This is a genomic window from Deinococcus indicus (assembly GCF_002198095.1).
Lineage (GTDB): Bacteria > Deinococcota > Deinococci > Deinococcales > Deinococcaceae > Deinococcus > Deinococcus caeni.
Genome location: NZ_NHMK01000037.1, coordinates 1 through 57671 on the forward strand (window position 1 = coordinate 1; position 57671 = coordinate 57671).

37 protein-coding genes (1 of these 37 running past the window's edge) are annotated in these 57671 nt (G+C 69.5%); 21 read left to right on the forward strand and 16 right to left on the reverse strand.

Features of this window, described 5'->3' with window-relative positions; translation table 11 throughout:
• Both CBQ26_RS23280 and CBQ26_RS20335 read right to left on the reverse strand, forming a co-directional pair.
• Positions 1-1084 (reverse strand): IS630 family transposase gene (locus CBQ26_RS23280; protein ID WP_425319424.1). Its coding sequence is split into 2 segments (ribosomal slippage), with 1085 coding nucleotides annotated over them: positions 1-658 and positions 658-1084; the frame shifts between segments, so codons are not numbered across the junction. This gene is flagged as partial in the annotation.
• 8 nt (positions 1085-1092) lie between these two features.
• Positions 1093-1497, reverse strand: coding sequence for an MBOAT family O-acyltransferase (locus tag CBQ26_RS20335; protein ID WP_088250431.1), 405 nt, complete (start codon positions 1495-1497; stop codon positions 1093-1095).
• A 778-nt stretch (positions 1498-2275) separates the two neighbouring features.
• Between CBQ26_RS20335 and CBQ26_RS20340 the strand changes: the two genes are divergently transcribed.
• Both CBQ26_RS20340 and CBQ26_RS21610 read left to right on the forward strand, forming a co-directional pair.
• Complete coding sequence (locus CBQ26_RS20340; RefSeq protein WP_088250432.1) at positions 2276-3166, forward strand: alpha/beta fold hydrolase; 891 nt, start codon at positions 2276-2278, stop codon at positions 3164-3166.
• 52 nt (positions 3167-3218) lie between these two features.
• Positions 3219-3581: a hypothetical protein gene (locus tag CBQ26_RS21610; RefSeq protein ID WP_143342222.1), complete on the forward strand. Its 363-nt coding sequence runs from the start codon at positions 3219-3221 to the stop codon at positions 3579-3581.
• A 441-nt stretch (positions 3582-4022) separates the two neighbouring features.
• Here CBQ26_RS21610 and CBQ26_RS20345 read toward each other — a convergent pair whose 3' ends face one another.
• The 3 genes from CBQ26_RS20345 to CBQ26_RS20355 form a co-directional block, all read right to left on the reverse strand.
• Positions 4023-5717, reverse strand: a complete 1695-nt coding sequence (locus tag CBQ26_RS20345) for a GGDEF domain-containing protein (RefSeq protein ID WP_088250433.1) — start codon at positions 5715-5717, stop codon at positions 4023-4025.
• A 90-nt stretch (positions 5718-5807) separates the two neighbouring features.
• Positions 5808-6770 carry an EAL domain-containing protein gene (locus CBQ26_RS20350; protein ID WP_088250434.1) on the reverse strand — a complete coding sequence of 321 codons (963 nt, stop codon included), beginning with the start codon at positions 6768-6770 and terminating at the stop codon, positions 5808-5810.
• Between the two features lie 470 nt (positions 6771-7240).
• Positions 7241-11119 (reverse strand): EAL domain-containing protein, encoded by a 3879-nt coding sequence (locus CBQ26_RS20355; protein WP_172418190.1) that lies wholly within the window; start codon positions 11117-11119, stop codon positions 7241-7243.
• Between the two features lie 731 nt (positions 11120-11850).
• Here CBQ26_RS20355 and CBQ26_RS20360 point away from each other — a divergent pair.
• From CBQ26_RS20360 to CBQ26_RS20370, 3 genes are all read left to right on the forward strand, one after another.
• Positions 11851-13146, forward strand: coding sequence for a S8 family serine peptidase (locus tag CBQ26_RS20360; protein ID WP_088250436.1), 1296 nt, complete (start codon positions 11851-11853; stop codon positions 13144-13146).
• Positions 13147-13660: 514 nt separating this feature from the next.
• On the forward strand, positions 13661-15736 hold the full coding sequence (locus CBQ26_RS20365; RefSeq protein ID WP_342351791.1) for an HD domain-containing phosphohydrolase: 2076 nt from the start codon (positions 13661-13663) through the stop codon (positions 15734-15736).
• Between the two features lie 150 nt (positions 15737-15886).
• Positions 15887-17047: an acyl-CoA dehydrogenase family protein gene (locus CBQ26_RS20370; RefSeq protein ID WP_088250438.1), complete on the forward strand. Its 1161-nt coding sequence runs from the start codon at positions 15887-15889 to the stop codon at positions 17045-17047.
• Between the two features lie 242 nt (positions 17048-17289).
• Here CBQ26_RS20370 and CBQ26_RS20375 read toward each other — a convergent pair whose 3' ends face one another.
• The 3 genes from CBQ26_RS20375 to CBQ26_RS20385 form a co-directional block, all read right to left on the reverse strand.
• The gene (locus tag CBQ26_RS20375) at positions 17290-19563 is read right to left on the reverse strand and encodes a putative bifunctional diguanylate cyclase/phosphodiesterase (RefSeq protein WP_088250439.1); all 2274 of its coding nucleotides are present in this window, start codon (positions 19561-19563) and stop codon (positions 17290-17292) included.
• A gap of 335 nt (positions 19564-19898) precedes the next feature.
• Positions 19899-21029: a GGDEF domain-containing protein gene (locus CBQ26_RS20380; RefSeq protein WP_088250440.1), complete on the reverse strand. Its 1131-nt coding sequence runs from the start codon at positions 21027-21029 to the stop codon at positions 19899-19901.
• 93 nt (positions 21030-21122) lie between these two features.
• Complete coding sequence (locus CBQ26_RS20385) at positions 21123-23408, reverse strand: putative bifunctional diguanylate cyclase/phosphodiesterase (protein WP_088250441.1); 2286 nt, start codon at positions 23406-23408, stop codon at positions 21123-21125.
• Positions 23409-23631: 223 nt separating this feature from the next.
• Between CBQ26_RS20385 and CBQ26_RS20390 the strand changes: the two genes are divergently transcribed.
• Both CBQ26_RS20390 and CBQ26_RS20395 read left to right on the forward strand, forming a co-directional pair.
• Positions 23632-26310 (forward strand): diguanylate cyclase domain-containing protein, encoded by a 2679-nt coding sequence (locus tag CBQ26_RS20390; protein WP_143342224.1) that lies wholly within the window; start codon positions 23632-23634, stop codon positions 26308-26310.
• A 24-nt stretch (positions 26311-26334) separates the two neighbouring features.
• On the forward strand, positions 26335-29295 hold the full coding sequence (locus CBQ26_RS20395; protein ID WP_088250443.1) for an EAL domain-containing protein: 2961 nt from the start codon (positions 26335-26337) through the stop codon (positions 29293-29295).
• A gap of 581 nt (positions 29296-29876) precedes the next feature.
• Here the strand turns inward: CBQ26_RS20395 and CBQ26_RS20400 are convergent.
• Positions 29877-30140: a metal-sensitive transcriptional regulator gene (locus CBQ26_RS20400; RefSeq protein ID WP_088250463.1), complete on the reverse strand. Its 264-nt coding sequence runs from the start codon at positions 30138-30140 to the stop codon at positions 29877-29879.
• A gap of 97 nt (positions 30141-30237) precedes the next feature.
• Positions 30238-30447, reverse strand: a complete 210-nt coding sequence (locus tag CBQ26_RS20405) for a CopZ family metallochaperone (RefSeq protein ID WP_088250444.1) — start codon at positions 30445-30447, stop codon at positions 30238-30240.
• A 377-nt stretch (positions 30448-30824) separates the two neighbouring features.
• Here CBQ26_RS20405 and CBQ26_RS20410 point away from each other — a divergent pair, with 377 nt between their 5' ends.
• From CBQ26_RS20410 to CBQ26_RS20470, 13 genes are all read left to right on the forward strand, one after another.
• Positions 30825-33341 (forward strand): heavy metal translocating P-type ATPase, encoded by a 2517-nt coding sequence (locus CBQ26_RS20410; RefSeq protein ID WP_143342225.1) that lies wholly within the window; start codon positions 30825-30827, stop codon positions 33339-33341.
• Between the two features lie 113 nt (positions 33342-33454).
• Positions 33455-36214 carry a hypothetical protein gene (locus CBQ26_RS20415; RefSeq protein ID WP_143342226.1) on the forward strand — a complete coding sequence of 920 codons (2760 nt, stop codon included), beginning with the start codon at positions 33455-33457 and terminating at the stop codon, positions 36212-36214.
• Positions 36215-36339: 125 nt separating this feature from the next.
• Positions 36340-37731, forward strand: coding sequence for an NAD-dependent succinate-semialdehyde dehydrogenase (locus tag CBQ26_RS20420; RefSeq protein ID WP_088250446.1), 1392 nt, complete (start codon positions 36340-36342; stop codon positions 37729-37731).
• Between the two features lie 256 nt (positions 37732-37987).
• Positions 37988-39031 (forward strand): GGDEF domain-containing protein, encoded by a 1044-nt coding sequence (locus CBQ26_RS20425; protein ID WP_088250447.1) that lies wholly within the window; start codon positions 37988-37990, stop codon positions 39029-39031.
• Positions 39032-39144: 113 nt separating this feature from the next.
• Positions 39145-40359 (forward strand): MATE family efflux transporter, encoded by a 1215-nt coding sequence (locus tag CBQ26_RS20430; protein WP_088250448.1) that lies wholly within the window; start codon positions 39145-39147, stop codon positions 40357-40359.
• Positions 40340-42289, forward strand: a complete 1950-nt coding sequence (locus CBQ26_RS20435) for a glycosyltransferase (protein ID WP_088250449.1) — start codon at positions 40340-40342, stop codon at positions 42287-42289. Before CBQ26_RS20430 ends, CBQ26_RS20435 begins: the two co-directional genes overlap by 20 nt.
• Positions 42286-42603, forward strand: a complete 318-nt coding sequence (locus CBQ26_RS20440) for an STAS domain-containing protein (RefSeq protein WP_088250450.1) — start codon at positions 42286-42288, stop codon at positions 42601-42603. The genes CBQ26_RS20435 and CBQ26_RS20440 overlap by 4 nt, the downstream gene beginning before the upstream one ends.
• Before the next feature lie 9 nt (positions 42604-42612).
• Positions 42613-44199, forward strand: coding sequence for an ATP-binding SpoIIE family protein phosphatase (locus tag CBQ26_RS20445; RefSeq protein WP_088250451.1), 1587 nt, complete (start codon positions 42613-42615; stop codon positions 44197-44199).
• A gap of 41 nt (positions 44200-44240) precedes the next feature.
• Positions 44241-44555: an STAS domain-containing protein gene (locus CBQ26_RS20450; protein WP_088250452.1), complete on the forward strand. Its 315-nt coding sequence runs from the start codon at positions 44241-44243 to the stop codon at positions 44553-44555.
• Complete coding sequence (locus CBQ26_RS20455; protein ID WP_088250453.1) at positions 44552-44962, forward strand: response regulator transcription factor; 411 nt, start codon at positions 44552-44554, stop codon at positions 44960-44962. Before CBQ26_RS20450 ends, CBQ26_RS20455 begins: the two co-directional genes overlap by 4 nt.
• A 16-nt stretch (positions 44963-44978) precedes the next feature.
• On the forward strand, positions 44979-48200 hold the full coding sequence (locus CBQ26_RS20460) for a hypothetical protein (protein ID WP_143342227.1): 3222 nt from the start codon (positions 44979-44981) through the stop codon (positions 48198-48200).
• Positions 48197-49183: a hypothetical protein gene (locus tag CBQ26_RS20465; RefSeq protein WP_088250455.1), complete on the forward strand. Its 987-nt coding sequence runs from the start codon at positions 48197-48199 to the stop codon at positions 49181-49183. Before CBQ26_RS20460 ends, CBQ26_RS20465 begins: the two co-directional genes overlap by 4 nt.
• Positions 49180-50451: a hypothetical protein gene (locus CBQ26_RS20470; protein WP_143342228.1), complete on the forward strand. Its 1272-nt coding sequence runs from the start codon at positions 49180-49182 to the stop codon at positions 50449-50451. Before CBQ26_RS20465 ends, CBQ26_RS20470 begins: the two co-directional genes overlap by 4 nt.
• A 13-nt stretch (positions 50452-50464) precedes the next feature.
• On the opposite strand, the gene CBQ26_RS20475 is transcribed toward CBQ26_RS20470, so the two are convergent.
• Together CBQ26_RS20475 and CBQ26_RS20480 are read right to left on the reverse strand one after the other, a co-directional pair.
• Complete coding sequence (locus CBQ26_RS20475; RefSeq protein WP_143342229.1) at positions 50465-51793, reverse strand: hypothetical protein; 1329 nt, start codon at positions 51791-51793, stop codon at positions 50465-50467.
• 318 nt (positions 51794-52111) lie between these two features.
• Positions 52112-52813, reverse strand: a complete 702-nt coding sequence (locus CBQ26_RS20480) for a CHAD domain-containing protein (RefSeq protein ID WP_172418191.1) — start codon at positions 52811-52813, stop codon at positions 52112-52114.
• A gap of 115 nt (positions 52814-52928) precedes the next feature.
• Here CBQ26_RS20480 and CBQ26_RS20485 point away from each other — a divergent pair, with 115 nt between their 5' ends.
• A complete protein-coding gene (locus CBQ26_RS20485; protein ID WP_088250459.1) occupies positions 52929-53150 on the forward strand; it encodes a hypothetical protein in 222 nt (73 codons plus the stop codon).
• A 608-nt stretch (positions 53151-53758) separates the two neighbouring features.
• Here the strand turns inward: CBQ26_RS20485 and CBQ26_RS20490 are convergent.
• The 4 genes from CBQ26_RS20490 to pstS all read right to left on the reverse strand — a co-directional run.
• Entirely contained in the window at positions 53759-55222 is a 1464-nt protein-coding gene (locus tag CBQ26_RS20490) for a monooxygenase (protein WP_088250460.1), read from the reverse strand.
• Positions 55219-55656 (reverse strand): hypothetical protein, encoded by a 438-nt coding sequence (locus tag CBQ26_RS20495; RefSeq protein WP_088250461.1) that lies wholly within the window; start codon positions 55654-55656, stop codon positions 55219-55221. The genes CBQ26_RS20490 and CBQ26_RS20495 overlap by 4 nt, the downstream gene beginning before the upstream one ends.
• A gap of 117 nt (positions 55657-55773) precedes the next feature.
• Complete coding sequence (locus CBQ26_RS20500; RefSeq protein ID WP_143342230.1) at positions 55774-56694, reverse strand: DUF4388 domain-containing protein; 921 nt, start codon at positions 56692-56694, stop codon at positions 55774-55776.
• A 192-nt stretch (positions 56695-56886) separates the two neighbouring features.
• Positions 56887-57671 carry part of the coding region annotated (pstS, locus tag CBQ26_RS20505) for a phosphate ABC transporter substrate-binding protein PstS (protein ID WP_088250465.1) on the reverse strand (this coding region is incomplete at its 5' end). 1 nt of the annotated region lie beyond the right edge of the window, so 785 of the 786 annotated nt are shown.

Below are 57671 nucleotides of genomic sequence, written 5' to 3' on the forward strand. Positions count from 1 at the left end.
AGCTTGTCCCGTGCAGCCGATATCGAGAACTGCCAATTCGCCCGCACCGACCGCGCATTGCGGTCGGTTTCCCACGCCAGCAACTCCGCTTCAACGGCATCCACACTGGCCAATCGCTGCCCCAGACACTGTCGCTGCAGGACTGACCACTCCAGTTCCGCCATGTTGAGCCACGACGCATGTTTGGGCGTGTGCACCCACTCGAAGCGTCGGCTCAGCCGACGCGCCTCCTCAGCCGGGAGATGCTGATACAGCGCGGCCGGACTGTGCGTCGACAGCTGATCCAGCACCAGCACGATCCTGTCCGCTGCCGCATACCGCACGTCCAGCGCCTGGAGCTGCGCCGCGAACTCGGCGTTCCCTCGCCGCTCCGTGACCGTCACGGTGCGCTGACCCATCAGCGGTTCGAAGGCCACGAAGAAATTCACCGTGCCACAGCGTTTGTATTCATGGTCGACCCGTGCCGGGTGTCCCGGCACGGGTGGCAGCGGATCCCGCACATGATCGAGCATCTGGTAGGACTTCTCGTCGAAGCAGATCACCGGCCGACAGGCATCGTAGGGCAGCGCGTAGGTGTCCAGTACGGCCTCCATCCGCCACACGAAGTCCGCGCCTACCTGAGCGACACACCAACTCTCGACCTGCCACGGTTTGAGGACGTTTTTTTCAGTGTGCGCCGGACAGTTTCATCACTGATGCTGTCTACGACCCCCAGCGTCACCAGGCGATCAGCCAGCAACTGCATCGTCCAGGTTTCGCGCCCGACGGGCGCCGAGCACACTTCGGCAATGAGGATGGCCGTCCCGTGAGCATCAAGTTTGGGCGGCTGTTTCGGTCGGGCTCTTTCGTACAGGGCGGCCTTCAGGCCGCCCTGTACGAACTTGCGCCGGATGGATGCTACGGTCACGGTGCTGACGCCCACCCGCTCGGCGACGTCCCGGTCCTTCAGTCCCTGGTCACTGAGAAGTAACAGGCGGGCGCGGGTCATGACCCGCGCACTGTGGACGCCTTTGCGGGTCATGTCCGTCAGTTCCTGCCGCTCGTGTGCCGATAACGCCACCATAAACTGTTTCTGTCTTCCCATCCCTCAGCTTAGATCAAACCAAGCCTGTGGTCATCCACTAGGTAACTGATGGCGTGGAAGATGTAGAACGACAGCCCGACCGGCAGCACGATCTGCGTCCAGGTGAACTCGTCGAACCCCAGGGCGTTGCGGACCGAATTGGCGCTGCTGACCGCCATGTTCGCGTACTTGAAATACCCGAGCATGGCCACGTTACCGGTCACGCCCAGCGTCAACCATGTCCAGCGGACGCGCCCGGCCGCGCTGACCACGCGCCCGCCGACCAGGTAAGTGAAGACGATGACGGCGACGAGCAGGCCCAGCGCCGCCGGTTGCGCCCAGGCGTAGAACAGGAGGCTACCGAGCAGGATGATCAGGGAACGGGCGCGGGCCGGCGTCAACGCATAGACGATCAGGAAAGCAGGCAGAAACACCAGCAGGAAAACATACGAACTGAATACCAAACGGGCTCACCTCTCCTGGCTGCTCGCCACTGAAGATGTCCCGAACTTAGGCGTCAACCTGCGACACTGCTCTTACATCCTGAAAAGAAAATGAAGATTAAGGCGGCCTGATCTCATGCTCTTCCAACCGGCCAGTGCTGCAATCCGCGCCGCTGAAGCTCATGGAATCCGCAGGCCCGGAGCGAGAATTCAGGACACGAGCGACACGTACAAACAGGCGCTGGACAGATTGCAGGCCGTTCACAGCCTGAGCGAGAAAGAAGAATGTCGGAATAATGCTGTCCAGGAGACTCTTTTGCGACGCTCAAGACGCAGATGGGACTCGGTTAAGAGCAGTGAGGTCGCGCCCAGACACGAACAGAGGTGTTCGAGTGGATTGAGGTGTCCCATAAGCGTCGTCACTCGTCACTGGGCGACCGGTCACCAGCGGCCTTCGAGGAGCAGGCCCCCATCCTGAACTGATACGGATTCCGTTTGTTTCGCCAACAATCCGGAACCGCACCGGATTGCCGGCTCCACGTCCGGAACCCGTTCTTCTCCCACTCGCTTCGCTCGGATTGAATGGGCTTTGCAGCCCATTCAATCGGAGTCCGTATGAGGCTCCACCAAACCCTCGACGATCAGGCCAAAGGCGGGATGAAGCGTCCCTCAGAGTCGGAACCCCCCTTCCCATTAAGCTCAGTCGGACGTCAGCACGACTCGCAAGCACAGGGCCTGGTTGCAAAGCAACCGCCCCCAAGGAGAAATTATGAAACAGAGGATGATAACGGCATTGATTGCGGGCCTGGCGGCCGGAACGGCGCATGCGGGAGCTGCGGATACCGGACGGACGGAAGGCAACCTGAACGTCAACGGAGCGCAAATCCACTACGTCAGCGTCGGCAACGGCACGCCCATGCTCCTGCTGCACGGCTACCCCCTGAGCGGTGAACTGTTCAGTCGCAACCGCGACGCCCTCGCGGCCGCCGGGTACCGCGTCATCACCATCGACCACCGCGGATACGGGAAGAGCGTGGCGCCTGCCAGTGCACCCGGCGACCTCGCAACCTACGCCGCGGACGCCCTGGGCGTGATGGATCAACTGGGCGTGCCCAAAGCCATCATCGGCGGAATGAGCATGGGCGGACCCATCGCCTTCGAAATGTGGCGGACGGCCCCAGAGCGCTTCACCGGACTGATCCTGATCAATACCATCGCCAACCCGGCCGGGATCGTCGAACAGAACATCTGGAAAGGCATGGCGCAAAAAGCCAGCACCTTCGGGCCGCAGTCGCTGGCGCCAGAACTTCTCAAGGACATGCTGACCGGCATGACCCGCATGAACCGTCCGGGCGACGCTGCATTCCTGACGGGCATCGTCAAACAGGCCAGCGTGGCCGGTGACGTCGCAGGCGCCGCGGTACTCGCCACCCGTCCCGACTCCATCCCGACCCTCAAGACGATCACGGTGCCCACCCTGATCATCGAGGGCGTCGAGGACACCGTGTACCCGCCCGAGTTCAGCATGAAGATGATGCAGAACATCACCGGCAGCAAGCTGGTACTGATTCCCGGAGCCGCGCACGCAGCGATCTACGAGAAGGCGGACGCCGCGAACAGGGCGATCATCGACTGGGGCCGCGCGAACAACGTCCGGTAGAGCACACCTGCGCACGCAGAGACGCCGTGAGACGTCCTGCACGTGAGGAAGAATGACCGACACGAAAGACGCCCGAACGGATGAGGTCCTGCTGCGCGCGGTCGCGCAGCAGGACATCGCGGCGTTAGCGGAGTTGTACCGTCGCTACGCTGGTCGCAGCCTCACGCTGGCGCGGCGCCATCGGCTGCCTGATCCCGTGCAGGCTGTTGAGGACGCCTTCGCCATCCTCTTCCGATCTGCCCACGCATTTAACCGTTCTGCCCTGCCTGCAAATCTCTGGACTCTATGCCTCATTCAACGGCACTTCCGGACCCTGTCCTGTGACATGACCGACACTGCGCCCGGAGACAGGAGTTTCGCGGAAAGCGGCACGCAAGCCCCCGGCACCGCTGAGACTCGAAGCTCCCACAACTGAACTGGTGGGACTCCCGCTTCATACGGACTCCGATTGAATGGGCTGCAAAGCCCGCCGGGTCCGAGCGAAGCGAGAAGGAGCAAAACGCCCCTCCGGACGTGGTTCCGGCAGGGGCGGTGAAGTTCCGGAGTGTTGGCGGTATGAGCATGCAGCACCGACTGGACCACTGCCAGCTTCACGAAGCGCTCCGCCATGCGGAGCGCTTTCAGAGGTCTTGCAGGTCGCTTCAGCAGTTGGGTCGTTCCGTGGTCCGCCGCCCGGTGCCGGGAATGGAAAGACGGTTTATGCGGACTCCGATGGAATGGGCTGCAAAGCCCGCCCGGTCCGAGCGGACGCGACTCGCAGAGCTGCTCCGCAAAGCACGAGAGAAACGCCCTCCAGGCGTGGAGCTCGCCATCCGGTGAACTTCCGGAGTGTCGGCGAAACAAACGGCAGTCCGTATCATTCCGCGTGGTACGCCGCAACCCGGTTGCGGCCCTGCGCCTTGGCGCGGTACAGCGCCTGATCCGCTTCCCGCACCAGGGCGTTGAGGTCACGGCGGTCGCCTGTGGTCGTGGTCACGCCGACCGAGACCGTCACGGTCAGGCCGCTGCTGTCCGGCGCGGCCAGTACCAGCGCGCCAGCCGCGACCCGCAGCGCCTCGGCCCGTTCGAGTGCCGCGCCGGCCCCGCAGTTCGGCAGCAGCACCACGAATTCCTCACCGCCGTAGCGGCAGACGACGTCGTCCTCCCGGAACAGCCGGCCCAGCACGTGCCCGAGCCTCCGCAGGACCATGTCGCCCACCGCGTGGCCGTGCACGTCGTTGAACTGCTTGAAGTGATCAACGTCCAGCATCATCACGCTCAGCGGCCAGCCCTGCCGCTCGGCGCGCGCCAGTTCCCGCTCGCCCGTCTCCTCGAAGTACCGGCGGTTGTACAGGCCGGTCAGAGGATCGCGGACGCTCTGGTGCCGCAGCGTCTCCTTGAGCCGCAGGTTGGCGAGCGACAGCGCCAGCCGGTCCGTGAACCGCCGCGCCAGGGCCTGCGCCTGCGCCGCCGCCGGACCGTCCGGGAAGTGAAGGGTCACCACGCCCAGCGTCTCTCCCTGCGCGCTCAGGGTCAGGCACAGCGTTCCCAGTTCGCTGCGGTCGTGACGGCAGCGGGGCGCGTTCAGGTCCGGCCCGGCAGCGTGATCAGTGCCCAGCCGGGACGCCCAGCACTCCTCGGGCAGCCAGGCGCCGCCCTCCGGCGCGCCGCCCCACGCCGTGAATCGTTCGAGCATGTTGCGGGACTCAGCGAGCAGGGACACGCTGCCGCCCAACGGAAACAGGGCCGGCGCGACCCGCGCGATCACCTCGGCCGCTTCCACCTGCGTCTCGCAGGCCTGCATGAACAGCCCCAGCTGACTCAGTGCCTGCAGCTCGGTCGTGCTGGCCTGCACGAGGCTCTCCACGCGCTCCTCCAGTGTGCGTTGCAGCGCCCGCTGCTCCTGCACCGTGCGCTGCAGCGAGGCGGTCATGTCGTTGAAGTGCTGCGCGATCACGCTGAGTTCATCCCGCCCGGTGACGGGCACGCGCACGCTCAGGTCGCCAGCCTGCACGCGTTCCGTGGCGCGCAGCAGCGGCGTCGTGAGGGACCGCACGCGCCGCAGCATCAGGATCCCCAGGGCCGCCCCGAGTGTCGCGGTGAGCGGCAACCCGATCAGCACCGCCCACTGCGCCGCGTCGACACGCTGCTGCGTCACCGCGCGCCGCCGGGCCAGCAGTGCATTTTCCACATCGACCAGTTCCTGCGCGACCGGCAGGGTCCGTTGCAACCGCACGCTCAGGGCCTCGCCCTCGGACTGCCGGAGATTATCGCGCCACCGCCGTAACCGCTGCCGTTGCTGCGGATTGTCACGCAGCAGCGCGAACGTCTCGGTCCAGGCCCGGTCGAACGCTTCGCGCCGGTCTTCCGTCGGTGCAATCAGCCACTGCCGTTCCAGAAGCTGCAGGGTCCGCACCTGATCGATGACGTCACGCGTATGCGTGACCGTCTGGGCATGCAGACGGTACTCGTAAAACGCGGTCAGGCTCAGGACTGTTACCGTGATGATCGCCAGGACCGGCAGGGTAAATCCCAGTAGAAGCTGCCGTTCCAGAGACCGACGCACAGGCATAGAGCGCCAGACTACGCCGCATGAAATCGTTTCAGGCCTGAAAAACAGCCTTCACGTTCACACAATCTCCACAGACCACGCCCCAGACACCTATGGACGCTGCCACGCACTCAGGCACTCGCCCAGCAGCCCGGCCGGCGTCCCAGCCGGCCGGGCCAGAAAAAACCCCTGCGCGTAATCCACGTCGAGCTCCCGCACCAGCCTGAACTCTCCTTCCGTCTCGACCCCCTCGGCCACCACCCGGATTCCGAGATCATGCGCGTACCGCACCAGCGCCAGAATCAACGGCACACGCGGATCCCCACCATGCAACTCCCGGATCAGAGCCCGGTCCAGTTTCACGACATCCGGACGCAACTGCTCAAGGTAATCCAGACTCGTGAAGCCCGCCCCGAGGTCATCAAGCGCCACCTGCGCCCCCTCGGCGCGGTACCGCTCCAGAATGCGCTGCAGCAACCGCAGGTCCGGAAACGCCTCACTTTCTGTGACTTCGAACAGCAACCGACGAAAGTCCGCACCCACGTCCCGGCACGCCTGGAACGTCGTCTGCAGGCACACATCCGGGTTGTACACCACGCCAGGCGCAAAATTCAGGGAAAGGATCTCGCCGGCCTGCAACAGCGGGTACGCCTGACGGATAGCGCCACGCCGCGCCTGCGCGTCGAACGCGCGCGACTGACCATGCGCGGCCGCAGCATTCAACAGCCGGCCGGCGTCAATCAACTCGCCGTGCCAGTCAGCCCGGACGAGCGCCTCGTATCCGTACACCCCGCCGCTCCGTAAGTCCATGATCGGCTGCAGGTGGAACTGCAGGTGATCGGTCGCCGGGAAGAACCAGTCGGTCTGCAACCGCAGCGTCCATTCTTCCAGTCGCTTCGTCTGCCAGGCGTCCGGTTGAGCCTGTGCGTGCTCGCAGGGCGCCGCGAGCAGTTCGGACCGCTCCACGGACGACAGAACGTCAAGCAGGTCCTGCAACCTGTGCACGTCCCGTCGCTCAATCCAGAGCGCCTCTCGCTGCACCTGATACGGAATATCCGCCAGGTTCAGCAGCATCGGCAGGCGCCGCCGGACATGCAACGACGGGGCGTACAGCGAAAGCCCCGCTGTCAGGGGAGGGGGCTGCTGAATGCCCACACAATCACAGCCGGCTCCAAGGGGAACGGACCTGAATCCAGTTGTGGACGGAGGCGTATCCATACAGTTCTCTCAACATAAAGCGTCTCGCGGGTCCGTTCACGCAGATTAAGGAAATGCGCCCCCTGATCGGATGCAAGACACGGTCATACGGACTCCGATTGAACCGCGAAGCCCGTTCAATGCGGGCGAAGCGAGAAGGAGAAAAACGCCCCTCCAGACGTGGAGCCGGCCATCCGGTGAAGTTCCGTCGGCGAGACAGACGGCAGTCCGTATCAGACGTGCCTGCCCCGCACCGCCGTGGCGGCTTCCTCAGCGCTCCTGGACACGCGAGAAGTGCAAGCCCGTGACCGCAGACCCGAGGCGCGCCCCTGGACCGGCCCGTGGGATCAGCTGCCGCGTTTTTCGTGGTACATGGCGGCGTCCGCTTCGCGCAGCAGCTGCTCGCCGTCACCGCCTTCGGCAGCGAGTGTCGCGATGCCCATGTTCAACTCGAGTGGTCCGAGCGAGAAGGGCGACGCCCGCAACGCGCTGCGCAGCCGTTCCCTGACCAGTCCCGCCGCTCGGGCGTTCGTGCGGGGAAGCAGCACGGCGAACTCGTCCCCACCCCAGCGGAACACCGTGTCCTCCGCGCGGACGGTGCCCTGAAGGGTGCGGGCGACCAGGACCAGGGCTTCGTCGCCCGCCTGATGCCCGAGCCTGTCGTTCACGCTCTTGAATTTCCGGATGTCCGCCACGATCAACGACAGAGGTTCCGAGTGACGGCGTGCGCGGGAGACTTCCCGTTCCAGTGTCTCCGTGAACGCCCTCCGGTTGGGAAGGCCCGTCAGCAGGTCTGTCCGGGCGGCGAGGTGAATCTGCTCCCGGAGGTTCGCTTCGTGCAGCAGCAGCGCGGCCTGCGCAACGAAAGCCTGCACGACCTGCACCGAATCCTCGCCGAACGCTTCCGCGTCGGCACTGCTGTCGATGTTCAGGAAACCGTACACTTCGCCGGCGTACACGACAGGAACGCCGATGCTCGCCGTGAGTCGCTCGAGGCTTGGCAACGGCTCCGGCTCCCATTCCTCTCCACGGAAGAAACCGCTCCCCTGTGCGGCGATCATGCCCTCCCGCACCACGCGCGGCCGGCCGGCCTGCCAGTCCGGTGCACTCAGGCCGTACCATTCGTCCCGCACGGTCGCCAGGTCGAACCGCACATCGCTCAACTCCGCTTCCGGATAGCCTACGGAAGCGGCAAACCGGAAGTGCCCGTCGTCCCGAATCAGGAAAGAACCGCTCTCCGCGCCCGGCGTCAATTTGATCGCCTGGCTCAGCAGCAACCGGTAGGCTTCCTCCACCGGGCAACTCAGCAGATGACGGTGAAGCTTCAGAACTGCGTGCCGGTACCGTTCAGTTTGCACCCTCTCGTACTCGGCTCCAAGCAGGAAGGAAGCCTGCTTCAGTAACGCCAGTTCCGCCGCGTCCCAGCCGGCGCCCGGCGCCGATAACCAGAACGCGACGCGCGCCGCGTACTTCCCGGTGACCGGCACCAACGCCCCGTCCTCCTCAATCACGAGTTCACCGGTCCTGACGCGGTGCAGGTCCTGCGTCGAGAAGGATCGCTCCATGGGATCCCCGGCGTCCCACGCGTACTCTCTTCGCAGCTGTCCGCTGCGGATCTGGAGGCCCATCAGGCCCCGCGCGCGGAACATCCGGCAGAATTCCAGTCCTGCTTTCCGGAGCGTTTCCCCCTCACCACCCGACCCGGTCAACTGACGCGCCAGGCCGTACAGTTGCCGGTGCCGTTCGAGGTTACCGACGGTACTGGCAATGTGCGCCACGTTCACCCGGAAGGCCTGAAACGCCGCGAATCCTGGGTGGTCGGGTCCGCCCAGCCATGAAACGGCAAGTGAATCACGGGAATCCACCTGAATCAGGTCGCTGCGCAGTCCCCTGACAGCCTCGGCAAGCCGCTCCCGCAGTCCATCGGCGCTCTGGCAGGGTAACAGGTGCTCGATCGCCCGCTGGTACGCCGCGCTCGGCACGGCCCGCGCCGCTCCCAGTTCCTGGTGCGGCGGCGCGAAACTCAATGCCAGACCCTCACCCGCCGGGCGGGGACGCCCGAACAGGTACCCCTGCACGTACTGGCAGCCCAGGGACCGTACCAGCTGGTACTGCTCGACGGTTTCCACGCCCTCAGCGACGGTTTCCAGCCCCAGCTGCTGCGCAATGGTGGTGATCGCTTCCAGCACTGCCGCCGCCCCGCCGCCATGAGGAGCGGCCGCCACGAACGACCGGTCGATTTTGAGGGCGCTCACCGGCAGGGAAGGCAGGTAACTCAGGCTGGAGTACCCGGTGCCGAAATCATCGATGGAAACCTGAACTCCCAGCTCCCTCAGGGCCCGCAGGCGCCCCAGAACCCTGTCGGTTCCCTGCATGACCACACTTTCGGTCACTTCCAGTTCCAGCGCTTCCCCCGGTAATCCCGAATCGCGCAGCGCGTCACTCACCATCTCCACGAACCCTTCGTGCCCGAACTGCAGCGCCGAGACGTTCACGGCCACCTGAAGAGCAGGGTGCGGACCGGCTCGCCACTCGGCCGTCTGCCGGCACGCTTCATGAAGCACCCACCTCCCGATCCGCGTGATCAGGCCTGTCTCCTCCGCCAAAGGAATGAACTCGTCGGGCCGCACGTTTCCGAGCCGTGGATGCCGCCACCGCAGCAACGCTTCCACTCCGGACAGCGTCCCGGAATCCAGACGGACTTTCGGCTGGTAATGCACCTGTAACTGCCCGTCCTCCAGCGCGGTCCACAGGGCCGTCACCACCTCGAAACGCTGACGGGACGTTTCGAGCATGCAGGGTTCGAACAACGCCACGTCCGCCCCGCCCGTCTGCAGGGACCGCAACGCCAGGTCCGCGAACTGCACGCACGTCTCGGCATTGATCTCCTCGGACGCCTCCTGCACCACGTAAAGGCCTACTTTCGGGCTGAGCGAGAACCTCCGTCCCTTCAGCTGCACAGGGTCGCGCATGACGTTCACGAATTCCTGACCACGCGCGCGCGCTCCGTCCCGGTCCACGCCCGGCAGGACCACGACGAACTGCCCCGCCGACAACTTCGCGAGCAGATCGTCCGGACCGCACCGCGCCGCCAGTCTCTGGGCCGTCTCCCGCAGCAGCAGGTCACCGGCGTCATGACCGAGTTGCTCGCTGATCACTTCGATGTTCCCGGTGTTCACTGCCAGAACGGCCAGTGGGAACGGACCCGAGTGGAGCCTGGCACGTAATTCATCTTCCAGGCGAACACGGTTCGCTGCGCCGGTCACGACATCCAGCGTGGCCTGCCGGTTCAGGATCGTCCGCGTCTGCGCGTAACTGACCACCATGGCCGCCGTGTGCCGCGTCTGCTCCAACACGTCCAGCACCGCCTCCGGGAAATCTCCCGGCTGCCTGGCGAACAGTGCCACCGTTCCCGTCACCCGTCCCGACCCGTCATGCAGAGGTAACGAAACCACCGCCCGCAGATCCAGGTCCACCACGAGGTTCCGGTACACCGAGCAGGACGGATCGTTGAACATGTCCGTCACCACGACCCGCCGGTCAAGTGCGGCGGCCGTGCCGCACGCTCCCGCTCCTGCCTCCACCGGGACGTCCAGCGAAGTCCACAACGACTCGGGGAGACCGGGAGCGGCCGCGACCCGCAGACGCCTGTCCGCAGGGTCCACCAGCATCAGCAGGCTCAGGTACCCCGGGCAGCTGCTCTCGAGGTTGCAGGTCACGACGCGCAGCAACTCACTCAGCGGCGCGTCACGCAGGGCCAACTCCAGCACTTCCGTATGCGCCGCCCGTCCATGCTGGTCCTGATGGCGCGCCGTGACGTCCTTGAACGAGAGTTGCAGGCCACCGTCATACGGGCGCACCTGCATCTCGAACCACTGATTCACGGCTTCGATGTGAACGTCACGCTCGAATGGCAGGCGCTCCGTCATTGCCGCTCGTAATTCCCTGTCCACACCCGACGACAGAACCCGTGGAAACACTTCCCAGAGAGTCAACCCCAGCGGTTGCAGCGTCACCTCCGGTCTGACATACCGCTTCGCTGCGGCATTCAGGTACGTCAAACGCCAGTCACGATCCACCAGCAGCACCGCCTGCTCGAAATGATCAAGCAACGCCGCCTGCAGTGCCGGCGCCGCAGTGCCGGTAATGGCCCTGTCATCGTGCCAGGAGACCAGCGCGACCGGTGGCCCCGGCCGCTCACCGAGCCACCGCTGCACTTCCACCACGCCCTGCCAGGCCTCCTCACGCCAGCCCTGCCGGTAAGCGTCGACACGTCCTGACAGCACGTCCCCCAGCCCGGCTCCCAGAGCGCGGTCCCGGCTGTCGCTGCTCTGCAGGCAACACTGCAGGTACGGTGCGCCGGGAAGAATGGGGGTCCCGCTGCCCGGTAAGCAGCTGATCAGGTCACCGGTCCGGCCGACCACCCGGCCGGCGGCGTCCAGAAGCAGCGCGCCAGCGTTCACCGGCATGTCACGCGTCACAGTCACCGACCATCACTGGATGTGGCGGGCCACACCGGTGACTTGCGGACCGGCGCGGCCACCGGAACAGGGGAGACGGCATGCGCCCATCGTGACACGAAGCGGCGCGAATGTCCCGTCGTTTCAACCACGCGGGCCCGCAGATTGCATGAACCTGGCAGCTCAGGACAGCGGGCGGTCCTCCCCCAATTGGGGGATGTGCCCAGATGATGACCAGATCAGCAGGGAGTCAGCCGTTCTGCCTTGTGACCTACCTGAAATACTCCCGTTTGAGAATAGTGATGACAGCGAAGGATTCTGTCTCTCGAACCTGAACGTACGGGAAATCATCGTTCTGCTGTGCAAAATCTAACACGCAGCATCTGGGACCCTTCATGCATAGAGGGTTGAACTGATCTTCATTTTATGAGATCACTGAGGGGATCGTAGGCGTCATTTCCCCACTCCCCTCACGCACTACTCAAAGGAACAGCCTCGTGAAACCACTCATCCCCACTGCACTCCTGACCGCGTCCCTCCTCGCCGCCTGCTCCAGCAACCCCACCACGCCCGCCACGCAGGCCACGCGACCCGCCTTCGTCAGCGCCGTCCAGGTCACGGCCACCGACACCCCCGCCGGTGTGGCGCAGCGCCTGGGCGGGACCATCATCTCCTGGCCCACCGACTGCGCCGGCAGCTGCACCGCCCTGGTCGGACTGGCCGAACGTCCCGCCGCGACCCTGGGCGCCCAGAGCACTGGCACCGTCGAGGCCAACCGTGACGTGTTCAGCGCTGGCGGTGCGATCACAGCCGTGATGGGCGGTTCACGGCACTATATGACCGGATCTCGGCACTATATGACCGGCGATTTCACGGCGCCGTGGAGTTCGGGCACTTATAGCCCTATTCCTGAAAACGCACCGCTGTGGCAGAAGATCGGTCTGGAGCAGGCCCACAGCCTGGCTCCTGAACTGGGCGCTGGCATCACCGTGGCCGTCATCGATTCGGGGATCGACCTGACCCACCCAGCCTTCCAGAGTTCCCTGACGGCTTCGGGAACCTGGAAAGACTTCTATGGCTTAGATAACCTGCCGCAGGAGGAAGGCGAGATCGGTGTCGGTGCCTACGGGCACGGCACGAACGTGGCGGGCATCGTCCTGCAAGTTGCGCCGGCCGCGAAGATCCTGCCCATACGGGTTCTCGGGCCGGACGGTTCCGGTGATGTGGCCGGCGTGGCGCAGGCGATCCTGTACGCCGCCGATCAGGGCGCCAAGGTTATCAACCTCAGCCTGGGCAGCCTGGAAAACTCCAGCATCGTGGAAGACGTCATCCGTCAGGTCACGGCGCGCGGCGTGTACGTCGTGGCGGCCGCTGGTAATGACAACCAGGAGCGCATTGTGTATCCGGCGGCGCTCGCCACGAAAAAAGGCTCATTCGGCGAGTACCTGCTGAGCGTGGGAAGCAGCGACCTGAACGACCTGAAATCCAGCTTCTCGAACTATGCCAGGACCCTGGAGATCGTCGGGCCCGGCGAGAACGTGTACGCCCCCTACCCCGACAACATGGTGGCCGCCTGGAGCGGCACCTCCATGGCCGCGCCCATGATGGCCGGCGGACTGGCGTTGGCGCTCGGACAGGAACTGCGCGTGGCGGGCAAGGACCTGACCAAGAAGATGGCCGAAAGTGCCTTCGACGTGTACAACAACGGCGCCAACGAGGCCTACAAGGACATGCTGGGCGTCAAGGGTCGCGTGGATCTGGTGAAATTCCTGAAGGACACCACCCGGCAATGACATGTCGCTGGTAGACCACCTGCCACCCCACCTGACGGTGAACCCGCTGCTCCGGGATCTGGACAGCCGGTTCACCCTCGAAGACGACAGTCTGCTGGCCCAGGTGGCAGACGCCCCGGCCCTGACACCCCAGGACTGGGGCGTCAAACTGTACCTGTTGGGACAACTTCAATTGGCTGCCGGCGATTCTGAGGCTGGTATTGGAAGCCTGGGGGAAGCGATTGAGTGTTTGACGGCGTGTCAGGCAATGGATTGTGTCGCGCGGGTCGGGCTACTTATGGGGCAGACATTCCTCGAAGCAGGTAGAATCGATGATGCCGAACAACTCTTGACCCAGATGAGTCATTTGAAGGGAAGATCTACTGAGCAGGTAGCCATCCAGATCGAATTCATTTTAGCCCGTTCAAAATATGAACGCGGCGAAATCGCTGAATCTCTCAAGCTTTATCATGATCTCCTCTCTGATCTTGAGGGGTCCTCGTTTCAGATGGATCTGGTGAGATGTCTCATTAATATGAGCGGACCATATGCAGACCTTGGAAAATATGAGGTTTCCGTTGGATATCTGTTTGAAGCATACAAAAAGATTCAAGATTTGCCTGAAAGATCGAGTTTGGAGTTTGCAGTTCTTGTAAATTTAGCTCGTGTGAAGTCATTGTCTGGTGAGCACGACGGTGCCATTGACGTCGCGCACCAAGCCCGTGAGAGTGCTGAGCACCTGGGTGACCCGCACAGACTCGCCTTCGCCAACATGAACCTGGGCGAATTCCTGCTTTCTGCCGGACAGCAGGAAGAAGCCGTCACTCACCTCACCCGTGCATTCACGCTCAGTGACGAGCATGACTTCCGGACCATCAAGATCAGTGTCCTGGGTTCACTGTCCGCGCTGCACGAGGGCCTTGGGCAGTACGAACGCGCTGCCGCTGAGGCGCAGCAGGCCCTGACCCTCGCCCTGGAGGTCGGTTCCGCCGAGGGTGAGATCGAGGCCCGCATCGCGCTGGGGCGTCTGGCCATGCAGGGCAGGGATCTGGCGCAGGCCGAGCAGCAACTCCTGCAGGCGCTGGAACTGGCCCGCGCCCGCGAGACGCCCAAGGAGCAGGTATTGGCGCATGAGCAGCTGGCGCAGGTGTACCGCCGCTCCGGCCAGCTGGAGCTGGCGCTGGAGCACGCGGAGCTGCTGCGGACCATCGAGCGGAGCATCTTCGACACGGACCGCGACCGGCAGATCCGGAACCTGACCGTGCTGTTCGAGGTGGAACGCGCGCAGCAGGACGCGCAACTGTACCGGCTGCGATCGGAGGTCGAGCAGGAAGCGCGGGAGGCGGCCGAGCAGCAGGTGCTGGAACGCACGGCGGAACTGGCGCGCGCGCAGCATGAGGTCGTGGCGCGGCTGGCCATCGCGGCCGAGTACCGGGACGACACCACGGGCGAGCACACCCGCCGGGTCGGGCAGGCGGCCGCCCGGATCGCCCGCGCGCTCGGGTGGTCCGAGACGCAGGCCAGCGTGCTAGGAGTCGCGGCGCGGCTGCATGACGTGGGTAAGATCGCCATTCCCGACGCGATCCTGCTGAAACGCGGTCGCCTGACACCGGACGAGTTCCAGCAGATGCAGTTGCATACGGTGATCGGGAGCCGCATCCTGTCCGGCAGCCGGTCGGCGCTGCTGACCATGGCCGAGGAGATCGCGCGTTCCCACCATGAACGCTGGGACGGTAGCGGGTACCCGTACGGTCTGGCGGGGGACGCCATTCCCCTGACGGGCCGGATCGTGGCGATCGCGGACGTGTTCGACGCCCTGATTCAGGCGCGGCCATACAAGGTGGCCTGGACGATCAGTGAGGCCCTCCTTGAGATTCAGGAACAGGCGGGCCGTCACTTTGATCCGGAACTGGTGGCGGTGGCGGCGGACGTGCTGGCGAACCTGCACCGCGAGGACAGTCTGTTTCTCAACCTGTACGACGAGCAGCAGAGCGAACCGCTGGCGGAGGGACAGGCGTCGCACGTGCTGGCAGTGTTCGAGCAACTGCTCATGGAACGCACCCGTGAACTCGAACTGGCGCGGCGGGAGGCGGAACGCAGCGCGAAGCGCATGGAACGCATGGCGCTGACCGACAGCCTCACGGACCTGAGGAACCGCCGGGCGTTCGAGCAGGACCTGGAGAGCCGCGCCGCGCCGCTGGGCAACGCGCCGTTCACGGTGCTGTCGCTGGACGTGGACGGGCTCAAGCGGATCAACGACACCCTCGGGCACAGTGCCGGGGATGACCTGCTGGGCGCGGTCGCGGCGGCCCTGACGGCGGCGTTCGACGGGCGCGGTCAGGCATACCGGATCGGTGGTGACGAATTCGCCGTGATCTGCGACGACGTCATGACAGCCGCCGACCGGATCCGCTGCCTGGAGGTCATGGCGCATCACCTGCAGCAGTCCGGATATCCGGACCGGCCGTTCAGTACGGGCGCGGCGGATTACCCGGCGGATTCCGGCAGTGCCGGGGACCTGCTGCGCATCAGTGACCAGCGCATGTACCGCGACAAGGTCCTGCGGCGGCAGCAGCGGTCCGGGGAGCCACTGGAATCCGGGCAGGCCTGAGCTTCCCTGGCGGGGGCAGGGCCGTCCGGGTGTGTGGCGTCTGGGCGCGCATCTTCTGGGGGCGGCCCGTCGTAGACTGGGGGCCTCAACTTCTGCTGGTGAAACGGGCGGCGCGGAGCAGGCTGGCGCGGCGTTGCGTGTGAGGTGCGTATGTTCGATGAATTCGCTGTGCATGAGCTGCTGTCCCCTGAAGAACGCCTGATCCGCGAGAGTGTGCGCGGCTTCTGCGACGCGGAACTGCTGCCGGAAGTGGCCGCCTGGTGGGACGAGGGTTCCCTGCCGGTGCGTCCAGTCATGCGGCGTTTCGGGGAGATGGGTCTGCTCGGGCCGACCGTGCCGGAGGAATTCGGCGGTGCCGGCGCGTCTTACAGTGCGTACGGCGCGATGATGTACGAACTGGAGCGGGTGGACAGCGGTCTGCGCAGCGCCGCGAGCGTGCAGGGCAGCCTCGTCATGTTTCCCATTCATGCGTTCGGCAGTGACGAGCAGCGCCGCCGCTGGCTGCCGGGCCTCGCGTCCGGTGAACTGATCGGCTGTTTCGGCCTGACCGAACCGGACGGAGGCAGCGATCCCGGCGCCATGCGCACCCGCGCCCGACGGGACGGCGACCATTACGTCCTGAACGGGAACAAGATGTGGATCACGAACAGCCCCGAGGCGGACGTGGCGGTCGTGTGGGCCAAGGACGACGGGGACGTGGTGCGCGGCTTCATCGTGCCGACCGACACGCCGGGGTTCAGCGCGCCGCCCATTCACCGCAAGATGAGCCTGCGGGCCAGCGTGACCGGCGAGATCGTGCTTCAGGACTGCCGCGTGCCGGCCGCCAACCTGCTGCCGGGCAGCGCCGGCCTGAAAAGCCCGCTGTCGTGCCTGACGTCCGCCCGTTTCGGGATCGCGTGGGGCGCGATGGGCGCGCTGGAGGCGGTGTTGCAGGCCACGCTGGACTACACCGGGAGCCGCACGACGTTCGGTCGGCCCATCGCGGCGCGGCAGCTCGTGCAGGACAAACTGGTGCGGATGGCGACCGACCACAGCCTCGGCACGCTGCTCGCCTGGAGGCTCGGCACCCTGAAAGACGCGGGCCGCATGAACTTCGCGCAGGTCAGTTACGCCAAACGCAACAACGTGCGCGTGGCGTTACAGGGCGCCCGGCTGGCCCGAGAACTGCACGGGGGGAACGGCATCACCACCGAGTACCCGGTCATCCGGCACATGCTGAACCTCGAAACGGTGGACACGTATGAAGGCACGCACGACATCCACACCCTGATCGTGGGCCGTCACCTGACCGGTCAGGGCGCCCTGGACTGATACGGACTGCCGTTTGTTTCGTCAACAATCCGGAACCTCACCGGATCGCCGACCCCACGTCCGGAGGGGCGTGTTGTTCCCACTCGCTTCGCTCGGACCCAGCGGGCTTTGCAGCCCATTCAACCGGAGTCCGTATCATCGACTCCGACTGAACGGTTGGCGGTGACCGTTCAGTCCGAGCGGCCTCTCACGGCTGAGCCGGCTGTTCAGGCGTGGTGGTGGACGGAGCGCACACCTGTCCGTCACCGCCGCATCGCGAGCAGGTCGTCCAGGTGCTCCGGGCGGGAGATGTAGTATCCCTGCGCGTAATCGCAGCCCAGATCCCGCAGGAGTGACAGCATCGACTCTTCCTCCACGCCTTCAGCCACGGTTGACAGCTGGAGATCCCGCGCGAGCCGGATGGTGTTGCGCAGCAGCGCGCCCCGCGCGGTCTCCTGAGCGCCTTCCCGCAGGAACGACCGGTCGAGTTTCACGATGTCGAGTGGCAACTCCGTCAGAAGCGACAGGCTGGAGTGCCCGCTGCCGAAATCATCGAGGGCCACCTTCACGCCCGCCTGCCGCAACTTCCGCAGGTGACGGCACACGAGTTCTACGTTCTGCATGATGGTGCTCTCCGTCACTTCGACCGTCAGGACCTGCGAGTCAACCTGCAGGTCTTCGAGGGTCTGCAGGACCCGCTCGGCGTAATCCGGCATCAGCAGCTGCACGGGACTGACGTTCACGTTCACATGCGCGTGCGGCCATAATGCGCGCGCGCCCTGTACTTCACGCAGCGCCTGCTGTAACGCCCAGTCGCCCAGCTGGTAGATCTGACCGCTGCGTTCCGCGACCGGTATGAACGTTCCCGGCGGAACGGCGCCCAGCGTCGGGTGCTGCCAGCGCAGCAGGGCTTCCACCGCCACCCACTGGCCGGTGATCAGGTCACTGACCGGCTGGTAGACCAGTGCCAGTTCCTGACGCTGCGCCGCTCCCTGCAACTGGGTCTCCAGGGTATGGCCGTACTGACTGCGGCGCAGCATCGCCTCATCAAACACGCCGAGGTGCTCGTGTTGATCGAGGGCGTGCTGCAGCGCCAGGCTCGCCTGACGGAGCAGGGCTGAGAAGGGAACCGGATAAGCGGACTGCGAGTACCCACCGACCAACTTCAGGGTCACTTCCCCTTCGCGCAGCGCGAACGGTTCTTCCAGCTTCGTGATCACCTGAACCGGGTCGATCTGCCCGGCTGTCCGGGTGATCAACGCCAGACCGTTCGAACTCACCCGCCCGACCACATGCCCCTCATCCTGCCCGAGGCGGCTGGCCAGCTCACGGATGAGGCGGTCCACGAACGCGCTACCGTACAGGCCGCTGAGCTCCTGTAATCTCGGCACTTCGATCAGCAGGGCGCCGCGGACGGACATGTCATCCCGCAGGAGTTCAGCCAGGCCGGCCCGGGAGTACGCTCCTGTCAGTTCATCCCGGAAGGTCCTCTCACGAAGTTGCGCCTCCCGGCCCTGCAGGTGATCAAGGAGATCGTTGATGGTCCGCGCCAGTACGCCAAGCTCCGTTCGGTTCGACGACTCCAGGCGGTGCGCGGGATCACGGGCAATGCGCTGCGTATCCAGCACGTACCGAGTCAGGACCCGCAGGACCCGCAGGTTCAGAAACGCCATGAACGCCAGAAGTGCGGCGGCGGTGACCAGAAGAATCACGGCCCGCAACTGCCATAACGTGCTCTGGCCGGCCAGATGAACTGCCCTGGGAATGGTGAGTTGCAGTCCCAGCTGTGGAGGACCGCTCAGTGCGCTGAGCGGCGCCGTGCCGATCACTTCACGCGGCCGGAACAACAGATCGCCTCCGCCACCTGCGGGCAGCGCCACCAACTGCGCGGAATACGACCCGGCAGAGTGCATCAGTCCACTCAGCGCTTCCTGCGTGAGCGCACGCGCGAACAGCATCACGCCCCCACGCCCACTGCCGTCATCGCGGGTGATGGAACGGGCTGCGACCAGGAAAGCCTGCCCGCCGATCAGCACCGCTCCCTGAACTCCGTCATCCGGTAGGGAGGCGGGTAACTGTGAGAGCAGGGCGCGCACCGTCCGCTCGGCTGGAACGACCCGGTCCTCTGCCAGGCGCAGGGCTGCGACCAGCTGCCCGTCAGGCGCCGTAATACCCCCGTAATCGACGCCGCCGCCCAGAAACGTGCTTGTGCCGAAGGCGTCCGTCCGGAACTGTGGATTGCGCCCGGCTGCGAAGTCGAAGGTCGACGTCCACTGACTGAAATTCAGAGTGAACAGACTGACGCGCCGCTCCTCGGTTTCGAGATCCTCGCGCGCGATCTGGGAGTACTGCTGCACCTGTTCGCGTTCAATCTGCTGGAAGCGGCGGTCCATGAGGGCTGGAATGACCACCAGCAGGACCAGCAGGGTCGGCAGGGTCAGTATTCCGAGCAGGATCAGCACCTGCAGGCGCAGCGACTGTCCCGGACCGTGCCGGTCACTCCACCACCAGCGTCGCTTCCATGAGGCGCCGTTCATGTCACCGCCGGTCTCTGGAATCCAGCCGAACTCAGAAGAGAGCCCCGCCTGGTATGCCGTTGACCACGCCGATTTACCAGGGCGTGAACGAGGAGAGGGGGATCCGTGTCAGGGCAGTTCAGAAGTCTTCCTCATCAGGCGGTTCGTCGTCCGGAATGCGAATGGGCGGCGGGTCGGGAGGCTCAGCGCGACAGGTGGGGACGCCTCTCATCTTGCCTTGCGGTCAGGGCGCAGTCATGAGTTTTCTGCGCGGTCCATTCACGTTTCAGGGGAGTCTGCACCCGGACAACGACCACCTGAACCGGAGAGAGCATGGCGGGAACAGACCACCCATCTCAGCTCAGGGTTGGATTCAGCGCCGGCGCGTCCGTCCCCTCCGGTTCATGTGGGAACAGATCAGGCGCAGAGATGGTGACCGCGTTGCGGCCTCCCTGCTTGGCCCGGTACAGCGCTTCGTCTGCGTCCCAGAGGGTACGTGTACGGGACCACAGTCCGAACGGCGAGCCGCCGATCGACACGGTGACCTGTCCTGGCGGCTCGCCGAAGTCGGTGCTGGCGATCAATTCTCGCAGGCGGTGGGCGACTTCCTCGATCCGGCCGGGTTGCACGCGTCTCAGGATCACGGCGAATTCTTCTCCTCCGTAGCGGTAGGCCCGGTCCCGGCCTCGCAGGGCGTCAGACAGGAGCGTTCCCATCCGCTTGAGAACCTCATCGCCGACCGGGTGGCCGTACAGGTCGTTGACCCGCTTGAAGTGATCCACGTCGATCAGCAGCAGCGCGTCGCCTGGGACGGTGAACGGCAGGTCCAGCTCGAACTGCCGCCGGTTCGGCAGGCCCGACAGGGCGTCCTGATGCGCCTGCTCGCGGTACGCGTCTGTGCTCTGCAGCAGCGCCACGCGGCCCGTGATCATGCTGGCCACGGCCCAGAATCCCACCATGTTGAACACCCAGCCACTGACGTAGGTGCGTTCAAGGGCGTCCGGGCCGCCGGGCAGCAGCACCAGGCCCATGTTCACCGGTAGGAAGAGGAGCGCCGCGATCCACGCGTGCCGTTGCAACGAGCCGTGGGGGTCACTCATGTCCAGCGTCCAGCGGAACAGGTGTGACAGGCCCCCTACCAGGAGCAGGTTGATCAGGGAGACCGTGACGGCCGCCGCTCCTGGTCCTGTTTCGAGCAGAGGCAGGAGCGCTGCCGGCAGGCCTGCCAGCAGGCCGTTCCCGAGGCCGTACCGCAGGATCATCACTGCGATCGGCACCAACCACAGACTGATCCGCAGGCCGCTGGCGTCTGCCGGAGCCAGCGCTACCAGCGCCAGCGATGTCAGGACAGTCAGCGTCAGCCGCGCTGTTTTCAGGTGCCAGTGCCGTGGTGGGGGCCACGAACGGTAGGTCAGGCTCATCACGAACGACAGGGTGACCAGCACGCTGAGGTTCACGAACAGACTCTGAAGCAGGGTCAGGGACAAGGCGCAGCACTCCGGTCAGAGGTGAACGTGGCGTGGCCACAGCGAACAGGCATCGACCACTTACTGTTTCACACCTTGCCCTGCAGGGTTGCCTCAGGTGCCCGTACCCCCGAATGGGCGTGCTGTGCCGAGCGGACGTGACCGCGCGAACGCGGCGGCGGCGGCGGCAGGCAGCGGGCGGCTGAACAGGAACCCCTGCCCGAACGTGCAGCCGAGGTCCGTCACGGCCTGCGCCTGCTCCGCCGTTTCGATGCCCTCAGCCACCACGTTCAGTTGCATGTGCCGCGCGAGCGTGACGACGCTCGCCACGATCGCCGTCTGCCGCGCGTCACCTGGCAGAGGGGAAACGAAACTCCGGTCAATCTTCAACGTGCCGACCGGGAAGCGCTGCGCGGCCGACAGCGACGCGAAGCCCGTCCCGAAATCGTCCAGCATCAGCGGCACGCCCCGGCGCTCCAGTGCCCGCATGGCCCGCAGCGCCTCGGGCGTGTCGGCCAGACTGGTCTCGGTGATTTCGAGGTGCAGGCCGTCCGGGAAGCTCACGGTGAGCAGGTCGTCGGGCGTGCCTGCCGGCACCTGCAACTGCTGACCGCTGAGATTCACGGACACGAACAGGCCCGCGAGGTCCGCCTCGCCCTGCCATTCCCGCAGCTGCCGCGCCGCCTCCCGCAGCACCCACGCGCCCAGCGGGACGATCAGGCCGCTGCGTTCCGCGATGTCCAGGAACGCGCCCGGCGCGAGCAGGCCGCGCTGCGGGTGCTGCCAGCGCACGAGCGCCTCGAAGCCCACGCAACGCCCGGACGGCAGGTGCATGACCGGCTGGTAGTGCAGCGTGAACTGCTCCTCGCGCAGCGCCTCACGCAGTTGCCGTTCGGTATCTACCCGCGCCAGCGCCTGCTCGTGCATGCTCGGCTCGAACAGCACCGTGCGGTTGCGCCCGGCGCGCTTGGCGGCGTACATGGCCGTGTCCGCGTCCCGCAGCGGCTCCTCCAAGCGGGTGTACCCGCGGGACGCGACCGCCAGCCCGATGGACGTGGTCACCCGCACGTCCTGACCCTGCAGCCGGAAGGGACGCAGCATCGACCGTTGCAGCCGCTCGGCCACACGGCGGGCGTTCAGTTCGTCGCAGGGCGCGTCGAGCAGCACCGCGAACTCATCGCCGCCCATGCGCGCCACGGTGTCGGTGCGGCGCACGGCGTCCTTGAGGCGCGCGGCCGTCTCGAGCAGCAGCCGGTCCCCGGTCAGGTGCCCGTACGCGTCGTTCACGTTCTTGAAGTCGTCCAGGTCCAGGAACATCACCGCGTACGGGTGACCCGGATCCCGCTCGAAGCGCCGCATGGTCTTCTCGAGCAGGCTGGCCAGCAGCGCCCGGTTCGGCAGGCCTGTCAGGCGATCGTGCAGCGCGTCGTGCCGCAGGCGGCTCTCGGCGTGCTTCTGGGCCGTCACGTCATGCATGGCGACCACTGCTCCGAGCGGTTCGCCGTCCGGTCCGGTCAGTGGCCCGCCGGAAGCGCGGACGGTGCGGCGCGGCAGGCCGCGCGGCGCGATCACCATCTCCACATCCTGGACCTGCTCGCCCTGCAACGCCCGGAACAGTGGAATGCGCGCCTGCACCAGCGGCGTCACACCGTCGGGTTCGTACAGGTCGTAGTGGCGGCTCCATTCGGACGGGGGGACCGGCGCGCTGCCCAGGCCGTGCATCTCGCGGCTCACCCGGTTGAAGACGGTCAGGTTCCCGGCGCTGTCGCAGGCGACGATGCCGTCCTGAACGTTCTCCAGGAGTGATTCGAGCGCCACGCGGGTCAGGTTCGCTTCACGGAGCGCCTCTCCATCGCTGCCGGTGCTGGTCAGGCTCACTGCGCCGTGGCGCCTGACGCGGCCTTCCACCAGCACCTGCTGCGCCGCCCAGGCCCGGCGGGGGAGCGGCGTGAACTTCAGGTCCAGCGTGATCAGACGGGCGTCCGGTGAGACGGCTCGCACGGTCAGCCGCGTGATCTCGCCCGCTCCGGCCTGCAGCGCTGCCTGCTGAACCTGCTGAGCCTCGGCGCTGCCCGAAGGCCACCATGGGGCCTCCCAGACCCGGCGTCCGAGCAGCCGCTCGGCCGGCTGCCGCGCGGCGCGCAGAACCTGCGTGTTCAGGTCCAGCAGCGCGCCGTCCGCCGACAGCAGCGCCCGGAACTCGCCGCTGTGCTGCCAGGCGTCGCGCCACACGTCCCGTTCGCGCCGGGCGCCCATCAATGCGGCCTGCGCCGCTTCCACGGCGTTGCGTCGGGGGTCTCCATCAGGTGCGGCTCGGTGGCCTTCCGTCAGGCCAGCTGCCTGCAGCAGGGGCTCGAGGACGGCCAGGAGGTCAGGCTCCGCACGTGAACTGGGGGGCATGAACCGAGTATACCGGGACGCGCCCCAGGCCTGAAGGAAACCTTCATCAACGTCTTGGAGAGTGGTGCGCTCCTCACGGCGACCCGACAGCTCATATGATGCAAGCAGACTTCCAGGCAGCCCGCCGTGGTCAGTGCCTCAGGTGCCCTCTGTGCCTGCGGCGTTCTGCCCACTCCTGACACCCACCCTGTCCCTCTTCGGCCCATTGCTGGACCCTTCCACCGTGCTGATCACCCTGCTGAGCGACCTTGGACTCACCGCGCTGTTCGCCTTCGCGCTCAGTCAGACCTATCAGGTCTGGCCGCCCACCCACGCCCTGCCGGAGCGACTGCTGCGCGCCGCGCTCGCGCTGTGCGCGGCGCTGATCCTCGCGCTGCACGAGCAGGCCAGCGGGCAGGCCTCCGGTCTGTCGCTGGTGGCCGTGGCGCTCGTCACCCTGCGCTACGGTCCGCTGTACGGTCTGCCTGGCCTGCTCGTGGCGCTCCTGCCGGGTGTAGACCCCGACCGTGTGGCCCTCCAGACAGCGGGCGTGCTGCTCATGGCGACGGTCCTGAGGCCTGTCGTGCGGGTGGACCTGCCGCCCGGCGCGCGGCTGTTGTGGACGGCGCCGCTGATCTTCCTGGGTGGGCATCTGGCCGGCGCCGTGACCGCCCCGCCCCGCATGGCGGAACTGCTGCCGGGTTTGACCCTGCAGTGCGCCGCGCTGGCGCTGATCATGGCCGCCGTTCACAGTCGCCTGAAGATTCTGAGTGCCTCGTACACGTACCGGGAGCAGGCGTACACCGACGCGCTGACCGGCCTGCCCAACCGACGCCAGTTCGCCGACGACCTGGGCCGCATCGAGCACGGCGATCACCTGCTGGTCCTGGACCTCGACCACTTCAAACGCGTGAACGACCGGCACGGACATGCCGAAGGGGACGCGACCCTCCAGCGGGTGGCGGCGGCCCTGCGCGCCACCCTCCGCTCCCAGGACACCGCGTACCGTATCGGCGGGGAGGAATTCGCGGCGCTGCTGCCCCGAACCTCCCCCGACGAGGCCCGCCTGATCGCCGAACGCTGCCGCGACGCCGCCCGCCAGCATCCGCCCCACCCGCCCCTGACCCTCTCCGGCGGACTGGCCCGCCACGGGCTGCGCGACGACCCGGTCACCACCCACCACCGCGCCGACGACGCCCTGTACGCCGCCAAGGAAGCGGGCCGCAACCGGGTCCTGATCGCCCCGCCGGCGCGGGCCGTCCCGGCCGCTCCGCGCGATCCCTGGCAGGTGCTGCGCGGCACGCTGGGGTCCCTGCCCGATCAGGAATTCGGCCCGAACGAGTGGTCCGCGCTGCTGCGCGCCGCCTGCGAGAGCGTCCCGGACGTGCAGGGCGGCAGCCTGTACGTCCCGGAGAAGGGCGACTTCGTGATGCGCGCCCAGATCGGTTTCGACGACACGCTGCTCGGCGACCGCTGCCCGCCGGCCGCGCAGCGCGCCTGGTACACCCTGAACGAAACGGACTGGGTCAGCGGTCAGCCGCGCGTGCTGCGCGGGTACGCCGTCGAGACAGCCGCGCAGCGCACCACGGAACTCGCCTGGAGTGACGGAGTCCAGGTCAACGGCGCGTGGCGCCTTCAGGACATCCGGGAGACGCTGGGCGTGCCCGTCACCGACGACGGGCACGTCATCGCCTTTCTGAACCTGGACCGCTTCACGGCCGGCGCCGCCTTCGACGCGGCCGCGCAGGAACTCGCGTCGGACGCGGCCACCCAGATCGCCCGGATTCTGGCCGGCCGCGCCCGCCGCGCCCGCGAGCAGCGCCGCACGCGTGAACTCGAGGCGCTCGTGCAGATCACCGGTGCGCTGCGGGACGCGCGTGACATGGCGGGCGTCACCGCTGCCATGAACTCCATGTCGCATGTGCTGCTCGAGGCCCGGCAGGCCGTGTACCTGCAGTACGATCCGGCCAGCGACACCCTGGCCGCCACCGGCCTGTACGGCTTTCCCGAGGCGATCCGGGAGACCCGCCTGCCGCGCGGGCAGGGGCTGTCCTGGATGGCCGTGAAGGCCCGCGACGTCATCCGGGTCAATGACCTCCACGCGGACCGACACGCGCCTAACCTGCTGACAGTCAACGGGCAAGCGGGCCTGTTCGCGCCGATGTTCAGCCACGACCGCCTGCTGGGCGTGATGGTCGTCATCCGCGACGCGCCGTTCGGGGAGGACGACGCGCAACTCGCCCGGACGCTCGCCGCGCAGAGCGTCACGGCCACCGAACGCGCCGAGCGCATCCAGGCCATCCAGGACGGCCGTGAGGGCATCCTGATCGCCCTGGGCCGCGCCCTTGAAGCGCGGGATTTCGAGACGCACGGCCACACCGCGCGGGTCGTGAACCTCGCCCTGACCGTCGGGCAGGCCATGGGCCTGAGCGGCGCACACCTCGCCGCGCTGCGGGACGGCGCGTACCTGCACGACCTCGGCAAGGTGCAGATCCCGGACGCCGTGCTGCTCAAACCCGGCCCGCTCGACGACGCGGAATGGACACTGATGCGCGCGCACTCGCTGGCCGGCGAGGACCTCGCGCGGCACATTCCGGGCCTGAACCCACAGGCACTCAAGCTGATCCGTCACCACCACGAACGCTGGGACGGCGGCGGCTACCCGGACGGCCTGCGTGGAACGGCCATCCCGCTGCTGGCCCGGATCTTCAGTGTCTGCGACGTGTTCGACGCCCTGACCAGTTCCCGGCCCTACAAGCACGCCTGGAGTGTCGAGGAAGCGGTCAACGAATTGCGCCGCGAGGCCGGGCACAGCCTCGACCCGGAGGTGGTCGAGGTGTTCCTGGACCACCTGCCCGGCCCGCCGGATGGCCCGTGGCACGCAGAATCTGCCCTGCCCCGGCCCGATGTGACGGACATGTGAGAACGCGGGTGGCAAGATGCCCGCATGACGGACCTCCAGCGCGTCACGCCCCTGCCCGCCGCGTCCGGTCCCGCCGGGCGCACCCTGCGGATCCTGATCGTCGAGGACAGCGAGGAGGACGCCTGGACGTACCAGCACCTGCTGCGGCGCGCGGCCGTTCAGGTGCAGTGCGAGGTCGTGGTGACCGGCGCCGCCGCCGTCGAAGCGCTGCGGTGTGAGCTGCCCGACTGCGTGCTGCTGGACTTCAACCTGCCCGACATGACCGGCCTGGAGGTCCTGGCGGAAGCCCGGCCCGCCTGCGCGGTCGTCATGCTGACCGGCGTCGGGGACGAGCAGATCGCCGTTCAGGCCATGAACGCGGGCGCGCAGGACTACGTCGTGAAATCATCCCTGAGCGCTCCCGGCCTGCTGCGCGACCTGGAACGCGCCGTCGAGAAGTACCGCCTGCAACGCGAACTGACCGTCTCGCGCGAGCGGATGCAGGCGGCGCTCGGCAGCGTCGACGACGGCCTGCTCAGCCTGGACCGCGACCTGAACCTGCTGTACCTCAACCCGGCCGCGCGGTGCCTGCTGCAACTCCCGGACGCCCCCCACGCGGACCTGGGCGCGCAGACCCCCTGGATGTTCAGCGGGGCGTTCCTGGACGTCATGCGTGCGGCCCTGCACGGCGGTGAGCGCCGCAGCACGGAACTTCGTGCGCCGCAGGGACCGTGGCTGGACGTGCGCCTGTACCCCGGTCCGGGCGGCCTGACCGTCACCCTGCGCGACGTGACCCAGCGCCGCCAGGAAGAAGAGCGGCTGCGGCTGCTCGAATCGGTCGCCGTGAACGCCCGCGAAGCCGTGGTGATCTCCGAGGCCGAACCGGTCACCGGAGAAGGACCGCGCGTCGTATACGTCAACGAGGCCTTTACCCGCATGACCGGCTACGCTCCCGAGGACATCATCGGACGCACCCCGCGTATCCTGCAGGGCCCCGCCTCCGACAGGGCGGTGCTGGACCGCATCCGCGCGAACCTGCTCTCCTGGACACCGGTGGATGAGATCATTCAGAACTACTCCAAGGACGGCACGCCCATCTGGGTGCATCTGAGCATCGTGCCCGTCCCGGACGCCCGCGGCTGGTTCACCCACTGGGTCAGCGTGCAGCGCGACGTGACGGAAGACGTGCAACGCGAACGCCGCGACCGCACCCGGCGCGAACTGCTCGAGATGGCTGCCGCCGGCCGGCCCGTCGAGGACCTGCTCGACGGCCTGTGCCGCCTGATCCGCCTGGACCTCGGCAACCTGATCGTCACGGCCTGGCTGCGTGACGGTCACCTGCTCACCCTGCGGGCCAGCGTGAACTCCGACGTGGACGCCATCCGGAGCTCCGAGCAGCAGGGCATCGCCCAGGTGGACCTCCGCAGCGATGAGGGCGTGTCCGCCACGGTCATCCGCACCCGGCAACCCGTGATCGTGGATGACATCCGCAGCGGACACGTCACCCTGCACCGCGGCGCGCGCGAGGCGCTCCTGGCCAGCGGACTGCACGCCATGTGGACCCTGCCGGTCCTGTCCAGCCGCGCGGACGAACCGCCCCTGGGCGTGTTCACGGTCTTCAGCCACGAGCCCCGCATGCCCGCCCCGCCGGAACTCGCGGCCCTTCAGGACCTCACCGGACTGGCGTCGCTGCTCATCGAACGGGCGCTGGCGCAGACGCGGATGCAGCGGCTCGCGATGTACGACAGCCTGACCGGCCTTCCGAACCGGGCGCTGTACCTCGAGTACCTGACGCAGGCCCTGAACCGCAGCGGCCACACCGGCGAGCGGCTCGCGGTGGGCCTGCTGGACCTCAACCGCTTCAAGGTCATCAACGACACCCTGGGTCACAGCGCCGGCGACGAACTGCTCGCCCAGGTGGCGCAGCGCCTGCGCAGCTCCTTCCGTCCGTCCGATGTGATCGCCCGTATGGGCGGTGACGAGTTCACGCTGATCCTACCGTTCAGCAGTGAAAAGGGCGTCTTCCGCAGCGGCATCGAGCAACTCCTGAACACCTGCTTCCAGACGCCCTTTCAGGTCAAGGAGCAGGAACTGTTCGTCACGGCCAGCCTGGGCGTGGCGTTCGCGCCCGAGCACGGCACCGACGCCGAGACGCTGCTCAGCGCCGCCGATCTCGCCATGTACCGGGCCAAACGCACCGGCGGGGGCGTGGCCGAGTTCGACCCTGCCGCCGCTGCCCTGCAACCCGGCCGGGTCAGTCTGGAGACGGACCTGTACCACGCGCTGGAACGCAACGAACTCGAACTGCACTACCAGCCGCTGTTCCGGGCCGGCACCCGGGAGCTACTGGGCGCCGAGGCGCTGTGCCGCTGGCGGCACCCCCGGCTGGGGATGATCCCGCCCGCCGAGTTCATTCCACTCGCCGAGAACTCCGGCCTGATCCTGCCGATCGGCGCCTGGGTGCTGAACGAGGCGTGCCGTCAGCTGGCGCAGTGGCACGTTCAACACCCGCAGTTGCAGGTGGGCGTGAACCTCAGCCCACGGCAGTTCTGGAATCCGCACCTCGTGCAGTCGGTCCGGGAAGCCCTGGAACGGCACGCCCTGCCGGGATCCTGCGTGGTCCTGGAGATCACGGAGAGCGTCCTGATGAACGTCCCGGACGCTGAAGTGACCCTGCGCCGCCTGCGGGACCTGGGCGTGCGGCTCTCACTGGACGACTTCGGCACCGGCTACAGCAGCCTCAGCTACCTCAACCGCTTTCCGCTGACCGCCCTGAAGATCGACCGGTCCTTTCTGAACGGCGTGACCGGCGACCTGAGCGGCACGCCCGAGAAGGTCATCCAGGCCGTCATGCTCCTCGCCCACGCGCTGGACCTGCAGGTCACCACCGAAGGCATCGAGACGTCCGAACAGGCCGCGTTCATCGAGGAGGTCGGCGGCGACATCCTCCAGGGATACCTGCTGGGCCGTCCCGTTCCGGCGGAGCAATTCTGGTTGCCGGACTGATACGAACTCCGATTGAATGGGGTGCAAAGTCCGTTCAATCCGAGCGGAGCGAGTGGGAGCAGAGCGGGCTCCGGACGTGGAGCCAGCAATCCAGTGAAGTTCCGGATTGTTGGCGAAACACACGCAGTCCGTATGATATGGACCCGGACGGAATGGTGGACCAAGAGTTTCCACGCGGCACGAGATGGGCGCCAGGACGCTGCCTACCACGCCCATGCGCGGGTTTTTATAGGTCAGCACGGTGTTCTGTGAGCTTCTGTTCCATGCACTCCGCACCACACGACATTCGGCGCTTCTCGCTTTCTGGTTCTTCGATCGCCAGACGCTCGGTTTCGGGCTGTTCAGGCAGGGAGGAGCAGGTCACGGCCAAAAATTCCCTCTAGGACGCAACGAGGAAAATGACGTGCTGACCGATGTTTCTCTCTCTGTGCCCTCATGACGTCGTGTGGTGAACGACTCCAAGAGACGCGGAAACTCTTGCAGAACCCATTCCATCCGAGCTGGTAGAGGCAACGCGGGTTTCAGGTCTCGAGTCGGTAGCCCCGTGCGCTACTGGTGTGTCGGGGAAACAGACGGAACCATCAGGTGTACTTGAGGGCTTCCATGAGTTCCTCGACGATTTCCACGCTGTCGCCGCGGGTGCTGGCGGTCGCGACGTGCGCTTCGAGGTGGCCGCGCAGCACGACCTCGCCCGCGCCGGACAGCGCGCCCTGCACGGCCTTGATCTGCCGCAGCACGTCCACGCAGTAGGCGTCCGGGTCGTCGAGCATGCGCACAATCGCGTCGAGGTGGCCGCGCGCGATGCTCAGGCGGCGGGCGGCGCGTTTGCGGGCGTCTTCCGGCATGCACAGGTGATCGGGGGCGGCGTGGCACGCTCCTTCCTGCGCGGGGACCGGCGCGTCGGGGGCGGCGGCCTTGCGGCGGGCGGCGCGGGCGGTCATGTCAGGCGCCGTGGGCAGGGCTGGCGGCGTAGCCTTCCTCAGTGACGGCGGCGATCAGGGCGGGCAGGTCGGCGGTGCCGGTGACGGTGGCGAGGCCGCGCGCGAGGTCCACCTCGGCGTGCTGCACGCCGGGCACCTGAGCCAGCGCCTGCTGCACGGCTTTCTGGCAGTGGCCGCAGGTCATGCCGGTGACGGTCAGTTCAGTCTTCATACCCTGATGTTATCCCCCCCCTGGGGGACTGTCAATTTGTTCTGCCTGCATCCGGCGGAGGCCGGACTGCTCTGGTACGGATGGCCCCGGTGTGGGCGCTCCGGCTGGCCGGCCAGCGCGAGAAGACAGGCGAAGGGTGAAAAATCTGGCCCTTCCGAAGTGATTCATCCTCGACCACCCAGACGTGAAAAACTCGACACGAAGCAGTCGGCGCGAATGGGGGGAGAGTGATCGGTGATCTGCGCCAGGAGTCGGGTGTTCCACCTGGAGCAGCTTGCAGGTAGAGGCCGCCCGGACTATGCTGGGTTTATACCCCCCTGGGGAGGGTCTGGATATTGTTCCTGATCGGCCCCGCCCGCGTCCCTGAGGAGCCTTCCATGAGTCAGTCCGTCCCAGCCGCCTCCACCCCCGGCGCCACCCAGGTCGCCGAATTCACTGTGCAGGGCATGACCTGCGCCGCCTGTACCGCCCGCGTCGAACGGGGCCTGAACGCCACGCCCGGCGTCACCGGCGCCAGCGTGAACCTCGCCACCGAACGCGCTCACGTCACCTTCGACCCGGCCCTGACCAGCCTGCGGGACCTCAGCGCCCGCGTCCGCGAGCTGGGCTACGAGCCCCTGAGCGCCCGCGCGGACCTCAGCGTGCAGGGTATGACCTGCGCCGCCTGCACCGCCCGCGTGGAACGCGCCCTGAACCGCCTGCCCGGCGTGCTGGATGCCAGCGTGAACCTCGCCACCGAACGCGCCAGCGTCACGTACCTGCCCGGCGCCGCCACGCCCGCCGACCTGAGTGCCGCCGTGGAGCGGGCCGGGTACGCCGTCCTGACCGTCCCGGCCCCCGGCGCGACCGGCGCGGGCGACCGCGCGGCCCTCGAACAGGCCGCCCGCGACGACCACGAACGCCGCCTGGAACGCGATCTGCGGGTCAGCGCCGCCTTCGCCGTCCCGCTGATGCTGATCGCCATGGTCCCCATGTTCTGGATGCCGCTGCACATGGCCCTGACCGGCCTGACCGGCGAACGCGGCCTGAACGTCCTGATGCTGCTGCTCGCCACGCCCGTCCAGTTCGGCCCTGGCCGCCGCTTCCTGCGGCTGGGCTGGGCGGCGCTGCGCCACCGCAGCCCCGACATGAACACCCTGGTCATGATCGGCACGGGCGCCGCGTACCTGTACTCGCTGCTCGTCACGCTCGCGCCGGGCCTGTTTCCCGCCGGAACCGCGCACGTGTACTTCGAGGCGAGCGCCGTCGTCATCACCCTGATCCTGCTCGGCAAGGTCCTCGAGGCGCGCGCCAGGGGCCGCAGCAGCGCCGCCATGACCGCCCTGCTGCGCCTGCAACCCACCACCGCCCGCGTCATCCGGGACGGGCAGGACACCGACATCCCCACCGCCGACGTGCAGCCCGGCGACCTGATCCTCGTGCGGCCCGGCGAGCGCGTCCCAGTGGACGGTGAGGTGCAGAGCGGCGACTCCTGGGTGGACGAGAGCATGCTGACCGGCGAGAGCGTCCCCGTGCGCAAGGGGGCGGGCGCGGCCGTGACCGGCGGCACCGTGAACGGCGCGGGCGCCCTGACCTTCCGCGCCACGCACGTCGGCGCCGACACCGCCCTGGCCCGCATCACCCGGCTGGTCGAGGACGCCCAGGCCAGCCGGCCGCCCATCCAGGGCCTCGCGGACCGCGTGGTCGCCGTGTTCGTCCCGGCCGTGCTGGTCGTCGCGGCCCTGACCTTCCTGAGCTGGCTGATCCTGGGCGGCCCGCAGGGCCTGAGCCACGCGCTCGTGAACACGGTCGCCGTGCTGATCATCGCCTGCCCCTGCGCCATGGGGCTGGCCACGCCCACCAGCGTCATGGTCGGTACCGGCCGCGCCGCCGGGCTGGGCATCCTGTTCCGCAGCGGCGCGGCCCTCGAGGCGCTGCACCGCGCCGACGTGATCGCCCTCGACAAGACCGGCACCCTGACCCTGGGCCGCCCGGAACTGACCGACCTGATCCTGACCGGCCCGCAGGACCGCGCCGCCGCGCTGACCCTGATCGCCGCCGCCGAACGCGGCAGCGAACACCCGGTCGCGCAGGCCATCGTGAACGCCGCCCGCGCCGACGGCCTGACCCTGCCGGACGCACAGGACTTCCGCGCCCTGCCCGGCGAGGGCATTGAGGCGACCGTGAACGGACGGCGCGTGCAGGTCGGCAGCGACCGCCTGATGACCCGCCTGGGCCTGGACGTCACGGACCTCCAGGCCCGCACCGACGCCCTGGCCGACCTGGGCCGCACGCCGCTGTACGCCGCCGTGGACGGCCAGCCCGTCGCGGCGCTCGCCGTGGCCGACCCCATCCGGCCCGGCAGCCTGGAGGCGGTGCAGTTCATGCAGGCCAGCGGCCGGCAGGTCGTGATGATCACCGGCGACCACGCCCGCACCGCGCACGCCGTCGCCCGGCAACTGGGCGTCACCGACGTCCGCGCCGAGGTTCACCCCGCCCAGAAGAGCGCCGCCGTGAAGGAACTCCAGGCGGACGGGCGGCGCGTCGCGTTCGTCGGGGACGGCATCAACGACGCGCCCGCGCTGGCGCAGGCGGACGTGGGCGTCGCCATCGGCACCGGCACCGACGTCGCCGCCGAGACGGCCGGCGTGATCCTGATGTCCGGCGACCTGCGCGGCGTCCCGAACGCCGTCGCCCTGAGCCGCGCCACCCTGAACAATATCCGCGGGAACCTGTTCTGGGCCTTCGCGTACAACGTCCTGCTCATCCCGGTCGCCGCCGGCGTGCTCGAACCGGCCCTGGGCCTGCGCCTCAACCCGGTCCTGGCGGCGGCCGCCATGGGCCTGTCCAGCGTGTTCGTCCTCAGCAACGCCCTGCGCCTGCGCCGCTTCACGCCGCCGCTGCGGGGCACCTGAACCGAGTGATAGCCTGACCTCATGGAATGGCGCGTCGCCTGCTGCGGGCAGATGCGCCGTTCCGGGTCCCGGCGGCCTACCCCCCGAGTTCCCGCCCGGCCCCGGAGGTGCCCATGAACTGGACCCCGGCCCTGCGCGTCCTGCTGCTGCTCCTGCTGGCCCTGAGCGGCCGCGCGGCAGCGTTCACACCCGCCCAGTACCAGATCTACTGCGGGTTTCCCTTCTACGACGTCACGCAGTGGCAACTCACGCCGAACTGGGTTTCACGCTGGAACGCCCTGGGCGCACGGACCGGCGTCCCTGACCTGGGCACTCAACTCAGCGGCGGCCTGCAGAAGGCCGGGACGGTCCGGCAGGCCGTGTCGAACACGGTCGCCAGCATCCTGATCGGGAACGAGGCCACCCAGCAGTACTACGACACCTGGTACAGCGCGCCCGTCCTTCGGCAGTTGACGGCGCTGGGCATTGCTGACCCGGATTTCGGTCTGTCCACCGCTGCCGGCGTCGCGCAGCAGAGCGTTCCGAACGACTGTCTGAGCGCTGAGCGTCGCCGCATGCTGGAGGGCTTCGCTGCGCAGGCGATGGCCGCGTACCAGAAATTGGGTTTCACCTCACCCGGTGGGAAGAACCTCGGGCCGGTCGTGCAGGGCGGCAGTCAGCGGGCCGTGCGTCTGTACGTCCTGCCGCCGGAACTGTACGAGGGTGCCGCCAACACCAGCGGACGCTGCCAGCAGGGCGGGAAGATCCAGCGGCAGAACCTGTCGTTCGTGAAGATCAACGCGAACGAACTGCGCGGCACGGACGCCAAGGCGTTCTACATCATCGCGCACGAACTGTTCCACGTCGTTCAGGCCGCGCAGGGACTGGAAACCAGGCCCGGCCTGGACCGCTGCGACCTGATGCACCACTGGATGCATGAAGGAATGGCGGACGCCCTGGCCCTGCACGTCACCCGCACGCGTTTCCCGAACTACCGTCCCAGCCTCACCGACGACATCGGCCTGAACTTCTACGGCCTGCGCTCCATGAGTCTCAGCCTGCCGCAGCCGCACACGCCGACCGCCTCTGACCTGCGCAACTACCGGGCCAGCAGCTTCTGGCGGCACCTCGCCGAGCGCTACCACGGTGGGCAGTACGCCTTCTACGCGCAGTACCTGGACCTGCCGGAAACGAACGCCGGACGTGACGACTGGCTCAATCACGCCGACATCCTCGTCAGCCGCGACGCCGCCGTCACCATCGCCCCCGAACAGCGGCAGGCGTCACGCAACGGGCTGTACCTGACCCTGCCGGACTTCTACACCGAGTACGCCACCTGGGGCACCGAGAAGTTCAGCGCGGTCGGCGACGCCGCCTGGATGAAAGAGGCATTCGCGCCGTGCCAGACCGTCACGCTGGACGCCAGGACCAACCGCAGCCAGACCCTGACCTTCGCCGATATGCAACCCTTCTCGGCCCGCTGCGTGCGCGTGAAGTTCACGGGCTTGCAGGTCGGTCAGCGCTTCAGTGTCGTGCCCATGACCGGCCCGCTCGGCAACGGCCTGGCTGACGAACTGCACCTGGGCCGCGCCCGCAGCAGCGGCCTGAAAGCCTTCAACTGCTATCAGGACTTCAGCGTGAAACGCCTGGGCCAGACGCTGCATCCAGGCTGCCTGTTCAAGCCCTTTACCGGCGCGGACAGCGGCGTGCGCGTCTGGCAGGCCGAGGCGGACGAACCCGCCCCCGGCCGCTCCCCGGAGTACCTGTGGGTGCTGTCGTGGGTGCCGGCGGACGCCAGCGACCGTCAGCTGACCCGCCGCGCCAGCCCCACCCTGGTGCTCGGGTTGGACGTCACCACCCTGAACTCGGCCCTGCCGCCCAGCCCACCGGCACCCAGCACGACAGGCGCCCCGGTCCGCAAACGCACGGTGGGCACCGTGAACCTCGACCCGCCGGACAGCGCGCAGGAAGTCCTGCCGCTCCGGGGCGCCGAGCAGACCGGACTGACCGGTGACCTGAACCTGAGCAAACTCGCGTTCGGCGTGCAGGACCTCGGCGTCAGCGCCCTGAACCGCGCCGCGCAGGACGCCACGGACGGCGACCTGTACGCCCTGGGCGTCAGTCTCGCGGACGTGTCGTTCGGCCCGGTCAGTTTCGGCGATCTGAGCGCCGTGCAGGAGAACTTCGAGAGCGACGGCGACTTCCTGGGGATCAGCCCGGAACGCGCCATCAATTTCGGGCAGACCGGCACCTTCCGCGCGTGGGTGCTGGGCGGCAACAACCAGCGTTCCGAGTCCCCCATGACCCGCCTGTACATCACGCCGCCCGGCCCGGACGGGCTGCCCGGCCCCGGCCTGACCCTGAACGTCACGCAGTTCGACCGGGCCGCGCTGGTCGTGGAGTTCAGCGGCGCGGTATGCAGCGTGCCCTGGCCGCCGCCCCCCACCCGCCCGCTGGCCGAGCATCTGGCCGCCGCGTGCGCCCGGACGTACCCGGTCAGCGGCACCATCGTGAAACCGCACGCGTTCGTGTACAGCCGCGCCCAGGCACTGACGGTCGGTGACACGCCCGGCACCCGCCTGTACCGACAGGACATGCAGGCGTTCCTGGGCGCGGCGCTGCCCGGACTGAACGGTCTGCCCGGCGGCCCTACCGGCGCGGGCAGCGGCGCGGCCGGCCCGCCTCCCGCCGCTGCAGGTGCGGGCAGCGGGCCGGGCAGCCGGCTCCCCGGTACGGGCGGATGCGCCCTGAGCGACCGGCAACTGCTGGAGTTCCTGGCGTACTCCGACGATCCCGGCGAAGGCCCGCCTCCCTTCGACCTGAGCGTGCTCGGCACCCTGAGCAGCCCGGCATGCGTGCAGCGCCTCATGGAACTCCAGCCGCAGGAGCCCTGACGGCAGTCGGCCGGACTGCGTGACCCGGTTCGGCCAGCCGGTACCCCGACGTGTGGATGGGAATCCCAGCGTCATCTGAAGCTTTCTCACATTGGCGGCTGGGCTGCACGGACTAGAACGGGGGTATGCAAAGCGTCAATCCGGCCACCGGCGAGACTTTCGCCACCTACGAGGACCACACCACCGAGCAGGTGCAGGCGGCGGTCGCGGCCGCCCACGCCGCCTACGGAACGTACCGCCGGACCAGCTTCGAGCAGCGCGGCGCGTGGATGAACGCCGCCGCCGACATCCTGGAACGCCGCGTGGACGAACTGGCCCTGCTCGCCACGCGCGAGATGGGCAAGACCCTGGAGGCGGCCCGGCAGGAGGTCCTGAAGTGCGCCTCGGCCTGCCGGTACTACGCCGAGCACGCCGGAACGTTCCTGGCGCCCGAACCCGTCCAGACCGGCGCGGACGAGGCGTTCGTGACGTACCAGCCCCTCGGCGTGGTGCTGGCCGTCATGCCCTGGAACTTCCCGTACTGGCAGGCGTTCCGGTTCATCGCACCGACCCTGATGGCCGGAAACACCGGGCTGCTCAAGCACGCCAGCAACGTGCCGGGCTGCGCCCTGGCGATCGAGGACGTGCTGCGCGAGGCGGGCTTCCCGGCGGGCGTGTTCACGACCCTGCTGATCGGCAGCCGCGACGTGGAAGCCGTCCTGAAGGACCCGCGCGTGACCGCCGTGAGCCTGACCGGCTCCGAGGGCGCCGGGCGGGCCGTGTCCGCCACCGCCGGCGGGGAACTCAAGCCCGCCGTGATGGAACTGGGCGGGTCGGACCCGTTCATCGTGATGCCGAGCGCCGACCTCGACCTCGCCGCGAAAACCGCCGTGACCGCCCGCACCATCAACAACGGTCAGAGCTGCATCGCCGCCAAGCGGTTCATCGTGCACTCGGACGTGTACGACGCCTTCACGGACGCGTTCGTGGCGGGCCTGAGCGCCCTGAAGGTCGGTGACCCGGAACTGGACGGCACGGACGTGGGGCCGCTCGCCACACCGCAGATCCGCGACGACATTCACGCGCAGGTGCAGGACGCCGTGCGCAGGGGCGCGCGCGTCCGCACGGGCGGGCAGGTCCCGGACGGCGCCGGGAACTACTACCCGGTCACGGCCCTCGACCGGCTGACCCCCGACATGGACGTGTGGACGCAGGAGACCTTCGGGCCGGTCGCGCTGATCTTCCGGGTGGAGAACCTCGACGAGGCGATCGAACTGGCAAACAGCACGTCCTTCGGGCTGGGCAGCAGCGCCTGGACGAACGACCCGGCCGAACGCAGGCGGTTCATCGAGGACCTGGAAGCCGGGTCGGTGTTCATCAACTCCATGGTCGCGAGCGACCCGCGCCTGCCGTTCGGCGGCGTGAAGAACAGCGGGTTCGGGCGCGAACTCGGCCGGCACGGCATCCTGCAGTTCGTGAACGTGAAGTCGGTGTCCATCGGCGCGCCCGAGGGCGCCCATCACAGCCGCACCGAGTGACACGGACTGCCGTCTGTTTCGCTGGCAATCCGAAACGTCACCGCTCCTGCCGTCTCCACGTCCGGATGGGCGTTTCCCTCCTTCTCTGCGGGACAGCTCTCCGAGTCGCATCCGCTCGAACCCAGCGGGCTTTGCAGCTCCTTCAATCGGAGTCCGCCGTATGACACTGTGCCCGTGGCAGGGGAGGCCTGCGGCGCCTGTTTCATGAACGTCACGTCAATAAGCGGGCGGGTTGAAATGAACGTACCATGAAGGCGTGTTCGGCGGCCAGATTCCCTCAACAGCAAGGCCGGAACGCGACCAGTTCCTGCGGCAGCTGTACGTCGGCATGGCGCTGCTGGCCGCGCTGGTGCAGGCCGGCGTCGCGCAGTACGCCCAGACGGCCGGGCTGCCCGGCCTGAGCGTACAGGCCCGCCTGGGCACCGCCTTCAACGTGCTGCTGGTCGTGCTGGCGCTGTGGCCGCGCGTGTCCACCCATCACTTCCAGCTGATCCTGATCGGGTCCGGTCAGCTGTGGCTGCTGGGGTCCGTGTGGCTGTACCTGCGCGGCGAGACGCTGTCCGCGACCCTGCTGGTGGGGTTCCTGACCGTCACCCTGTTCTCGTTCGCGTGGCTGCGCGCCCGCCCGGCCGCCACGCTGACCCTGCTGGGTTACCTGCTGCTGTGGGGACCGGTGAGCGGCGAGCGGCCGGTGGACGTTCCGGGCCTGCTGATGACCGGTTTCGCCGCCGTGCTGATCTGGTTTCTCAGCGCGCACGGGCAGACGCTGTACCGCGCCCATCTGCGCAGCGACGCCCTGGCCGCCCTGGCGTTCACGGACCCGCTGACGGGCCTGCTCAACCGCCGGTCGGGCCGCGAGAAGCTCGACGTCCTGTTCGGCGCGGCGGACACCCGCCCTGAGCAGCTGGCGCTGGCGCTGGTGGACATCGACCACTTCAAACGCGTGAACGACAGCCTGGGCCACCACCGGGGCGACGAGGTGCTGATCGCCCTCGCGGAGTTGCTGCAGTCGCACCTCGCGCCGCAGGACGCCGCCGTGCGCTGGGGCGGCGAGGAATTCCTGCTGATCCTGACCGGACGTGACCCGCGGGAAGCCCGCGCGGCCGTGCGCCGGATCGTGGAGGCGGTCCGGGAGTACCGGGTGCTGGGCCTGCCGTCCGTGACCGTCAGCGCCGGACTGGCCCTGGCGTCCGAGGGGCGCAGCGTGCCGGAACTGCTGGCCCTGGCCGACGAACGCCTGTACGCCGCCAAGGACGCGGGCCGTGACCGCCTGATGGACCGCTCCCGCACCGCCAGCTGACCGCCCGGCCGTCTTCATGAATGCGGTCTTGACGCCCTGCCCGTGAGGATCTTCACGCCGGCCGTGTTCTGTTGAAAGAGCCGGGTAAGGCGCAGGCGGTCAGCATGAAGCTTATGAGGAGTCAGGGTGAATCCGTTCAGGGCGCGTTGAGCCTGCTGGCCGTGCTGGCCAGCAGCGCCCTGAACTACGCGTTCACCCTGCTGCTCGGGCGGTGGCTGGACCTGCCGGGCTACGCGGCCTTCGCGGCGTTCACGTCCCTGTTCATGCTGACGGCCGCGCTGCCCGTCGCGTTCCAGCAGGCCACCGCGCGCCGCCCGCACGGCGCGAACACCCACCGCGCCCTGCGCGCCGGCCTGATCGGCGGGGCGGCGCTGCTGCTGCTGGCCCCGCTGATCGGGCCGCGCACCGGCATTCCGGCCGCTTGGGTGGCGGGTTTTGCGCTGACCGTCCCGGCGCTGGCCCTGCTGGGCGCGTGGCGCGGCGCGGCCCAGCGTGACGGCCGGGCCGCCGCGTTCGGCTGGAGCCTGCTGGTCGAGCACGGCGCGAAGGTCGCGCTGACCCTGCCGCTGCTCGCCGCGCTGCCCGGCCCGGCCGCGCCCGTGATCGCCACGCTGGCCGGCGTGCTGCTGGCCCTGCCGGTCGTGCGCCCCGCCCGCGCCGCGCCGCTCCCGGCCGGGCCTGACCTCCCGCCGTCCGGCGGCCCGGCCGCGCTGACGGCCGCGCTGGGGGTCGTCGCGGCCGCCCAGAGCGCCCTGCTGTACGGGGACGTGCTGCTGGCCGGCGCGCTCCTGACCCCCGACCCGGCCGGTGCGTACGCGGGGGCCGCCACGCTGGCCCGCGTGGTGTTCTTCGCCGGGTGGGCCGTGCAGGTCGCGGCGTTCCCGGTCGTGGCGCGCCGCGTGGCGGCCGGGGAACGCACGGGACCGCTGCTGGGCGCGGCGCTGGCGGCCACGCTGGTCGTCGCGGGCCTCCCGGCGGCGCTGCTGGTCCTGGCTCCCGCCTGGAGCGCGCAGCTGGCCTTCGGGTCCGGACTGACCGGAGTGGCCCCGCTGCTGCCGCTGACCGCGGCGGGCGCGCTGGTCCTCGCGCTCGCCGGGACCGCCCTGAACCACGTCCTGGCGTCCGGCGGGACCGGCGCGCTGTGGCGGGTGGGGGGCGCGTACCTCGCCGCCAACGCCGCGACCCTCGCCTGCGCGCTGCTCGTTCCCGCCGACCCTTCCCAGCTCGCCCTGGCCGCCCTGGCGGGCAAGGCCACCCTGATCGTCACGGCCGCCCTCGTTCTTCGCCCCACCACACGGAGGTTCCCTCATGTCCTACCCCGCCTTTGAACAGTGGCGCGCCCAGACCCTCGACCGGGTCACGCTGAGCATCGTCATTCCCGCCTACAACGAATCCGAACGGATCCTGCCGACCCTGGCGGCCTTCGCCGTGGCCGTCAGCGGCGCCGGGGAACCCTGGGAACTGATCGTCAGTGACGACGGCAGCCGCGACGGCACCGCCGACCTCGTCGAGAACCTCGGCTGGGCGAACCTGCGGGTCATCCGGCACGCGAACACCGGCAAGGGCGGCGCGGTCCGCCGGGGCGTGCGCGCCTCGCGCGGGGAACTCGTGCTGTTCGCGGACGCCGACAACAGCACGCCTATCGAGGAACTGCCGCGCCTGATCGCGGCCGTGCGGGCCGGCGCGCACATCGCCATCGGCTCGCGCGCCGCCGAGGGCGCCGAGGAGACCGGCAAGAGCCCGGTGCGCCGCGCGGTGTCCGGCGGCCTGCGCCGCGTCACGCGCGCCGTGACCGGCGTGACCGCCGAGGACACCCAGTGCGGGTTCAAACTGCTGCGCGGCGAGGTCGCCCGCGACCTGTTCAGCCGCGGCCGCCTGGACGGCTTCTCGTTCGACCTCGAACTGCTGTACCTGGCCGCGCGTGACGGCCTGCGCGTCACGGAAGTCCCGGTCCGCTGGGTGGACGCCCCGGACAGCAAGGTCGACCCGCTGCGCGACTCCGTGAAGTTCCTCAAGGACATGCTGGCCCTGCGCCGCCTGCACGCCCGCCCCGCCCGCACGCCCGGCGAGCCCATGCACCTGGCGCTGGTGACCGCGTACCCGCCGGGCCGCCGCAGCCTGAACGAGTACGGCCTGCACCTCGCGCGGGTGCTCGGCGAGAAGGCCGAGGTGCGCCGCGTGACCGTCCTCGCCGACCGCCTCGGCCCGGAACTGGCCGCGCAGGACGCCCCGAACGTCCGGCGCGTCTGGGACTTCAACGATCCGCTGACCGCGCTGCGCGTCCTGCTGGCGCTGCGCCGCGCCCGTCCGGACGCCGTGATCTTCAACCTGCAGATGGCCAGCTTCGGGGACCGCCGCGTGCCCGCCGCGCTCGGCCTGCTCACGCCGCTGCTCGCGCGCCTGACCGGCACGCCCAGCGTCACGCTGCTGCACAACCTGTTCGAGACGGTGGACCTCGACCGCGCCGGCTTCGGCGGCAACCCGGTCAAGACGGCCGTCACCCGCGCGTTCGGGCGGGTGTTCACCCGCGCGCTGCTCGGCTCGAACCTCGTGGCGACCACCATGCCCCGCTACGTGAAACTGCTGCGCGACAGTTACGGCGCCCGCAACGTGTTCCTCGCGCCGCACGGGACCTTCCAGGTGCCGCAGCCGCCCCGCCCGTTCCCGGACGTGCCCACGGTCATGACCTTCGGGAAGTTCGGCACGTACAAACGCGTGGAGGTCCTGATCGAGGCGCACCGCCGCCTGCTGCTGCGTGACGCCCGCACCCGCCTGATCATCGCCGGGAGCGACACGCCCAACGCGCCCGGGTACCTCGACGGCGTGCGCCGCGCCTGCGCGGACGTCCCGAACGTGACGTTCACCGGGTACGTCGCCGAGGAGGACGTCCCGAACGTGTTCAGCGACTGCACGGTCGTCGCGTTCCCGTACAGCGCCACGACCGGCAGCAGCGGCGTGCTGCACCAGGCCGGCGAGTTCGGCCGGGCGGCCGTCATGCCCCGCATCGGCGACCTCGCGGACCTGATCGAGGAGGAAGGCTACCGCGCCGAGTTCTTCACGCCCGAGGACCCGGACAGCCTCGCGGACGCCCTGTGGCGCGTGCTGGGCGACCCCCGGCAGGCCGCCGCGCTCGGCGAGGCGAACTGGCGCGTCGCCGCCGGACTTCCGCTCGCGGACGTGGCAGACTGGTACCTGCTTCACCTTGAGGAACTCACGGGCCGCGCGCCCATCCCCACCGCCCAGGAGGCCCAGGCATGAACCGTCCCCCCGTCGACCTGAACATCGAACAGCGAGGCACCGACGCGGCCCGCTCCATCCACCTCAGCGGCCGGCTCGACGCGCATCAGGTGCCGGCGTTCCTGGGCGCCGCGCAGCCGCTCGCGCCGCACACCACCCTGGACCTCGCGGGCGTGACCTTCATGGACTCCAGCGGCCTGGCGGCCCTCGTGAAACTGGTCCGCTCCGCGCGGGAACAGGCGGCCAGCGTGGAGATCGTGAACGTGCAGGACGCCGTGCGTCTCGCCATGGAAATCACGGGCCTGTACGCCGCGCTGCCCATCCGGACCGCCTGAGGCGCGGCGGTGAGCGTGCCCGCCCTCACGGCCGGCGGTCAGGACGACCCGCAGGCCGCGCTGTTCACGGAACTGCTCGAGCAGGTCGCGGACCTCAGCGACCAGCTGGTGTTCCTGCACCGCCTGATCCCGCAGGCGCTGGCGCTGGCCAGCGAGGCGCAGGCCGCCGAACTCGTTCAGGAGGCCGCCACGCTGATCAACACGCCGCGCGCCGCCCTGAAACTCGGCGGGCAGTGGATCGGCGGCGCGCCCGGCTGGCTGCGCGACCGGCCCGCGCCGCGCCGGCCGACGGTCCTGCCGACCGGCGCGATGCACACCGGCGCGCCCTTCGTGGACGCCTGGCGGCCCACCGCCGTCCTGCTGATCCCCTGCGTGGACGGCCACGTGGCCATGTGGGGCAAACGGCAGTTCCAGGCGGGGGAACGCAGCCTGATCGAGACGCTCGCCCGGCTGCTCGACGCGGCCCTCGAGGCGCAGCGCGCCCGCCGCGAGGCCCAGCGGCACGCGCTGCAGCAGCGTGACCGGCAGCAGGCGCAGGCGGTGTGGCGGGCCGTGGCGCCCGAGACGCTGGTCAGCCCCGCCGGGTACCAGCTGAACCTGCACAGCCAGCCCGCCAGTGACTTCGGCGGGGACTTCCAGTTCCAGGAACGCGACTGGGTGGTGGTGGGCGACGTGAGCGGCAAGGGCCTGCCGGCCGCGATCATCACGGCGATGTTCGCCACGTCCTTCACGGTCGCGGTCCGCAGCGCCGTCCTGAACGACGCCCTGATCGACGCGCTGCACGACCACCTGGAACGCTCCGGGGCGTTCTGCACCCTGGCGGCCGTGCAGGTCCGCCCGGACGGCGCGCTGCGCGTCGTGAACGTCGGGCACCCGCCGGTGCTGGTGCGCCGCGCCGACGGCAGCCTCGAGGAGATCCGCGCGACCGCCCCGCCCATCGGGACGTTCCCGCTCGTGAACATCGACTTCGAACGGGTGTGGCTGCATCCGGGCGACGCGCTGCTGATGTACAGCGACGGCCTGTTCGAGGCCGAGGACGACCGCGGCGCACCCTTCGGCCTGGACCGCCTGAACGCCCTGGCGTCCACCGCCGCGCCCGGTGACTTCAACGCCGAGGCCCTGCGCGCCCTGCAGACCTACACCGTCACGGACGACCTGACCCTGCTCACCTTGCACCGCGACCCGGCCGCGCCGGGCGTCCACCGCCGCCTGCCCGGCGACCTGGCCGCCCTGCCGCAGGTGGGCGAGGCGCTGCGCGAGGCGCTCGCGCCGGACCACCCGGTACTCCTGCCGGCCGAGCTGGCCGTCACGGAACTCGTCGTGAACGCCGTGCGCCACGGCGGCGCCACCCGCGTGGACCTGCGCCTGCACGCCAGCGGCAACGACCTGCTGCTGACCCTCACCGACGACGGCGCCCCCTTCGATCCCACCCGCGCCGAGGAACGCGAGGCGGGCGAACTGCGCGAACACGGGTACGGCCTGCTGATCGTGCGCCGCTGCGCGCGCGAGTGGCATTATGCGAGAAAGCGCGGCGGCAACCGCCAGACCCTGCGCCTGCGCGCCCCCGCTCCGGTCCCCCCGCCGCCCGGCCCCTGACCCCACCGCCTTCCCCTCTCTCAAAGGACTTCCTGCCTGTCATGTCACTCAGTCACAACGCCGATGGCCCCCAACTGAACCTCGCCGGTCGCCTGGACGCCCAGAACGCCGCCGAGCTGCGCGGCGTGCTTGCCCGGCACGCCGCCGACACGCCCGGCGACCTGAGCCTGGACCTGAGCGGCGTGCCGTTCATGGACTCCAGCGCCCTGGCCGCCCTGGTCGGCGCCCTCAAGGACCGCCGCCGCGAGGGCCGCGCCCTGCGCCTGATCGCCGCGAGCGCCCCGGTGCGTGAACTGCTGTCCCTGACGATGCTCGACCGGGCCTTCGCGCTGCCGCCGGACGGAGCCGCCCGGTGACCTCGCACCAGCCGGCCAACGTCACGCTGTTCGGGCAGGTGCCGTCCAAGCACGTCCTGATCGTCGAGGACGCGCCCGGCATGCGCCTGCTGATCCGGCACATCCTGCAGCAGGGCGGGCACAAACCCATCGAGGTCGGCAGCGTCGAGGAAGCCCTGGAGGAACTCGAGCTGGGCAGCGTGGACGTGATCGTCACGGACCTGTTCCTGCCCGGCGACAGCGGCCTGGAACTGCTGCGGATGCTGCACGGCGTGCCGGACGCGCCGCCCGTGATCGTCCTGACGAGTTCCGGCGAGGACCGCCTGCGCGAGCGGGCCATGACGCTCGGCGCGCGCTCGTTCCTCAGCAAACCCTTCAGCCGCTACGAGCTGCTGGACGCCGTGTTCATGGCCGGGCAGCCCTCCTGACCCGGAGCCCCGCCCGGTGACGCGCGCCCGCCCGTTCCCCTGGTCGCGGCGGCCCCCCCGCCCGGACGCCCCGCCCCGCCCCCATGCCCACCCCGCCGCCCCGACCGACCCGGCCCGCCCGCCGTCCCTGGTGATTCCCGGCGCGACCCTGGACGCCGCGGACGACGAACGCGCCGGCGGCCGCCTGCTGGCCTTCGCGCTGCTGATCGTGATCGTCCTGCACGGCGCGCAGCTGATCAGCGGCTCGTTCACGCGCACGTACGACGCGCTGATCCACGTGTACTTCGGCGCGCACTACGCCCGGTCGTTCTTCGACCCCTGGGAGAGCGGCTGGTACACCGGGTTCTCGCTCACGTCCTACCCGCCGCTCAGTCACTACCTGATCGCGCTGCTGAGCCTCGTGTTCGGCCTGATGGGCGCCTTCGCCCTCACGCAGCTGCTGGCCCTGGTCGGCCTGACCGTCGGCATGTACCGCTTCGGGAAGGTGTTCGTCACGGCGCGCGCCGCCGGGTACGGCGCGGTCCTCCTGACCCTCTCGAGCGCCATCGCCGAGACCGTCCACGTGTTCGGGCAGCTGCCCACCACCCTCAGCCTGGGCCTGCTGCTGAACGCCATCCCGTACGCCGCGCGGTACGTGCAGACCGGCCAGCGGACCCTGCTGCTGCGCGCCGCGGCGTTCACGGCCGCCACGACCGCCGCGCACCACGTCACCACCCTGTTCGGCAGCGTGTTCTTCATCGCGCCGGTCCTGCTGGCCGTGGTGCTTCAGGGCGCCAGCCGCCCCCGCCCCGGCGAGAACGCCGGCTGGGGCGTCTGGGCGCACCTGCGCCGCCGCGTGTACCGCGTGCTGCCGCGCGTGTACCGCGGGGCGCTGTACGGCGCGCTGGCCATCACGGCGCTCGTCATGGTCGTCCTGCCGTACTGGCTGTGGAGCCGCAGCGACCCGATCACGCAGGTGTCCATCCCGCACGGCAGCCGCGCGAACTTCCTGGTCCGCACCGACTTCGGGTTCATGTTCTGGCTGGTGCCGTGGGCGACGCTGCTGCCGCTGTACTGGGACGCCGCGCGGCGCGGCCTGAACAGCCACCGCGGGGGCCTGCCGCGCTGGCCGATCCTGGCGAGCATCCTGCTGCTGTCGCTGCTCGGCACGGGCGGCACCACGCCCCTGCCGAAACTGCTGCTGCGCGGCGCGTTCGACATCCTCACCCTGGACCGCTTCACGTTCTGGGCCGTGATGCTCATGATGCCGCTGGCCGGACTGGTCATCGAATCCTGGCGGCACGGCGCGTGGCGGGTGTTCGTGCAGGCCCGCCTGGGCGCGCGCGTCCACCACCTGCTGGGCCTGGGGCTGGTCACGGCCGCCGTGACCATCTCGTGCCTGGTGAGCGCCCTGACGTACTACCGCCGCTTCCAGCCGGCGTTCATCGACGTGGCGCCCATCGTCCGGTTCCTGGAATCCGGCGGCCGGGACCGCTACCGTTACATGGTGCTCGGCTTCGGGGATCAGATGGCGTGGCTCAGCGCGAACACCCGCGCCACCACCCCCGACGGGAACTACCACTCGGCGCGGCGCCTGCCGGAACTGACCGCCACGCCCGTCGAGCGGCTCGAGGGCGCCAAGTACACCGGCGTGCCGGGCCTGGGCAGCCTCACGCAGTTCCTGACCACCCCCGCCCGCTACAACCTGCGTTTCGTGCTGTCCAACGACGCCTTCTACGACCCGGCGCTGCACGCCCTGGGCTGGTCCCGCCTGGGCACCCTGAAAGGAGGCATCGTGGTGTGGGAACAGCCGGGCATCCCGCCGCTGCAACCGAGACTGCCGCGCCGGGAACTGCCGGTCTGGCAGCGGCTGATGTGGGCGCTGCTGCCCAGCGCCGCCGCCGCCGGGGCGCTCCTGACCCTGCTCGTCCCGCTGCCCGCCGCGCTCCCCGGCCCGCGCCGGTCCCGCTGGCCGTGGGTGCGGGCGCTCGCCGAGGACAGCCTCGACCCGCCCCCCAGCGCCGGGCACTGGTGGGACAGCTGGGTGCGGCGCCTGCCGTTCCGGGCGTGGCGCACCGCCCGCCTGCGCGCTCCCCGCCAGCGCCGCGCCCGGCGGCTGCTGAACAGCGCGCTGCTGCTCGCGGCGCTGCTGGCCGGCGCGGCCCTGACCGCCGCGCGCCTGCGCCCCCAGTCCAGCCCGGAGGCGACGCTGCTGGCCTACTGGGACGCCGTGGACTTCAAACGCTTCGGGGACGCGTACCGCCTGATCGACCCGCAGGCCGGCCTGACCGAGGAACGCTGGCAGCTGGACCTGTCCGTCGTGGGCGGCCTGCGCACCGGGTACGCGAAACTCGACCGGCTGAAAGTCCAGTCCGTCACGTACGGCGCCCCGCCCGGCGAACGCGACCGCCCCGGCGCCACCGCGACCGCGCAGGTCCACCTGACGTGGTTCACGGCCTTCGGGAACATCGAGGAGACCCTCTGGCAGGAGCTGCGCCTCACGGACGCCGGGTGGCGCCTGAGCGCCCGGCCGCAACTGACCATTCGCCCGCCCCGCCGCTTCCGGCCGGTGCCCACCCTGACCCGCGCCGCCCCCCCGGCCGACACGCCGGTCCCCGTGCAGGTCCTGGGCGCCCGGCTGGTCGCGTTCCGCCCGCAGGGCGGCGGACCGGAACAGCTGGCAGTCGTCGGGGAGGCCGTGAACGCCGGCACGCAACCGGCCGCCGTGGACATCACGGCCGGCGTGCTGGACGCCGCCGGCACCGAACTGGCCCGCAACACCGCCGGCACGCACGCCCTGCACTGGCTGCTGCCGGGGGAACGCACGCCGTTCCGCGTGACCTTCGACGGTCCCGGCATGACCGCCCGCCCCGCCGGGGTCCGGTCGTTCACGGTCCGCGCGCAGGGCTGGGTGACGGCGCGCGGCCTGGACCGCAGCCTGAACGTGTGGTCGCAGGGGGACACGGTGCGAGTCGAGAACGGCGGCGCGACCGAGGCGACCATCACGAACGTCCTGCGCGCCCTGACCGACCCGGCCGGCGTCGCGTGGGTCACGCAGACCTTCCTGATGGAGGCCGTGCCGCCCAACCAGTCCCGCAGCGCCCCGCTGGGCCGCGCCCTGCCCGCCGGGTACCGGGTGCTGCTGCCCCGCCCCGCATCCGGGCCGTTGGGCTCAGCCCTGCCGGGAGCCGCCCTGTCAGCATCGGCGCTGTCGGGATCGGCGCTGTACGCCGACGCCTTCCGCCGGGAGGAACCGTGACCCCGCCCGCCCGCCGCCTGGGCGCCGCGCTGCTGGCGCTGTGCCTCGTCGCCTGCCGGCCGGCCGGCGACCCGCCTGCGTCCGCCGCCCAGGCGGCCTCTGTGCCCGCCTCGCTGAGCCTGCGGGCCGCCGGGACCGACGTGCAGCTGCGCGCCAGCGGGCCGGCCGGGGCGCGCTGGCAGGTCGTGTGCGACACCTTCGCCGGGCCGCTCGTCTGGAACGGCACCCTGCCCCCGGTGCCCGGACCCGCCGTGACCCGCTGGCCCCGCCCGGACGCCCGGTCCTGCGAGGCGACCCTGCACGCCCCGCCTGACCGGGCCGGGGCCCCGACCCTGCTGGCCCGCGCCGTCCTGACGCTGCCCGCTGCCCCGACGACCACCCCGGCGGCCACCGTGACTGCCGCCGCGCCGCCCTCCGCGCTCCCCGCCGCTCCCGCGCCGCTCACGGGCCGCCTGACCGTCACGCCCGCCAGCGTCCGCCTGGGCCTGCGGGAACCCTGGGCCGCGCAGGTCACGCTGCGCCGCGCCGACGGCACGCCCGCCCCGGACGGCACCCCCGTCCTCCTGAGCGCCGACGGCCCGGCCGGCGCGCGCCTGAGCGCCACGCGCGTCACCGTGAACGGCGAGGCGTCCTGGCAGCTCACGCCGGACGTGCCCGGCCGCTACCGCCTGCAGGCCCGCGCCGGCCGCTGGCAGGCCACCGCCGTGGCCGCCGCGCAGCCCGCGCTGCTCGGCCGCCGCCCGCCGGTCCTGTGGGCCGGGCCGGACCTGGAGGTCGGGCCGCTGCGCTGGACGACCGGCGCGTACCCGGACGACGGCACGCCCGTCACCCTGCAGGCCCTGAACCGCAGCGGCCGGGTCCTGTGGACGGCGCAGGTCACGACCGCGCAGGGCGTGGCCCGCGCCCGCGTGCCCACCCTGACCGGCGCGGTCACGCTGCGCCTGAGCGTCGCCGGCGCCGGGGAGAGCCTCCCGTGGCCGTGACCCGCCTGACCGTCCTGAAACGCGCGGCGTTCGTGGCGCTGCTGCTCGGCACGCTGCTGGGCGGGCTGCTGGCGCTGGTCGTCGCGTCCCGCGGGCTGGAACGCGCCAGCCGCGCCTCCAGCCAGGCGAGCGCCCTGAACCTCGCCCGGCGGCCCGAGGCGGCTCCCCCGCTGCGCTGGCTGCCCGCCCCGCCCGGCGCGCCCCGCCCGGACGGCGTGACGCTCGAGGACCTGCGGACGGCGTACCTGCTGGGCCACTCGGAACTCACGTACGCCGCCCGCTCCGGCGACCCCAGCGGCCTGAGCGGCCGCCTCGCCGGGAACGCCCTGAGCGGCGCGCTCGCCGTGACCCGCCAGGAACGCCACCCGCTGCTGCTCGACTGGAACCACCGCGCCCGCCTGCTCGGCCCGGACCCCGCCGGCGGCTGGCAGCTCCGGGTGCGGTACTGGACCGCCCGCGCCCTGCCCGGCCCGGACGGCTGGACGGACCTGCGCGTCACGCGGCGCGACGCGCAGGTCACGCTGCGCGAACAGAGCGGCGTGTGGCGCACCACCGACGTCACGCTGCTCGCCGACACCCGCCCCGACCTGCGCGCCCCACCCGCGCTGCCCGTGCGGTCCTGGCGGGCCGTGACCCTCCCCGCCGACTGGACCGACTGGACCCCGGCCCGCTGGCAGCGCACCCTGACACTCGCCGCCCGCCACGACCTGCGCCCGCTGGTGCTGCCGCTCCCCGCGCAACCCACCCGCGAGCAGCTCGGCGCGCTGCGCGCCGCCCTGACCCGCCTGCACGCCGCCGCCCGGCCCGCCGCCCTCGCCTTCAGCGCGCCGCTGACCCTGGAGAGCGTGCCGGTCCGCGCGGCTGTCGCGGAACACGCCGCCCTTGCCGCCGCCCTGCTCACCGGGCCGGTCCGCGCGGACGACCCCGGCAGCCGCGCCGCGCTGCTCGCCCTGCGCCTGACCCACCCGCACCTGCCGCTGCTGGCCCCGGTGGACGGTCCGGCGGCCGACCTGCCGGACCTGCCCGCCCTGAACGCCCTGCTGTCCGCGCAGCTGCGTGCGCCCACGCCCGGTCCCGCCGCGCCGCAGGTGCTCCTGACCGCGCCGCCCGCCCCGCGCCTGCCGCTGCCCGGCCGCCCGGACCGGCGCGGCCCGGCCCTGACCCTCGCCGCGTGGCAGGGTGGCTGGCTCCTGCCCCTGGACGCCCTGTTCGGCCCGGACGACCGGCCCACCCCCGACGCGGCGCTCCTGCTCGAAGCGGGACGCTGAACCAGCCGGCTCATCAGGGCCGCTTCGCTATGGCCGCCCGCCGCGCCCCTCTCCACCGCGTCAGCCTTCCGCGCAGCGCGCCCCCGAGCAGCAGTCCCGCCGGGAGGGTCCACAGGTCCGCCGCCCAGCCCAGCAGCCACGCGACGGGACCGGGTGGCGGGCGGGCCGGGTCCGCCCAGCGGGTCAGCGGCGTGAACGACCCGTCCGCCGTGAGCAGCGCTCCCCGTCCCTCGCGGCCGCCGTCCGGGGCGAGCACGCCGGCCTCCAGCGCGCCGGGGCGGGTCAGGAACGCCCGCAGCTGCCAGCCGCGCCGTGCGTCCCCCAGGCGGCCCAGCGGCGCGCGGCGCTCACGGAACACCGGGGCGTCCGCGCCGCCCGCCACGAAATCCACCGCTCCGGCCAGCGCCGCAGCGGCCGACCGGCCGGGCGCGCGGTACCCGACCGGCAGGGCCGGGAAGCGCGCCCGGACCGTCTGCCGCCACGCGCCCAGCTGCGCCGCCGACGGCGAGCGGGCAGGGGAGAGGATCACCCCGCCCAGCCGCGCCCCGACCGAGGCGGGATTCCCCTCGGGTTCCGGGCCGAGCGCGGCGTGCAGGTCCCGCAGGCCCGCCGGGTCCAGCGCCGCGACCCGCAGGTCGAGCAGGACCGTCACGTTCCGCGCGGCCGCGGCCTCCAGCAGGACGCCCAGCGCCCGGCCGACCTGCGCGGCGCGCCCGGCGTTCAGCGGTCCGGCCGCGCCGAGCGCAAGCGGCACGATCAGCGTGTCCAGCCCCAGTTCCGTCACGGCCGACACGTCGCGCCGCAGCGTGTCGGCCGGGCGCTGCGGCCAGTCCGGCGCGGCCCGCACGGCGCGGTACGGGGCGGGCCGCGCGGTGGGCGGCGCGGCGGGCAGCGGTTCGTCCCGCAGGACCCGCCAGTGATGCACGCGCCAGTTCCCGTCCCCGAGTTCCATCACGACGTCCAGTTCCCGCCGGGCGACGCGCGGCGCGGCGTCCGGGTCGGGTCGGGGCGTGGCGTACGTGAACCGGTCCGTGAACGACACGGTCGCCCCGTCCGGCGCGAAGAAGCGCAGCGCCGGCGTGTGCGCCCACCCGACCGGCGCCGCCCCGCCCCGCGCGACATCCTGCGCGTCCAGCAGCGCCGCGCCCTGGAACAGGTCCCGCAGTCCGTCCAGCTGCCCGGTGCCGGCCGCGAACGCCGTCTCCCGCGGACCGCGCAGGTACGCGTCCGTGATCGCCTCGCGTTCGGCGGTCGTCAGGACGCGCGGCCCCGGCTCTGCCGCCTGCCACGCCAGCAGCCGCGCGCCGTCCCCGAGCGGCCCGGCCCCCGTCGCGGCGTCCACTCCTCCACCGTCCGGACTTCCATCCGCGCCGGGGAACGGCGCGCACCCGCCCAGGACCGCCCCCATGAGCAGGACAGCGCAGCTGACCAGGGCCGCGCGGCGCGCCCGCAGAAGAGGCCACGGCCGGCGCGCCATCCCCTCACCGTCCGGCACCTGCGGGAAGAAGCTCATTCCCATTCAGGAGCGACAGCCTGACTGGACAAGGCGGGCAGGCACCATTTCATAGCGCTGAAGTCAGCCGGTCTGCCCACGGCCGAGGAGGGGGCGCCGCCCGACCGCGCTACCCTGGAGTCGCCAGGTGAGCCCGCCCCAGGCACCTTAGGGCAGTTCCTCGGCCAGGCTTCCCCATTGCTGCCACGCTGCCTGACGTGCGAGCCGCCGCTGCAGCTGCGCGGCGCGAACCAATCCGGGCCGGTACGCCGCCAGCAGCGGTTCACGCCCGGCCAATTCCAGGAGTGTCTGCGCGTCCTGCGACTCGCCCAGCAAATTCAGCAACGTCACCAGCGCCTCCGGCGACCGCTGGCGTAATTCCAGCACCGCCCGGTACCGTTTCAGGGCTTTGCGCCAGTCATGCCACTCCTCTGCCCGCACCCGACCGTCGCGGGGCGGCACCGTCACCTGAACGCGGGCCGCCTCGACCGCCAGGAACCGCTCCCAGCGCTTACGGCCCGGAGCTTCCGGCAACCTGGGCACCCGTTCGGGGAGGATGAGTTCCCCCAGCAGCTTGACGCGCCGCGCAGACCAGGCTTGGGCGAAGGCCTGCACCTCCTCTTCCGGAACGTCCATAGTCCGCAACGCCTGCTGGATCAACGGACCCGTGACGTCATGGTCGCGCAGCGCCGACGCCGCGCGGCGCACTTCCTGCCAGGCGCGCCGTTCCCGTTTCCGCAGTTCTCCGACCCGGGCGTGCGTTTCAGCCGTGCGCGCCAGTTTACGCAACTGGTGAACGGCTTTTTCGTCGCCCTGCAGCGCCAGGGCGCGCAGGTCACGGTACTGACGGTGTGCTGGTACAGACCCCATGCGACCCATCCTAGTGCAGAGACTGCGGTGTCCTCACGGCCTGCGCAGGCAGGAGATTCAGACCGCCAGGCCGCAGCTGACACATTGTTGGATTTGGTCCGGCATAGTGGCCCCCATGCGCATCCTGCGGTTACCGGACGAACACCTCGCGGACCTGATCGCAGACAGCTCCACCGTCATCATAACGCTCCGCTGGCACACCCGAACCCCCGCGCCCGGTGACCTTGTCCATCTCGACACGCTGGGCCACTGGCGCGTGCTGGAGATTCTGCGGCGGGAACGACCCGGTTTCGGCGCTGACCTTCGCGCCTCCCTGCTGGCGCATTCCGACGCCTGATCGGTCGACTCATACGGACTCCGATCGAATGGGCTGCAAAGCCCGCTGGGTCCGAGCGAAGCGACCCGGAGAGCTGCCCCGCAGAGTGGGAGCAGCGGGCTGCCGGACGTGGAGCCGGCAGGAGCGGTGAAGTTCCGGATTGCTGGCGAAACAAACGGCAGTCCGCATCACATGTCTGGGCGCCGAGCAGAGCTGTGGGAACAGGAGGTCCCACGCGGCACGAGCTGCGCGCCAGGACGCTGACGACCATGGCCGTACACGGGTTTTCAGCGGTCAGCACACCAGTCTGCGCGTTTCCGTTCCCTCCGCCCCGCACCACGCGACATCCGGCCGCTCCCGCCTGCTCGTTCTCCAATCGCCAGGCCTCGTTTCCGGGCTGTTCAGGCGCAGAAGAGCCTGTCGCGGCCAACAATCCCCTCCAGAAAGCAACGGAGGAAATGACATGCTGGCCGACGGTTCCCCTTCCCTGTGCCGTCATGACGTCGTGTGGCACACGACTCCAGCAGGCGTGGAAACTCTTGCAAGCAGGCGGAGTCCGTTCCGGCGTCCGCTCCTGCTTCGGCGGGAACAGCGTCTCCCGCGCTGGGTCGCGAACGCCCGGTCGACCTTCAGGGCTGCGCGGGCTGGGTCGGGGCGTCTATGACGGTCAGGCCGGCCAGGCACATCTCGTCCTGGGTGCCTTCCCCCCACACCACGTACCGTGGGCTGGCGTTCCGGGTGTTGTTCCAGGTGCATTCCACGCGCAGCACGTCCCCTTTCTTGAGGGAAATGGGTTGCTCGTACCAGTAGTTGCCCTGCCAGTGGAAGTCCCAGTCGGGAATGTCCAGCAGGACCTGCTCGCGGGGCGTGCCAGGATTGAGGGTCACGACGCCACTCATGCCCAGCGTGTGCATGTGGAACGTCACACCGACCGCCTGCGCGTCCTGACGGACCCGCTGGTCGCAGCTGCTGCGCGCCGCCGCTCCGTTCTGCCCGGCGTAGTCCTTCAGGGTCTTGCCGCACAGCGCCATCACGCCCTGCACGAGACGCGTGGCACGCGGACCGTCCTCCTTGACGTTCCTGGCGATCACGGCGTCGCGGTTACACAGGTCGCCCTGCGCGCCTGCCGGGCAGGGAATCTCAACCGGGGCCACCAGACTCAGACCACGCAGGGGCGTCAGGGCGGCGCCGCGCGGCGCGTACTGGAGGTGCATGCGGGTGACGTCCGGGTCGCGCCCGGCGAGGGTGTTGTAATGCACCTGCATGACGAGCAGGTTGCCCCTGGCCAGGCGCCGCCCCGTGCCCGCCGGGAAGACGGTCGCCTGAGCACCCGGCACCCAGGATCCGATCCCGAACACGTTCCCGATGGCGTTCCCGAGCGCGTCCTGACTGCTGTTCTGACTGCCGCCGAAGAGACCGGCGTCTCCCAGTGCGGCCAGCAGCGCGGCCGTGTCACCTCCGGCCTGTCCGTAGGCGGCGAGGGTCTTCATCAGGTCACCGCCCGCACCGAGGCTGGCCCTGAGCAACTTGCCCGTGTCCACGCCGGCAGCCTGCAGGGCGGGCAGCAGGGCCTGCAGGGTGGGAGCGGGGCGCGCCGCGCTGCCTGCGCCCGCCGCGGGGGCACTCAGTGAACCGGCCCTCAGGCCTGTTCCGCCGAAGCAACTCCAGCCGGGCCGGCCGTCCGCGCCGTCCTTGACGCGGGCTTCGGCCGCCTGCTCGGCGGTGATCTGATTGACGATCACGTGGTGGACGGTTTCAGGGTTGCCGGGAATGACCTCGAAGCCTTCCAGGTCACGGTCCTCGTTCAGGCCCGGGTCGAGCAGGAAGCAGCGGTAATCGTCGGTCAGGGTCTGCGAGGGCGTGTACGGCACGCGCATGGCGAGGGTCTGGTCGACGCGCAGTTCCGGCGCACTGGTCTGTACGGTCGGCGTGTCCGCCCCCAGCTGGGATGACGGGTGAGCAGGATTGGCTGCGCCGGGCGTGGCGGCGCCGTGAGCGGAGTGTGGTGCGTTATGCAGCTGGGCCAGGGCGCCCAGGCTGAGCGCGGCCGCGAGCAGAGCGGCGCTGATCACCTTGTTGCGGGAATTGTTCATGGCTTCTCCGGTCTGGCGGCCGGGGGCACCGTGACTGGTGGAGTGCCCTGCGGAGCGCCAGTCGCGGCCCAGTCAGCCAGCAGGGCGATCTGGGCGTCGGTGAGCGAGCGGTCATACTTCAGCCGGGGCGTACGTGGACCGGGGGGCCAGGGCGGCATGATCCGTGCCTGCGTGACCTGCGCGATCAGACCAGCGACCGGCGCGGCAGCAGCGTAGGAGTCGAGTGCGAACGGCGCGATCCCCCCGGCGCGGTGACACGACGCACACCTGGCCGCGATGAGCGGCTGAATGTCGTTCCAGTAGGTCGGCACCTTGGATGCCCCGCCGGGCGGCGGCGCGCCAGGAACGGCTGGCGTTTCACCCTGCGCCGCAGCGAGCGTCAGCATGACCGCGAGGGCTCCCGTCAGGACCCCCGCCGAACCAAGACGGATCATGTCGCGATCGTAGTGAGAGCCCGTGAGAGTCGGGTGAAGCAGTGAGCGAAGGGAACGAGGTGGCAGCTGGCGCGCCGGCTGCTTATCCAGAAGTGCCGGCGGGACCGGCCGGGGACTTCAGAATTCCTCGGTCAGCAGTTCGAGTTCCCGCCGGCCACGCACCACGTCCACAACGCCGTCCCGGTACAGACTGACCAGCAGCGTCGCCGCCTCCTCCAGACTGAAGCGGAGTTTCTGGGTGACGGTCCACGCGTCCGTCAGTCCGTCCAGGTGCCGCAGGAACAGATTGGCCCGCAGCGCCGCTGGCGGCTGGTACGTACTCGTCGCGGGCCGCAGGCGCACATAGATGAGTTTGAGTCCGACCACGGCGCTCTGCACGATCAACCGGCGGGTGATCAGGTACCGCGCCGCTTCCCGCGCCGCGTTCGGGGACAGGCCACTGCCCTGCATGGCGCGTTCCAGGGTGCGGCGTCCATTACAGCAGCGCAGCAATTGCCACGCCTCGTGCGGGACGTGAACGTCCCCGAACGCCGGAGCGATGTGGAAGGCACTCTGGAGCGGGAGGTGCTCGTCACGCGTGATCAGTTCGGTCAGCAGGCGCGTCCCGCCCAGGTTCGCGCGCGGCTCCGGCAGGAAGGCGGTGGAGGAGCGGAGCGTGTAGCGTGCCGGCGCGCTGTACAGAGCGCTGGCCAGCGCCAGTTTCGCCTGGTGTTCCAGGGCTTCCTGTATGTGCTGGAGCGGCAGGATGCCGCTGAAGATCAGGTTCTGCCCGAGCATGTCTGCGCCTTGCAGCGAGGCGGAGAGGACGTCTTCCGTGAGGTATCCCCGGCCCAGCAGAATCTGCCCGAGGGGTTCATGTCCCTGCGCAGCGTCCAGGATGCCCCGGCGGAAGTGAAGCGTCACTCCGGACGGTTCCAGGTGCAGCGTGCCGCTCAATTCCCGGGAGATGACGAAACTCAGCATGTCCGCAAAGGGCAACTGGTGGTGTTCAGCGGTAAATTCGACGGGTTCGGTTCTCGGAGCGTCCAGCGTGGTCACGGCCTGCACTGTGCGGCGGGTACTTCAGCTGAATATCAGGCCCGGCGGGTGTACACCCGGAAAAACAGCAGCTGGGAGGGCCGACGGCCCTCCCAGCTGCGCAGAAGTGCGTCAGGGGTTCAGAACTTCTTGCCGTCGAAGGTCATGCTGGCGATGATGGATTTGGCCTTGCTGGCCGAGTGCGTCAGGGGTTCAGAACTTCTTGCCGTCGAAGGTCATGCTGGCGATGATGGATTTGGCCTTGCTGGCCGCGTTGCTGGGCAGCTTGGAGTAATCCAGCGGCTCGTTGTACTTCTGGCCGGTCGTGACCATCCACGTCAGCAGCTTCTTCAGCGACTGCGCCTGCGCCAGCGTGCGGTTACCGTACTTCTGCTCCTGGTAGAAGATCACGTACGTGAAGCTCGCAATCGGGTACGACTCGGGGTTCGCGCTGTTCGTGATGCTCACGCGCGTGTCGGCGGGCATCACGACACCCTTGGCGGCCAGCGCGGCGGGTTCGTGGTCGGCCGTGATGAACTTCCCGGCGCGGTTCTGCACGCTGCCGAAGGGCAGTTTGTTCTGCTTGGCGTACACCAGTTCCACGTACCCGATCGCGCCGGGCGTGCTCTTGACCACGCCGGCCACGCCGTCGTTCCCGCGCGCGCCGGTCCCGACCGGCCAGTTCAGGCTGTTGCCGGTGCCGACCTTGCTCTTCCACTCGGTGCTGACCTTGCTCAGGTAGTCGCTGAACACGAACGTCGTGCCGGAGCCGTCGCTGCGGCGAGCGACCGTGATGGGCAGCGGGGGAATGCTGACGCCGGGGTTCAGGGCGGTGATGGCCTTGTCGTTCCAGGTTTTGATCTTGCCGAGGTAGATGTCGGCCAGGACCTTCCCGGTGAACTTGAGGGGCGTGGTGACGCCGGGGAGGTTGTAGGACGGCACGACGGCGCCGATGGCGGTGGGGACGTGCAGGAGCTTGCCGGGGGCGGCCTTCATGG

Coding starts and splice junctions, on each gene's coding strand:
- CBQ26_RS20420 (WP_088250446.1), top strand. CDS start 36,340: ATGCAAAGCGTCAATCCGGCCACCGGCGAGACTTTCGCCACCTACGAG.
- CBQ26_RS21610 (WP_143342222.1), top strand. CDS start 3,219: ATGACCGACACGAAAGACGCCCGAACGGATGAGGTCCTGCTGCGCGCG.
- CBQ26_RS20370 (WP_088250438.1), top strand. CDS start 15,887: ATGTTCGATGAATTCGCTGTGCATGAGCTGCTGTCCCCTGAAGAACGC.
- CBQ26_RS20410 (WP_143342225.1), top strand. CDS start 30,825: ATGAGTCAGTCCGTCCCAGCCGCCTCCACCCCCGGCGCCACCCAGGTC.
- CBQ26_RS20430 (WP_088250448.1), top strand. CDS start 39,145: ATGAGGAGTCAGGGTGAATCCGTTCAGGGCGCGTTGAGCCTGCTGGCC.
- CBQ26_RS20435 (WP_088250449.1), top strand. CDS start 40,340: ATGTCCTACCCCGCCTTTGAACAGTGGCGCGCCCAGACCCTCGACCGG.
- CBQ26_RS20440 (WP_088250450.1), top strand. CDS start 42,286: ATGAACCGTCCCCCCGTCGACCTGAACATCGAACAGCGAGGCACCGAC.
- CBQ26_RS20495 (WP_088250461.1), bottom strand. CDS start 55,656: ATGATCCGTCTTGGTTCGGCGGGGGTCCTGACGGGAGCCCTCGCGGTC.
- CBQ26_RS20450 (WP_088250452.1), top strand. CDS start 44,241: ATGTCACTCAGTCACAACGCCGATGGCCCCCAACTGAACCTCGCCGGT.
- CBQ26_RS20350 (WP_088250434.1), bottom strand. CDS start 6,770: ATGCTGCTGAACCTGGCGGATATTCCGTATCAGGTGCAGCGAGAGGCG.
- CBQ26_RS20485 (WP_088250459.1), top strand. CDS start 52,929: ATGCGCATCCTGCGGTTACCGGACGAACACCTCGCGGACCTGATCGCA.
- CBQ26_RS20340 (WP_088250432.1), top strand. CDS start 2,276: ATGAAACAGAGGATGATAACGGCATTGATTGCGGGCCTGGCGGCCGGA.
- CBQ26_RS20415 (WP_143342226.1), top strand. CDS start 33,455: ATGAACTGGACCCCGGCCCTGCGCGTCCTGCTGCTGCTCCTGCTGGCC.
- CBQ26_RS20395 (WP_088250443.1), top strand. CDS start 26,335: ATGACGGACCTCCAGCGCGTCACGCCCCTGCCCGCCGCGTCCGGTCCC.
- CBQ26_RS20375 (WP_088250439.1), bottom strand. CDS start 19,563: ATGAACGGCGCCTCATGGAAGCGACGCTGGTGGTGGAGTGACCGGCAC.
- CBQ26_RS20345 (WP_088250433.1), bottom strand. CDS start 5,717: ATGCCTGTGCGTCGGTCTCTGGAACGGCAGCTTCTACTGGGATTTACC.
- CBQ26_RS20490 (WP_088250460.1), bottom strand. CDS start 55,222: ATGAACAATTCCCGCAACAAGGTGATCAGCGCCGCTCTGCTCGCGGCC.
- CBQ26_RS20365 (WP_342351791.1), top strand. CDS start 13,661: ATGAGCGGACCATATGCAGACCTTGGAAAATATGAGGTTTCCGTTGGA.
- CBQ26_RS20385 (WP_088250441.1), bottom strand. CDS start 23,408: ATGCCCCCCAGTTCACGTGCGGAGCCTGACCTCCTGGCCGTCCTCGAG.
- CBQ26_RS20480 (WP_172418191.1), bottom strand. CDS start 52,813: ATGGGGTCTGTACCAGCACACCGTCAGTACCGTGACCTGCGCGCCCTG.
- CBQ26_RS20405 (WP_088250444.1), bottom strand. CDS start 30,447: ATGAAGACTGAACTGACCGTCACCGGCATGACCTGCGGCCACTGCCAG.
- CBQ26_RS20400 (WP_088250463.1), bottom strand. CDS start 30,140: ATGCCGGAAGACGCCCGCAAACGCGCCGCCCGCCGCCTGAGCATCGCG.